A 56,995-nucleotide genomic window follows, 5' to 3' on the forward strand; every position below is an offset into this window, starting at 1 on the left:
AGGCGCGTCAGCGCCAGGGTGAGGGGCGCGCCTCGCCCGGAGAGGTCCGGCCCTCACCCTCGCCGCGCTACGCGCGTCTTTCCCTCTCCCGCGAAAGCGGGAGAGGGCTGGTGCGCTTGGCGGTCTGTGCGCTACTTCCCCGCGTACGATGTGTGCGGAAGGTGACAGGGATGCGCGGATGGTTGTTGGGGTTGGCGCTTGCGAGTGCGGGTACGGCGGCGATGGCGGCTGACGAGGTGCCCGCGCGGCCGGGCGACCTGACGCTCAAGCGGGTGTTCGCCAATCCGGACTTGTCGGGCACACAGCCGCAGTCGCTCCGGCTGTCGCCCGACGGGGCGCTGTTGACGTCGCTGCGGAACCGCGCGGACGAGAAGGAGCGGTTCGACCTCTGGGCGCTCGACACGCAGACCGGCCAGTCGCGGATGCTGGTCGATTCCAGGAAGGTCGGCACGGGCGCGGCGCTGAGCGAGGCGGAGAAGATGCAGCGCGAGCGCGACCGCTCGCTGACGGGCAAGACTGGGATCGTCACTTATGCTTGGGCACCGGACGGGCGGTCGATCCTGGTGCCGCTCGACGGCGACCTATACCTCGCGGGGCTGAACGGGAACGTCCGGCGGCTGACGGAGACCGCGGGCGGCGAGCTGAACCCGGTAGTCAGCCCCAAGGGAAGTTATGTAAGTTTCGTCCGCGATCAGAACCTGTTCGTGCAGCCGCTCGCAGGCGGGAACGCGCGGGCGCTGACGACGGAGGGGCGGGGTACCGTCTATTTCGGTGAGGCGGAGTTCGTCGCGCAGGAGGAGATGGACCGGCGCACGGGTTACTGGTGGTCGCCCGACGAGCGGTATGTCGCGGTGGAGAAGTTCGACGAGGCGTCGGTCAAGGTCGCCGTGCGCGCGGCGATCGGGACGAGCGGGACGAGCACCTACGAGCAGCGCTACCCGGCGGCGGGAACGCCCAACGCGCTGGTCGAGCTATTCGTGATGCGGCCGGACGGGGGAGGGCGGGTCAAGGTCGATCTGGGGCCCGATCCCGACATCTATCTGGCACGGGTCGACTGGCTTCCCGACGGGTCGGCGATGCTGGTGCAGCGCCAAACGCGCGACCAGAAGCGGCTCGACATGCTGCGGGTCGATCCCGCGACCGGCAAATCGACCCTGCTGTTCAGCGAGAAGTCGGGCGAGCGGAGCTGGGTCAATCTGTCCGACGCCTACCGGCCGATGGCGGACGGGAGCCTGATCTGGCGGTCGGAGCGCGACGGGTATGGGCATCTGTATAGCCGGGTCGGCGGCAAGTGGACGCAGCTGACGAAGGGCGAGTGGGTCGTGACGGGGCTGGTCGCGGTGGACGAGGCGCGCGGGCGGTTGTTCTTCACGGGCAACAAGGACGATGTGATCGAGCAGCATCTGTATGCGCTCGACCTGAAGCGGCCGGGCGAGCCGGTGCGGCTGACCGAGCGGGGGTTCACGCACTCGGTCGTGGCGGACGCGAAGGCCGAGCGGCTGATCGTTTCGCGGTCGAGCCCGACCCAGCCGACGCAGGTCTATCTGGCGGACGCGAGCGGCAAACGGCTGTCCTGGATCAACGAGAATGCGGTGGTCGCCGGACATCCGTACCACCCGCACCTGGCCAGCCACAGCACGCCCAAGTTCGGGACGATCAAGGCGGCGGACGGGTCGACGTTGCACTGGGAAATGATCGCGCCGCCGATGGTGCCGGGGAAGAAGTACCCAGTGTTCTTCCAGCATTATGGCGGGCCGGGGACGGGCCAGTCGGTGACGCGGAGCTGGCGCGGGGCGCTGCCGCAATATCTGGCGGACCGGGGGTGGATCTGGTTCCAGATCGATAATCGCGGCTCGTATAACCGAGGCAAGGCGTTCGAGGACCAGCTGTACCGCGCGATGGGGAGCGTGGAGGTCGCCGATCAGCTGGCGGCCGCGGAGTATCTGAAGACGTTGCCGTTCGTCGATGCGGGCAAGATCGCGACCTACGGCTGGTCATATGGCGGGTATATGTCGATCAAGATGCTCCAGGCGAACCCAGGCACGTATGCGGCAGCGGTGTCGGGCGCCCCGGTGACCGATTGGGGACTGTACGACACGCACTATACCGAGCGCTACATGGGCAGCCCGGTGGCCGACGCGGCCGCCTATGCGAAGTCGAACGCGCTCGGCGATGTCGGGAAGATCAGCGATCCGCTGCTGGTCATCCACGGCATGGCGGACGACAACGTGTTCCTCGACAACACCACCGCCTTCGCCGCGCGGATGCAGGCGGGGGCGGTGCCGTTCGAGATGATGCTCTATCCCGGCCAGACTCACCGGGTCGGCGGACCGGGCGTGAGCGAGCATTTGTGGGGCACGATCCTGAACTTCCTCGACCGCGAGGTGAAGAACAAGCCCAAGAGGTAAGGTTGCGCGGGGCTGGACCGCCGCTTAGGTCCGGCCCCGAACGGAGAAGCGAGATGGGTTACAGGATCGTGGTCGCAGGCGCGACGGGCAGCGTCGGACGCGAGATGGTCAACATCCTGGCCGAGCGGGAGTTTCCGGCCGACGAGATCGCGGTGCTCGCTTCCTCGCGCTCGCAGGGTGAGCAGATGGAGTATGGCGACACCGGGCGGATGCTGACCGTCAAGAATATCGAGCATTTCGACCCGGCGGGTTGGGACATGGCGCTGTTCGCGATCGGGTCGGAGGCGACCAAGCTGCACGCCCCGCGCTTCGCGGAGGCGGGATGCGTGGTCATCGACAACTCGTCGCTCTACCGCATGGACCCCGATGTGCCGCTGATCGTCCCGGAGGTGAATCCGGAGGCGATCGAGGGGTACCGGGCGAAGAACATCATCGCCAACCCGAACTGCTCGACGGCGCAGATGGTGGTCGCGCTGAAGCCGCTCCACGACTTCGCGCGGATCAAGCGGGTGGTGGTCGCGACCTACCAGTCGGTGTCGGGCGCGGGCAAGCAGGGAATGGACGAGCTGTTCGAGCAGAGCCGCAACATCTTCGTCGGCGATCCGGCGACGCCGACCAAGTTCACCAAGCAGATCGCCTTCAACGTCATCCCGCATATCGACGTCTTCCTCGACGACGGATCGACCAAGGAGGAATGGAAGATGGTGGTCGAGACCAAGAAGATCATGGGCGCGAAGATCAAGGTGACCGCCACCTGCGTGCGCGTGCCGGTGTTCGTCGGCCACTGCGAGGCGATCAACATCGAGTTCGAGGACGAGATCAGCGCCAAGGACGCGCAGCGCATCCTGCGCGAGGCGCCCGGCGTGATGCTGTACGACAAGCGCGAGGACGGCGGGTACATCACCCCGGTCGAGTGCGTGGGCGAGTTCGCGACCTACATCAGCCGCGTGCGCGAGGACTCGACCGTGGAGAATGGCCTGTCGTTGTGGTGCGTATCGGACAACCTCCGCAAGGGCGCGGCGCTCAATGCGGTGCAGATCGCGGAGCTGCTCGGGCGGCGGCAGCTGCAAAAGGCGGCCTGAGCGGGTGATGGTCGCGCCGAGCGAGACGCGGTTCCTCGAAAGCTTCGACGGGGTTCGGATCGCCTGGCGGGAGCTCGGAGAGGGACGGCCGGTAGTGCTGCTCCATGGCTTTTTCTCGGACGCGAAGACGAACTGGATACGGTATGGGCATGCGGCCGCGATTGCTGAGCAAGGCTTCCGGGTCATTATGCCGGACCTGCGGGCGCATGGGGAGAGCGACAAGCCGCATGAGGCGGCGGCCTACCCGCACGACGCGTTGACGCGGGACGGGTTCGCGCTGGTCGAGCATCTGGGGCTGACCGACTATGATCTGGGCGGCTATTCGCTCGGCGCGCGGACGGTGTCGCGAATGCTGGCGATGGGGGCGACGCCGCGCCGGGTGGTGTTCTCGGGCATGGGCCTGGAAGGGCTGCTCGATACCGGGCGGCGGGCGGAGCATTTCCGGCATATCCTGACCGATCTTGGCAAGCACGAGCGCGGGACGCCGGAATGGCTGGCCGAGGCCTTCCTCAAGACGACCAAGGGCGATCCGGTCGCGCTGCTCGGTATCCTGGACACGTTTGCGGACACGCCGCGCGACCTGCTGGAGCGGGTCGCGCAACCGGCGCTGGTCGTATGCGGGGCCGAGGATTTCGATAACGGGTCGGCGGCGGCGCTCGCCGAGGTGCTGCCGGACGCCCGCTATGTCGAGGTGCCGGGCGGGCACATGAGCTCGGTCACGAAGCCGGAACTTGGGCAGGCAATCACCGCGTTCCTGGCGGCTTGACAGACCCGACGCGTTAGGGAGAACGTGTAGAGAACGACTTCCAGAAAAGGTTCGCACATATGATCCGTAGTGCTTCGCTCCTCGCGCTGGCCTGCGCAATGGCGGTTCCCGTCCAAGCCCAGACTACAACGCCGACGTCTTCCGCGGCTGACGCATTCGTTGCTGAGGCTGAAAGGACGCTGGCCGATGAATCGATCGACGCGGCACGCGTGGCTTGGGTCAATTCGACCTACATCACCGACGACACCGACGCGCTCGCCGCCAAGTCGGGCGCGCGGATCACCGAAATGGCGGTGCGGTACGGGCTGGAGGCGGCGCGGCATCTGCGGACACCCGGGCTGAACGCGGATACGCGGCGCAAGCTGGAGCTGTTGCGCGGCGGGATCACCAGCCCCGCACCGTCGCGGGCGGGTGCGGCGGTCGAGCTGTCGACGCTGACCACGGCGATGGCGTCCGCCTACGGCAAGGGCCGGGGCACTTTGGACGGCAAGCCGGTCAATGGGTCCGACATCGAAGCGGCGATGGGCGAGGTGCGCGATCCGACCAAGCTCCGGGAGATGTGGACGAGCTGGCATGACGGGGTCGGCGCGCCTATGCGGGGCGACTATTCCAAGAGCGTGACCTTGATGAACGAGGGCGCGAGTGAGCTGGGCTTTCCGGACACAGGCGCGATGTGGCGCGCGGGCTACGATATGCCGCCAGCCGAGCTCGCAAAGGCGGTCGATGCGATCTGGGCCGATCTGGAGCCGCTCTACAAGTCGCTTCATACCTATACGCGGACCAAGCTGAATGCGAAGTACGGCGACGGTGTGCAGGCCAAGTCCGGGCCGATCCGCGCCGACCTGCTCGGCAATATGTGGGCGCAGGAATGGGGCAACATCTACGATGTGGTCGCGCCGGCGGGTACGGGCGATCTGGGCTTCGATGTCGGCCAGCTGCTGATCGCCAACAAGTACGATCCGGTTAAGATGGTGCGCGCGGGCGAAGGCTTCTACTCGTCGCTCGGCTTCGCGCCATTGCCTGGGACATTCTGGCAGCGATCACAAATCGTGAAACCTGCGGACCGTGAGGTGATCTGCCATGCGTCGGCATGGGACATCGACAATATCGACGATCTGCGCATCAAGATGTGCACCAAGGTCAATGCCGACGATTTCGTGACGATCCATCACGAGCTGGGCCACAACTACTACCAGCGCGCATATAACCGGCAGGCGTACTTGTATAAGAACGGCGCGAATGACGGGTTTCACGAGGCAATCGGCGACTTCGTCGCGTTGTCGATCACGCCCGATTATCTGGTGAAGATCGATCTGCTCGCGCCCGCGCGGGTGCCGAGCGCGGATAAGGACATCGGGCTGCTGCTGCGCCAGGGCATGGACAAGATCGCGTTCCTGCCGTTCGGGCTTATGATGGATAAGTGGCGCTGGGGCGTCTATTCCGGCGAGATCAAGCCGGACGGATACCAGGCGGCATGGGATGCGCTGCGGTTGCGCTATCAGGGTGTGAAGCCGCCAATCGCGCGGGACGAAACGCGGTTCGATCCGGGGGCGATGTTCCATATTCCGGCGGGCACGCCCTATGCGCGGTACTTCCTGGCGCGGGTGCTGCAGTTTCAATTCTACGAGGCGGCGTGTCGGCAGGCGGGGTGGAAGGGGCCGCTCCATCGGTGCAGCTTCTACGGCAACAAGGCGGTCGGGCAGCGGCTCGATGCGATGCTGAAAATGGGGCAATCGAAGCCGTGGCCAGACGCGCTGGAGGCATTCACAGGGTCGCGGGTGATGTCGGGCAAGGCAATGGCGGCGTACTTCGCGCTGCTCAAGGTCTGGCTGGACCGGCAGAATAAGGGTCAGCCTGCTGGGTGGTAAGTGGGGCGTCGCGGCAAAGCCGCGCCGTCGGTTGGGGGGTCGAGTGCAAGCTCGACCCCCCGCCGGCCGCGTGCGCGCCTGATCCGCATCTAAGCTTCGCTTAGCCTTGGGGCGCTTCTGGGATCATACTCTCATCCGCGATCATCGCCTCCATCTGCCCGGACGAGTCCGTGCCTTCCGGCTGATGCGCCTTCGATCCCGTGTCGTTCGCGGGGACGGCCTTCTTTCCGGGCGTCGAGCCGCGCAGCGCCAGGAGAGCCGCCGCGGCCGCGCCCGCGGCGGCCGCGATGAGGCCGCCCGCGATCAGACCGCGCTTGCCGCCGACCGCGTCGGTCGCCTTGCCCGGCGTGTCGCCGGAGCGGTCGGGCCGGCTTTGCGGCGTGGGGGTGGACGATTGCGTCGACACCGGCTCGGCCGTGCTCTTGGCGGACGACTTCTTGGCGGGCGTGGTCGCCGGACGCGAGGCGCGCTTGACCGCTTCCGTCTTGGACGTGGTCTTGCGGGAAGCGCGACGACGGGGGACGGGAGCGCCTGTGTCGTTGGCGGGAGTGTCGTTATCGTCTGCCATCGGTGTTCTCCCTGATCGGTTCGGTTACGTAACGCGTCGACTTCGGGACGGTTCACCCCATCAGCGGAACGGCGGCTCGGCAAAGGCGCGCAGCTTGCGGCTGTGAAGCTTCGCGCCCTCGCGGCGTAGCTGCTCGCACGCCTCGATGCCGATGCGCATATGCTCGCTGATCGCGCGCTCGTAAAACCGGTTAGCTTGGCCGGGCAGCTTGAGTTCGCCGTGAAGCGGCTTGTCCGACACGCATAGCAGCGTGCCGTAAGGGACGCGGAAGCGGTAACCCTGAGCGGCGATGGTGGCCGACTCCATATCGATGCCGACCGCTCGGCTGAGCGAGAAGCGGAGCGCCGAGCGCGAGTAGCGCAATTCCCAGTTGCGATCGTCGGTGGTGACGACGGTGCCGGTTCGCAGGCGACGCTTGAGCTCGTCGCCCGACTGGCCCGACACGGTCTCGGCGGCGCGGGCGAGCGCCTGCTGAACCTCGGCAATGGCGGGGACGGGGATCTCGGGGGGAAGCACGTCGTCGAGGATGTGGTCGTCGCGCAGATACGCATGGGCGAGGACGTAGTCGCCGATCCGCTGGCTGGGACGTAGGCCGCCGCAGTGACCGATCATCAGCCACGCCTCGGGACGCATGACGGCGAGGTGGTCGCAGATCGTTTTCGCGTTGGACGGGCCGACGCCGATATTGACGAGCGTGATGCCGGTGCGGTCGGGGGCGACCAAATGGTAGGCGGGCATCTGGTGCCGCCGCCACGCGCTGTCGGTGACGAGGCGGTCGACGTCCGCTGCCTCCGTGATCTCGACACCGCCCGCGCCCGACAGCAGCGTGTAGCGGCTGTCCGGACCGAGTTGGCTGCCCGCCCACCGAACGAACTCGTCGACATAGCGGTGATAGTTGGTGAACAGCACGAAGCGTTGCGTGTGCTCGGGCGGCGTGCCCGTATAATGGCGGAGGCGGGCGAGCGAGAAATCGGTGCGCAGCCCGTCGAACAGCGCGAGCGGGCGGGTCTCGCCGGCGATGTGGATCCCATCCGCGACCTCGTCGCCGATTTGCGCGAGTTCGGTGGCGGGAAACCAGCGGGCGAGCTCGGAGGCGGAGACGGCGTCGAGGCTGAGCGCGTGGCCGGGATCGAGCACATACGGGAAAGGTATCTCCTGGCGGCCGGGGACAGCGGAGACCGTGACCTCGTAATCCTCGATCAGGAGCGTGAGCTGTTCGGTTAGATAGTCGGCGAACAGGGCGGGCTTGGTCACGCTGATACTATAGGCACCCGGCGTCACGAGGCGGCCGAACGAGCGGAGCGGGGTGGGCCGGTCCGCTTGGCCCGCATAGGTCAAGCGGATCTCAGGGTAGGCGAACGAGCCGTCGGCGCGCTGCTCGGGCGCGGGGGGCACGCCGTCGATCAGATAGCGGTTGAGCGCGGCCTTCAGGCGCTCGACAGAGGCGGTGTAGAGACGGTCGAGCTCGGCTACAATGTCTGCGGCGGTCATCGGCGGCGGGTAAGCCGCCGGTGCCGGGCTGGCAAGTTCAGGCCATGTTGGCGAGGAGGTGGTCGGCGGAGCTGACGCGGAACTCGCCGGGCTCTTCGACATGCAGCTGCTCGACGACGCCGTCGTTCACCACCATCGCGTAGCGGCGGCTGCGGGTGCCCATGCCGTATTTGGACGAGTCGCCGGCTAAGCCGAGCGCCTCGGCAAATTGGCCGTTGCCGTCGGCAAGCATCGTGACGTCGCCCGCGTCGTTCTGCTTGCTCCAGGCGTCCAGGACGAAGGCGTCGTTGACGGCGGTGCAGGCGATTTCGTCGACACCCTTGGCGCGCAGCTCGTCGCCGCGGGTCAGGAAGCTCGGGAGATGCTGGGCGGAGCAGGTGGGGGTGAAGGCGCCCGGAACCGCGAAGAGCGCGACGCGGCGACCGGCGAAGTAGGCCTGGGCGTCGACGGCTTCGGGGCCGTTCGGAGTGACCTTGACGAGGCTGGCGGAGGGCAGGCGTTCACCGACGGCGATCATGGTTCAGTCTCCTTGGGACAGGTTGGGGTCGCCCTCGACGAAGGCGGGACGCAATTCAAGGGCGACGATCCGGGGTCGGACGCGTTAGACCGGTCATGATGGAGAACCCGCGATATCTGGCCGGTCAATTCCTGCTCGCGACGCCCGGCATCGGCGACCCCCGGTTCGAGCGGGCGGTGATCGCGATGTGCGCGCACGACGAGGCGGGTGCGGTCGGGATCGGGCTGGGCCGGGTGATCGAGGGCCTGGGCTTTCACATGCTGCTCGACCAGCTTGAGATCGCGCGGGGCGATGCGCCGGATGCGCCGGTGCATCTGGGTGGACCGGTCGAGCGGCGGCGCGGCTTCGTGCTCCATTCGAACGATTGGGGCGGGCAGGACACGCTGGACGTAGCCGGGCGGTGGGCGATGTCGGGAACGGTCGACATCCTGCGCGCCATCGCCGACGGGCGAGGCCCGAAACGCTGGGCGATCGCGCTGGGTTATGCCGGCTGGGGCGCGGGACAGCTGGAGGGCGAGCTGGTCAGGCCGGGCTGGCTGAATGTCGAGGCCGGGACCGACCTGATCTATGCGACCGCGGCCGCCGAGCGGTGGGGGGCGGGGCTGGCGGCGGCGGGGGTGGACCCGCGGCTGCTGGTGGGCGGGGCGGGTAGGGCGTGAACCAGTTGAACCCTCTCCCGCGTAGGGCTACGCCCGCCTTCGGCTCCGCAGGAGAGGGAAAAACGCGGCGCAGCCGCGGCGAGGGTGAGGGGCGGGTCTATCCGGCGACAGGTCCGGCCCTCACCCTGGCGCTGACGCGCCTGTCCCTCTCCCGCAAAAGCGGGAGAGGGTGGGAAACATCATATAAAGAATTCTTTATATTTGCTTTGGGCTACCCCGCCCGCTATGTGCGCGCCGTGCCGATCGACCCGCGCGTCTTGGTCGGCTTCATCGATATTCGGAGAACGACCGTGGCAACCGCATTCAAGGCCGAGGCCCTCGACTATGCCGTCAAGGACATCTCGCTTGCCGAGTTCGGGCGGGCGGAGATCCGCATCGCCGAGACGGAGATGCCCGGCCTGATGTCGCTGCGGCAAGAATTCAGGGCATCCAAGCCGCTGACCGGCGCGCGGATCGTCGGGTCGCTTCACATGACGATCCAGACGGCGGTGCTGATCGAGACGCTGACGGCGCTCGGCGCGGAGTGCCGCTGGGCGACGTGCAACATCTTCTCGACGCAGGATCACGCCGCCGCCGCGATCGCCGCGACGGGCGTGCCGGTCTTCGCGATCAAGGGCGAGAGTTTGGCGGATTACTGGGACTATGTCGGCGACATCTTCGACTGGGGCGCGGGGACGACCGGGCAGACCGCCAACATCATCCTGGACGACGGCGGCGATGCGACGATGTTCGCGTTGTGGGGTGCCAAGCTGGAGCGCGGCGAGACGTTCGGCGAGCCGGAGAACGACGAGGAGGTCGAGTTCCAGCGCGCGCTCAAGGCGTTCGTGGCCAAGTACCCGGGCTATCTGACCGAGACCGTCCGCACGCTGAAGGGCGTGTCGGAGGAGACGACCACGGGCGTCCACCGGCTGTACGAGATCGCCAAGAAAGGCGAGCTGCCCTTCCCCGCGATCAACGTCAACGACAGCGTGACCAAGTCGAAGTTCGACAATCTGTACGGCTGCAAGGAGTCGCTGGTAGATGCGATCCGCCGGGCGACCGACGTGATGCTGGCCGGCAAGGTCGCGTGCGTCGCGGGCTTCGGCGATGTCGGCAAGGGATCGGCGCAGTCGCTCCGCAACGGCGGCGCGCGGGTGATGGTGACGGAGGTCGACCCGATCTGCGCGCTGCAGGCGGCGATGGAGGGATTCGAGGTCGTGACGATGGAGGAGGCGGTGACGCGCGCCGACATCTTCTGCACCGCGACCGGCAACGCCGACGTGATCACCGCCGACCACATGAAGGCGATGAAGCCCATGTCGATCGTGTGCAACATCGGCCATTTCGACAGCGAGATACAGATCGCCGCCATGTCGAATTATAAGTGGACCGAGGTGAAGCCGGGCACCGACCTCGTTGAATTCCCGGACGGCAAGCAGATCATCGTGCTGGCCAAGGGTCGGCTGGTCAATCTGGGCTGCGCGACGGGGCATCCGAGCTTCGTGATGAGCGCGAGCTTCACCAACCAAGTGCTGGCTCAGATCGAGCTGTGGACGCGCGGCGAGAACTACCAGAACCAGGTGTACGTCCTGCCCAAGCACCTAGACGAGAAGGTCGCGGCGTTGCATCTGGAAAAGCTGGGCATTCATCTGTCGAAGCTCACGCCCAAGCAGGCGGGCTATATCGGCGTGCCGGTCGAGGGGCCGTTCAAGCCGGATCACTACCGCTACTGATCCGGGCGAACCGAAAAGGGTGGGAGAAGCCGCGTCCGGCGACGGACGCGGCCTCATTCGTGCGCGCGTCGATTCCAAGCCGGGGTCACCAGGGTAAGCGTTGGTTGATTGCTTGATGTCATTGGGAGCGTCGACCGGCGGCTTGACCGTCCGGCGTCCACGCGTCAGTCTTGCTGCACCGCAGTAAGGCGGCGCAGAACCCACTTCGTGAAAGCTGGTCGCGTCGTTGCCCTTGAAGGGCGGAGGAATAGACGATCGTCGGTGTGTGGACATCGGCGGTGACGGTTGCGCGTGCGGTGAAAAGGGGTCGAAAACATGGTTGGAACACGGGATCGCAGCCGGACGGCGCTGCTGGTGGGAAGCGCGCTCGCGCTGACGTGGGGTGGGGCGTTGGCGGTGCCGGTCGCAGCGCAGACGCAGGACGTGCCGGTAGGCACGGCGGCCTCGGGCGGGCAGGGCGAGACGGTGCTCGACCCCGCGCCGGACGCGGAGACCGCGGCGGACGTGGTCGTGACGGGCAGCCGGTTGACGCGCGACGCGAACGAGATCGCACCCTCGCCGATCAGCACGGTGACGGCGGCGGACCTGCGTTCGACGGGGCAGGTGGATGTGGGCGAGACGCTGCGCGAGGTGCCTTCGCTGTCGAATTCCACCACGATCGGCGACTCGATCGAACGCGGCGGCGCTCAAGCGGGCCAGACGCAGGGCGTCTCGGCGCTCGATCTGCGCGGCCTCGGCGCGAACCGGACGTTGGTGGTGGTCAACGGACGTCGGCACGTCGCGGCCGTCCCGGGTTCGCAGACGGTGGACATTTCGACGATCCCCAACGTACTGATCGAGCGGGTCGAGGTCCTGACCGGCGGCGCGTCGGCGGTGTACGGCGCGGACGCGGTGTCGGGCGTCGTCAACTTCGTGCTCAAGGACGATTTCGACGGCCTCGACCTGAACTTGACGCAAGGGATCTCCGACCAGGGCGATGGGCGGGCGTTCACCGCCGACCTGGCCATCGGCAAGAACTTCGACGAGGGCCGGGGTAACCTCACGCTCGCGGGCACATATTCGACGATCGACGAGCTGCTGCAGGGCGACCGGTCTTACACCCGCGATAACGGCCGATTCAATTCAGGCCTGACCTATCCCAACCCGGCGCGCCGTTTCCAGCAGGGCGACATCGGCGGTGCGACGCCCAACTTCGCGTCCTTCTATACGGTGGCGAACGAGCGGTTTCCGTTCGGCTTCCGCGTACCGCTGCCCGGCACGGACGACTATGCCGCGATCTTCGCGGGCGGGCGGACGCCGACGGCGGGTGAGCAGGCGCTGATCGACCGCGCGGCGGGATCGTCGTCGCTGGCGTTCCAGCGGTTCCCGGCATTCGCGATCTCGTCGACATCGGGGCTGATCGCCCGCGACGATTACCAGGGCTTCACGGCGGACGTGAACCGCAACGGCGTGCAGGACTGCAACGAGTCGTTCATCGGCGCGACGACGGTGCCCAACTTCTTCGGGGGCTGCTACGTCTCGCAGGCCGACGGAACGGTGCGCATCTTCCGCGACGGCGTGATTGCGTCGGGGTCGAACCAGTTCGGAGGCGACGGCGCGGCCGAGCGGTTCGACACTCAGTCGCTCACCCCGAAGAACATGCGCGCCAACATAAACCTGCTCGGCCATTATGACTATTCGGACGCGTTGACCGCCTTCTTCGAGGGAAAATACGTCCGTACCGAGACGCGGACGTCGAACCCATACAACACCTTCTACGACTCGCTCTATGTCGCGCCGGACAACCCGTTCATCCCGGCGGTGCTGCGCGCGGACGCGGTCGCGGCGGGCGGACTGCGGGTGTCGCGCGACTTCACCGATCTTGGTTTGAATAAAGCGCGCTCGAACCGCGACACATACCGTATCGTCGGCGGTCTGCGCGGCGAGATCGCACCCGAACTGCGATATGAGATTTCGACCAATTACGGCCGCACCGACTCCGCGGTGACGTCCGAAAACACGGTGCTTTACGACCGGCTGTTCGCATCGATCGACGTGGTGCAGGGGCCGAACGGTCCGCGCTGCCGGTCCGACGTCAACCGGACGCCGTACCGGGGTAGCGAATTCTTTCCGACGATCGACGGCGGGTTCTTCACTTTCACGCCGGGCGACGGCCAATGCCGGCCCGCGTCGCTCTTCAACGGCCCGAACTCGGTCAGTCCGGCGGCGGTCGCGTTCATCACCGCCCCGACCACGACGCGGGTGCGGCTGGAGCAGTTCGTGGCGGCGGCCAGCCTGGTCGGGAATACCGGGTCGTTCCTGACGCTGCCGGGCGGGCCGGTGCAGTTTGCGATCGGCGGCGAGTACCGGGAGGAGCGTAGCCGGACGCGGTTCGACCCGCTCGAGCTCGGGTTGCTGCCCGCCGGGTCGCCTGCGGGCGCAGCGGGAACGTTCATCGGCGATATCAGCGGCAACCAGGCGCTGACCTTCGACGCGCAGACGCGGATATTCGACACGAGCGGCGCGTACGATGTGAAAGAGGTGTACGGCGAACTGCGCGTGCCGATCCTGTCGAAGCGGCCCTTCTTCGAACAGCTGGAGATAAGCGGTGCCGCCCGCTACTCCGACTATTCGACGGTGGGCACGACCTTCACCTACAACGTCAACGGCGTGTACGCGCCGATTGCCGAGATCCGGTTCCGGGGCACTTACGCCCGCGCGATCCGCGCGCCCAACATCGCCGAGCTGTTCGATCCGCAGCAGGGCGCGGTGTTCCGCCCGGCCGACCCATGCGACGCGGACCAGGTCGGCACGGCCGTCGACCCCGCGCGGCGGCGGGCGAACTGCGCCGCCGACGGGTTGCCGGCCGGGTTCGTCGATCCACTGACCGCTCGCTTCTCGGGCACGACGGGCGGCAACGTCGACCTGCGCGAAGAGACGGCGACCACCTACACCTTCGGCGGGGTGCTCGCACCTAGCTTCATCCCGGGACTGGTGCTGTCGGCGGACTATTACAATATCGAGATCGAAGACGCGATCAGCGCGGTGGCTGCGCAGGACATCGTCAATAGCTGCTACGACAGCGCGACGCTCGAGAATCAATATGCGACCTGTTCACGCGCAACCGGACGCCGGGATCGCCGACGTTCCTGGGGCTGAACTTCCTCCGGCAGACGCAGCTCAATTTCGGGCGGATCGAGACGGCGGGCATCGACGCATCGGTGTCGTACCAGTTTCGGCTCGGGGAAAACCGGGTGCAGCTGCGGGCGACCGGCAACTGGACGGAGAAGCTGAACCTGTTCTTCGACCCCGCCGACCCGACCGTCGTCAATCCGGAGCTGGGCGAGCAGGGGCGACCCGAATTCGGCGCGACGGGATCGGTGAACGTCACGCGCGGGCCGTTCACGCTCGGCTATCGGCTGCAATATATCGACGGCCAGGCGCTGGGCGGCGTCGAGATCGAAACGGCGGACGACGTAGCCGGTCCGGCGGGCTTTGCAGGCGAGCTGTTTGTGCACGACGTGTCGTTCAATTTCGATCTGAACGATCGGTTCGGTTTGTATGGAGGCGTCAACAATCTGACCGACAAGGACCCGTATCCGACGAACTCGGCTTATCCGGTCAGCCCGGTTGGCCGGTTCCTGTTCCTGGGCGTCCGGGTGAAGACGGGCGCGCTGTTCTGACGATTGCTTTGTCGGTTCTGTCGGTCGCGCCGTTGCGCTAAGCTATCCCGCATGGGCGGGGGTCGGACTTGGAGAGCGTGACGAGCGGCGGGCTGGTGCTGCTGGGGGTGGTGCTGTTCCTGCTGCTCGGCGGGGCGGGTTGGCTGGCCTTCGTAGGGTTGCGCGCGCGCGGCGAGGTTCAGGCGATCGCCGTGGAGAACCGGCGGCTGCAGACGATGCTCAGGACCGCGCCGGCGATGGCGGCGGTGGTGCGCGCTGACGGGCGGGTAGAGATGCCCAGGCGAATGGCGGACTGGTTGGGGCTGACGGCGCCGCCTCAATTTCTAACCGATCTGGCCGGGGCCGGCGCAGGGCTGGAGCTGGGCGATGCCGAGGCGCTGGCGCACGACGTGGACGCGGCGCGGCTGGCCGGGCGGCCATTCACGCGGGCCGTCAGGCCGGTCGGGGCGGAGCGGACGCTGACGCTGAAGGGCGCGCGCGCGCCGGGCGAGCTGGGGCAGTCCAACGTCGTGCTGTGGGCGTTCGACGCGACGGAAAGCGAGGCGGAGATCGGGCGGCTGCGCGGCGAGGTTGGATCGCTTGGGCAATCGTTCGACGCGCTAGTCGCGCTGATCGAGGCGGCCCCGCTACCCATGTGGTACCGCGACCGAGACCTGCGGCTGACGATGGTCAACTCCGCCTATGTCGACGCGGTCGAGGGGCGCGACGCGGTCGATGTCGTCGCGCGCGGGCTGGAGCTGGTCGAGGCGTCGGGGGCGGGCGGGCCGCTCGGCGGCGCCGCGACGGCGCGCGAAAGCGGGCGGCCGCATTCGCAGGTGCTGCCCGCGACGATCCGCGGCGCGAGGCGCTCGCTCGACCTGTACGACGTGCCGCTCCCGACGGGCGGCGTGGCCGGCTTCGCGATCGACGTGGAAGAGCTGGAGCGCGCGCGGGTCGCATCCAAGCGTTTTGCCGACGCGCAGCGCGCGATGCTCGACCGGCTGTCGGCGGGCGTGGCGCAGTTCGGCGCGGACCGAAGCTTGGTGTTCTGCAACCAGCCGTTCCGGCGCATGTTCGCGATGCGGGCCGAATGGCTCGCTGACCGGCCCGAGTTCGACCGGGTGCTGGAGCGGATGCGCGAGGCGAACCGGCTACCCGAAGTGCGCGACTTTCCGGGTTGGAAGGCGGAGCGGCGCGAGTGGTTCACCGGCGCGGAAGCCCAGGCGGAAGAGGCGTGGCACCTGTCGGGCGGCGTCCATCTGCGCGTGGTGGCGCAACCGTTGCCCGACGGCGGGTTGCTGCTGATCTTCGAGGATCGGACGGAGCAGGTTCAGCTGGCGAGCGCGCGCGATACGTTGCTGCGGGTCAGGGCGGCGACGTTCGACAATCTGTTCGAGGCGATCGGGGTGTTCGGGTCGGACGGGCGGCTGCAGCTGTGGAACACGCGGTTCCGGGCGCTGTGGGGGTTCGAGGAGGAGTTCCTCGGCGGCCATCCGCGTGTCGACGCCTTTGCGCAGGCGGCAGCGACGCGGCTCGCGACGCCCTCGCGCGCGGCGTTGATCGGCGAGCTGGTGCGGTCGGCGACGGGCGAGCGACAGCAGCGTGGCGGGCGGGTGGCGTTCGCGGACGGGCGGCATTTCGAGTTCGCTGCGGTGCCGCTGCCCGACGGCAACGCGCTGTTCACGATGCTCGACATCTCCGACAGCCGCAAGATCGAGCGCGCGTTACGGGAACGCGCGGAGGCGCTGGAGGCGTCGGACCGGGTAAAGACGGCGTTCGTCGCCAATATGAGCTACGAGCTGCGCACCCCGCTGACCTCGATCAGCGGGTTCGCCGAGATGCTGCATGGGGGGTACGCCGGCAAGCTGACGGACGAGGGGGGTGCGTATGTCGAGGCGATCCTCGACTCGGTCGAGCGGCTGGGTCTGCTGATCGACGACGTGCTCGATCTGACCAGGGACGCGGCCGAGAGCGGGATCGAGCGGGGTGACGTCGATCTCGCCGCGGTGCTCCGCGCGGCGGCGGAAACGGTGTCGCCCGCGGCCAAACGGCGCAAGCTCGACTTCGCGGTCGAGGTGGCGCGATCGACGGGGCGGGTGACCGGAGACGCCCGGCGTTTGCGCGAGGTGGTGGAGCATCTGCTGCGCCATGCGGTGTCTGCGACGCCGGACGGCGGGCGCGTGCTGCTCCACGCCGAAGGCAACGCGACGCGCGCGCGAATCGTGGTGTCCGACAACGGACCGGGAATGGACGCGGTTGCGGCGGGGTCGGCGTTCGAACGGTTCGCGGAACCGGGCATACAGCCGGGCGGCGAGCGCGCGCTGGGGCTGGGGCTGCCGCTCGCCAAGCAATTCGTCGAGGCGCACGGGGGTAAGATCGCGCTGGTCAGCGAAGTTGGGGAGGGGACGCTGGTAACCGTGGAGCTGCCTAGAAGATGAGGGGACGGTGTCTAAAGCCCCTCCTCTTCAGAGGAGGGGTTTGGGGAGGAGGACGCTGGTCGCGGGTGGAACCGTCGGGCTGCCGACATCAAGCTGCGTTCCCCTCCCCAACCGCTCCCCTAAAGGGGAGGGGCTTTTGAGCTTGATGCTTCTTCCGGATACGCAGGCTACCGAAGCGTTCGGGGCTTCGCTGGCGGCCGTCGTGCGGACGGGGGACGTGATCACTCTGTCGGGGTCGCTGGGGGCCGGGAAGACGAGCGTGGCGCGGGGATTGCTGCGGGCGTTGGGACTCAAGGGCGAAGCGCCGTCGCCGTCCTTCGCCATCGTCCAGCCCTACGCGCCGCCGGAGGTGCGGGTGGCGGTGACGCATGTGGATTTGTACCGCGTCGATGATCCGCGTGAGGTCGAGGAGCTCGGGCTGGACGAGGCGCTGGCCGACTCGGTGCTCGTGATCGAGTGGCCGGAGCGGGCGGAGGCCGACGCTTGGCCGGACGCGCTGCGGCTGGCGCTGGCGATCGAGGCGGACGGCGCGCGCGCCTTGACTTGGGTCGCCCCGGCGGCTTGGGAGCGGCGATGGCCGACATGACCCCGCCGGCGGACGCCGCCGCGTTTCTGGACAGCGCCGGGTGGGGCGGCGCGGCGATCTTGCCGTTGGCGGGCGACGCGTCGTTCCGGCGGTATTTCCGGGTCGAGCGGGGCGGCGAGCAGGCGGTGTTGATGCATGCGCCGCCGCCGCACGAGGACCCGCGGCCGTTCCTGGCGGTCGGGGGATGGCTGGCGGAGCGGGGCTTCGCCGCGCCGCGGGTCCACGCGGCCGACCCCGAGCGCGGGCTCGTGCTGCTGGAGGATTTCGGCGATGCGCGAATGCGCGAGGTCGCCGACGCCGAGCCGGGGCGCGAGGAGGCGCTGTACGCGGCGGCGGTGGACGTGCTCGTCGCGCTGCGCGGGCATCCGGCCGGGCCGTTCGCTCCGTACGACCGCCCGGTGCTGCACCGCGAGGCGGAGCTGCTGACCGAATGGTACTGCCCGGCGGTGCGTCTGGAGGTCGATGCGGAGGGCTACCGGGCGGCGTGGGATGCGGTGTTCGACGATTCGCAGGCCGGCGAGCCGGTGACGGTGCTGCGCGACTTCCACGCCGAAAACCTGATGCTGGTCGGCGATGGGCTGGGATTGCTCGATTTCCAGGATGCGCTGGCGGGGCATCCGGCTTACGACCTCGTATCGCTGCTGAAGGACGCGCGGCGGGATGTCGCGCCGGCGTTGGAGGCGGCGATGCTCGGGCGGTACGTCGCCGCGACCGGGGCGGGCGAGGACTTCATGCGGGCGTACCACGTGCTCGGGGCGCAGCGGAACGCCAAGATCGTGGGCATCTTCACGCGGCTGTGGCGACGCGACGGCAAGACGCGCTACCCGGCGCTGTGCCCGCGCGTCTGGGGATATCTGGAGCGCGATCTGGCGGAGCCGGTGCTGGAGCCGGTGCGGCGCTGGTTCGGCGCCAACATTCCGGCCGACAAGCGCGGCGACCCGAGCGTGGTCGGCGCGTGAGGAACGGTCCGGGCGGCCGCGTGCCGCGCACCGCGATGGTCATGGCGGCGGGACTCGGCACGCGGATGCGGCCCCTGACGGCGACGCGGCCCAAGCCGCTGGTCGAGCTCGCTGGGCGCGCGCTGATCGATCATGTATTCGACCGGCTCCGCGCGGGCGGGGTCGAGCGGGCCGTGGTAAACGTCCACTATCTGGCGGACATGCTGGAGGCGCATCTGGCGGACGAGGTGCGCGGGATCGAGATCGTCGTGTCGGACGAGCGCGCGCGGTTGATGGAGACGGGTGGCGGGCTGGTCCAGGCTCGGCACCTGCTCGGCGATGAGCCGGTGCTGGTCGTCAACAGCGACAATCTGTGGGTCGACGGGCCGACCGACGCGGTGCGGTCGCTGGCGGACCGGTGGGACGACGACGCGATGGATGCGCTGCTGCTGATGGTGCCGCTGGCGCGCGCGAACAACTTCCGGGGGCAGGGCGATTTCCATGTGGCCGCAAACGGGCGGATCACCAAGCGTCGCCGGGAGGGTACGACCGCGCCGTTCGTTTATACGGGCGTGCAGATGATCCACCCCCGGTTGATCCGGGACGCACCCGCCGGCCCGTTCTCGACGATGCTGTTCTGGGAGCGGGCGATCGCGGCGGGGCGGGCTTACGGCGTCGTCCATCAGGGCATGTGGTTCGATGTCGGGACGCCCGAAGCGATCCCGCGGACCGAGGCGATGCTGCTGGATGGCTGAGGCGGCTCGCCTGAACGTCCACACCATCCCCGATCACCGGGCGTTTTCCGACGCGCTCGTCGCGGGGTTGCTGCGGCGGTTCGGGGGCGAGCCGATGGCGGTGGTGCGCGGGATCGTGCTGCTGCCCAACAACCGGTCGGTGCGCGCGATCACCGACGCGTTCGTGCGCGCGAGCGGGGGGGCGCTGCTGCTGCCCCGGCTGGTGGCGCTGGGCGATCCCGACCTGGGCGAAGGGGTGGGCGCGGCGCTCGACCCGGTTGAGACGGAGCCGATCCCACCCGGTGTCCCGGCGATGCGGCGGCGGATGAAGTTGACGCGGCTGATCGTGGAGGAGCGGGCGGCGGCGGGCATGCCGGTCGAGGCGGGCGAGGCGGTGCGGCTGGCGGGGGAGCTGGCGCGCACGCTCGACCAGCTGATCGTGGAGGAGATCGACCCGAAGCGGCTGTACACCATCGACCTCGCGCCCGAGCTGTCGGAGCATTGGCAGCGGTCGTTGCAGCTGTTCGAGACGATCCTCGACCGCTGGCCGGGCGAGCTCGAAGCGATGGGGATGATCGACGCGGCCGACCGGCGCGCGCGCGTGATCGACCGGCTGGCGGCGCGGTGGCGCGACGAGCCGCCCGCGGGCTTCGTATGCGCGGCGGGGGTGACGGACTCGGCTCCGGCGGTCGCGCGGTTGCTGCGGAGCGTGGCGGGGATGCGGCGCGGGCTGGTGGTGATGGCGGGCGTCGACATGCGCGTGCCCGACGACGAGTGGGAGGCGCTGGGGCCGCACGCACCCGGCCCCGACGGCGGTCGCGCGAAGCGGTCGATCGAGACGCATCCGCAGTTCCACCTGAAGTTCCTGCTGGACCGGATGGGCGTGGCGCGCGCGGAGGTCAGGCGGTGGCGCGACGGGAGCGATCACGACGCCAGCGTCGCGCGGGGCCGTGCGATCACCAGTGCGCTCGCGCCGGCCGAGGCGACGGGGAAATGGAGCGCGCTGCGGTCGGAGGACCGGCGGCTGACGGGCGTGTCGGCGGCCGAGTTTCCGACGCTGGCGGCCGAGGCGCAGGGGATCGCGCTCGCATTGCGCGAAGCGGTCGAGGTACCGGGGCGAACCGCGGCGCTGATCACGCCCGACCGGGCGCTCGCGACGCGGGTGGGGGCGCATTGCCGGCGCTGGGGGATCGCGATCGACGATTCAGCGGGACGGCCGCTGGCGCTGTTGCCGCCGGGGACGCTGCTGCTGGCGTTGGCGGAGGCGGCGGCGCAGCGTTGGCCACCGCTGACGCTGCTGACGCTGCTCAAGCATCCGCTGGTCAGGTCGGGCGAGCGGCGTGTGGAATGGCTGCGCGGGGTGCGTGCGCTGGATATGGTGCTCCGGGGGCCTCGGCCTTCGCCCGGGTTGGACGGGCTCGCGGCGCATCTGGCGGACGAGCATGTGCCCGACGCCAAGGCGCGGGCGCTGGCGCTCGCCTGGTGGCCGGACGTTTGCGCGCTGCTGGAACCCGTGTCGAAGACCTACTCGCAGGGGCCGCAGCCGATGGGCGGGCTGATCGCGTGCCTGCGCGAGGCGGCGGACGGCTTGTGCGGCGACGCGCTGTGGGCGGGACCGGCGGGGCGGTGCGCGGCCGAGTTCCTGAGCGACCTGGAGCGCGAGAGCGCGGTCGGGCCGCAGCTGATCGATCCGGAGGGGCTCGCGCCGCTGCTCCGGACGCTGCTCGACGAGCAGGCCGTGCGGCCGCCGTTCGGAGGGCATCCGCGGCTGGCCATCTATGGGCAGATCGAGGGGCGGCTGCAGTCGGCGGACCTGATGATCCTGGGCGGGTTGAACGAGGGGGTCTGGCCGGGGACGCCCGCGCCCGATCCGTGGCTCGCGCCGCGCATCCGGCAGGAGCTGGGACTGCCCGGGCTGGAGCGGCGGGTGGGGGTCGCGGCGCATGATTTCGGGCAGGCGCTGGGCGCACCCGAGGCGCTGATGACGCGGAGCCGCCGGGATGCGAAGTCGCCGACGCTGGCTTCGCGCTTCTGGTTGCGGCTGGAGGCGCTGGCCGGGGAGCGATTCGAACGCGCACGCGATCTGGAGGCGTGGGCGGAGGCGCTGGACGACCCGGGCGAGCACCTGCCCGCCGACCGGCCCGCGCCGATGCCGCCCGCCGAGCTGCGGCCGATCCGGATATCGGTCACGGAGGTCGACCGGCTGAAGGCCGACCCGTACGCCTTCTATGCGCGCCGCGTGCTCGGGCTCATGCGGATGGAGCCGGTCGACGCCGATCCGAGCGCGGCGTGGCGGGGGACGGCGGTCCACCTGATCCTGGAGGAATGGTGGCGGCATGACGCGGCCGATCCCGCGAAGCTGCCGGCGCGGGCGCGGGCGCTGATGTCGGACGAGCTGACGCATCCGCTGATCCGGGCGCTGTGGTCGCCGCGCCTGATGGAGGCGATCGACTGGATCGCGGCGCGCACCGCTCAGGACGCGGATGGCGGGCGCAGCGTGTGGCAGGCGGAGGGCAAGGGCGTCGTCGAGATCGGCGGAGTGACGTTGTCGGGTCGGTACGATCGGATCGACCGGTTGCCGGACGGCGGGATCGCGATCGTCGATTATAAAACGGGGCAGGCGCCCTCGACCGCGGCGGTGCGCGAAGGGTTCTCGATGCAGCTGGGGATGCTTGGCGTGATCGCCGAGCGGGGCGGTTTTCCGGGAGTGGCGGGGGCGGCCGGGGCGTTCGAATATTGGTCGTTGGCCAGGAGCCGCGACGGGTTCGGCAAGGTGGTGTCGCCGGTCGATCCGGAGGGGGCCAAGGATAAGGTCAGGACCGACGAGTTCACGACGCGGGCGGCGGCGCAGTTCGTGGCGGCGGCGGAAATGTGGCTGACGGGCGACGCGCCCTTCACCGCCAAGCTGGTGCCGGAATACGCGCCCTATGCGGAGTACGACCAGCTGATGCGGCGCGACGAATGGTATGGGCGGGAAGGGTAGGGTGAGCCCGTCCTTTCTCCTCCGTCACCCTGAACTTGTTTCAGGGTCCAGCGGCGAGCATACGACCAGCGGGCGTCGTGTGCACAACGCTGGATGCCGAAACGAGTTCGGCATGACGGGAACGGGGGAAGAGGGTCGATGACCGCCGCCTCCGACCGGATCGGCAACCTGCCTCCACTGCATGGGGCGCAGCGAGCCGCATCGGACCCTTTCGCGCATGTGTGGCTCTCCGCGTCCGCCGGGACGGGCAAGACGCAGGTGCTCGCCGCGCGGGTGTTCCGGTTGCTGCTGCGTGGGGTCGATCCGGGCGCGATCCTCGCGCTGACCTTCACCAAGGCGGGCGCGGCCGAGATGGCGGGGCGGATCGGGCGGCGGCTGGCGGCGTGGGTGCGGATGCCGCTCAAGGACCTGGCGCTCGACCTGGCGGCGCTGGGCGAGCGGCCGACGCCCGAGATGCAGGAGGCCGCCCGGACTTTGTTCGCCAAGGTGCTCGACGCGCCGGGCGGGGGCATCCGCATCCAGACGATCCACGGCTTCTGCCAGGGGCTGCTCGCGGCGTTTCCGGTCGAGGCGGGGCTGGGGCCGGGCTTCCGGCCGCTGGAGGCGCGCGAGGAGTCGGTGCTGATGCGCGACACGCTGGCGTCGATGCTGGCGCAGGCGGAGCGCGATGGGCGGGACCGGCCGGTGGCGGTGATAGGGGCGCTCAGCCGGCGGTTGGGCGAGGGCGGGGCGGAGCAGTTCCTGACCGAGTGCGCGTGGGTCGGCGCCGCATTGGAGGAAATGCCGTCGGGCGTCGGCCCGTGGGTACGGCGCTCGCTTGATCTGCCTTCAGGCGATATCGCCGAGGCGCTGGCAGCGGAGTACGCCGAGCAGGATGAGGACGCGCTGGGGCGGATCGCGGCGGCGAACCGGCGGTGGGGGACCGCGACTGGTACCAAGAACGCGGAGATCATCGCGGGGTGGATCGAGTCCGATCCGGCCGTGCGGCTGGCCTATGTCGACGACATCCGCGCCGTCGTTTTCACCAAGGAGGGCGTGCTCAAGAAGACGAGCCGCAAGCTGATCGACCTGGAGCCCGATTACGACGAGATCGCGGCCGGGATCGGCGAATGGGCGGTGTCGGTGCAGGGGAAGGTGGCGCGCGGTGGTTACGCCGATCTGCTCGCGGACGGGCTGGAGGTCGGGCGCGACTATGCGCGGGCGTACGCGGCGGCGAAGCGGCGGGCGGGCGGGGTCGATTTCAACGACCTGATCGCCCGGACGGTGGCGCTGCTCGAGCAGCCGGGGATCGGCGAGTGGGTGCGCTACAAGCTCGACCAGGTGACCGAGCATGTGCTGATCGACGAGGCGCAGGACACCAATATCGACCAGTGGCGGATCATCCGCGCGCTGGTGGACGAGTTCTTCGTCGGGCGCGGCATCTATGCGCCGCGCACGCGGACGCTGTTTACGGTGGGCGACTACAAGCAGGCGATATTCGGGTTCCAGGGGACCGATCCGAAATATTTCGAGGCGGCGGAGCGGTCGTTCAGCGGGCGCGCAGGCGAGGTCTATGACGAGGACATGCCCGAGCAGGATCGCGGGCTGCCGTTTCAGCAGTTGTCGCTGGTGCAGTCCTTCCGGTCGACCAAACCCGTGCTGGAGTTCGTAGACCGGGCGCTCGGCGTGATCCCCGAACCCAAGCTGGGGCTGTACGATCCGCCCGAGACGCACCGGAGCGAGGTGCCGGGACCGGGCACGGTGACGCTATGGCCCGCGATCGTCGATGGCGGGTCGGAAGAGGACGAGGAAGGGTGGATCGACGACGCCGTGCGGGAGAACGCCCGGCGGATAGCGGCGGCGATCAAGGGATGGTTGCGGGACGGGCTGATGCTCGGATCGAAGGGACGGCCGCTCCGCCCCGAGGATGTCATGGTGCTGGTCAAGCGGCGCGGCACGCTCGCGTCGCTGCTCGTCGCGCGGCTGTATGCGGAAGGGGTGCCGGTGGCGGGGGTCGACCGGCTCCGGCTCAACGCGCCGCTGGCGGTGCAGGACCTGCTGGCGGCGGTGCGGTTCGTGCTTCAGCCAGGCGACGATCTGTCGCTGGCGAGCCTGCTCGTCTCGCCGCTGATGGGCTGGACGCAGGACGAGCTGATGCTGGCGTCGGTGCGCCGGACGGGGAGCCTGTGGTCGCACCTGACGGCGGGAGACGCGCGCGAGCGGGTCGCGCCGCTCAGGGCGATGCTGGCGCGCGCGGACCTGCTGACGCCCTACGCGTTCCTGGAGGAGATGCTGTCGGGCGAGCTGGACGGGCGCCGCAAGCTGCTCCGGCGGCTGGGGGCGGAGGCGCGCGATCCGATCGAGGAGCTGCTGAACGCCGCGCTGGCGTTCGAGACGACGACCACGCCGTCGCTCCAGCGCTTCCTCGACTGGTTCGACCGGGGCGAGGTGGAGATCGTGCGCGACCCGTCCGCGCCGCTCGACGCGGTGCGGGTGATGACGGCGCACGGGGCCAAGGGCCTGCAGGCGCCGCTCGTGATCCTGGCGGACGCGACGATCGACCCGACGTCGACGCCGCGGTCGGTGTTGCGCTGGACGCCGGACGATTTGGGCGTCGCGCTTCCCGTGTTCCGGCCGCGCGCGGCGGAGCGGGGCGGGCCGATGGGCGCGGCGATCGAGGCGGCGGACGCGCGCGAGCTGGAGGAGCATTGGCGGTTGTTCTATGTCGCGGCGACGCGCGCGGAGGAGCGGCTGGTCATCGCCGGGTCGCTCGGCCCGCGAGCCAAGGGCGTGCCGCCGGCGATGAGCTGGTACCGCGCGGCGGCGGACGCGCTCGACGCGCTGGAGGTGGAGAGCGCCGACGAGGACCCCCGGGGCGAGCGGGTGTTTCAGGGCACGGTGCCCGAGCGGCCGGTCAGGCGGCGCGGGGCGGAGCGGGACGAGCCCGGTGCGGCGATGGCCTTGCCGGATTGGGCCAGGCGGCCCGTACCCGACGAGCAACGCCCGCCGCGCCCGCTAGCCCCATCGGCGATCGGCGGCGACGCGGTCGCGAACCCGCCGCCGTCGAGCGCGATGCGCGCGGCGGCGGAGCGGGGTTCCCTGATGCATGCGCTGTTCGAGCGGTTGCCGCCGTGCCCTCCCGACAAACGACGCGCGGCGGCCGAGCATTGGCTGGAGACCGTGGGGCGGATCGAGGATGCGGGCGAGCGGTCGGCGATCGCGAATGCGGCGCTGCGCGTGATGGAGGATGCGCGTTTCGCCGAGCTGTTCGGACCGGACTCGCTGGCGGAAGCGCCGATCACGGCGGTGGTGGATGGCGGCGTGGTGTCGGGAACCGTCGACCGGCTGCTGATCGACGATACGCTGGTGAGGGTAGTCGACTTCAAGACGACGCGAAACGTGCCGGCGACCTTGGAGGAGGTGCCCGAGTACCATCTGCGGCAGATGGCGGCGTACGTGGCGGCGCTGCGGGTGATCTTCCCGGAGCGGCCGGTCGAGGCGGCGTTGCTCTACACGGCGGGGCCGGTGTCGTTCGCGCTGCCCGACGCGCTGATGACGGCGCACAAGCCGCGCTTCGCGGACGTGGAGCAAAGCTAGGCCGCGCGTCGTTGAGGGAGCGAGCACGGATGCCCAGATATCCGCCAGCGATTTACAGGAGTGTCGTACATGCCCACCAAGACCGTCACCGATCAGAGCTTCCAGGCCGACGTGCTCCAGTCGGACGTGCCCGTGCTCGTCGATTTCTGGGCGGAATGGTGCGGGCCGTGCAAGATGATCGGGCCGTCGCTGGAGGAACTGTCGGACGAGTTGGGCGGGCAGGTGTCGATCGTGAAGCTCAATATCGACGACAATCCGGAAATGCCGGGCCAGTTCGGCGTTCGCGGCATCCCGACCATGATCCTGTTCAAGGGCGGCGCACCCGCGGCGACCAAGGTCGGCGCCGCGCCGAAGAGCCAGCTGAAAGGGTGGCTGGAGGGCGCACTGGCGTAAACGCAGCGCCTTCGGTAAGGTCCGAACATGCAAGTCGATGCCGGCCATAACCGTCGCGGCGACGTTCGGGCCACGAGCGGGGGAAGCATGTACGCCATCGTTTTCGATCTCGACACGAGTACGCTCGAGAATACCTATCCGAATGCGTCCTGGCGAAATGCCTATGCCGATGTCAGGCGCGTGCTCGAACAACGCGGGTTCGACTGGCGGCAGGGCTCGACCTATTTCGGGAACGACCGCGTCACCGCAGTCGATTGCGTGCTGGTCGTCCAGGAGCTGAAGCGGACTTATGACTGGTTTCAGCCGTCGGTGCGCGACATTCGCATGTTGCGCATCGAGGAGAACAACGACCTCGCGCCGGCTTTGGACTAATCAGCTCCGATAATCGGCGTTGATCGAGATGTAGCCGTGGGTCAGATCGCAGGTCCACATGATCGCCGCGCCGTCCCCCAGGCCGAGGTCGACGCCGATTTCGATTTGATGTCCCCGCAGGTGCGTGGCGACGGGCGCTTCGTCGTAGGCCTCTACTCTCATTCCCGCGCGCGCGACCTGCGTGTCGCCGAAGCGGATCGAAAGCAGGTCGCGGTCGGCGGGTTCGCCGGCCTTGCCGACGGCCATGACGACGCGGCCCCAGTTGGCGTCCTCGCCGGCGATCGCGGTCTTCACGAGCGGCGAGTTGGCGACCGACTGCGCGATGCGGTGCGCGCTGCGGTCGCTCTCGGCGCCGGTTACGCGGACCTCGATCAGCTTGGTCGCGCCTTCGCCGTCGCGGACCACCAACAACGCAAGCCGACGGCATAGATCGTCGAGCGCGGCGTGGAAGGCGTCCGCGCCGGGGCTTTCGTCGTCGGCGAGCGCAGCGTTGCCCGCCTGGCCGGTCGCGAACGCCAGCACGGCGTCGCTGGTCGACGTATCGCCGTCGACGGTAATGCACGAGAAGCTGCGGGCGTTGGCTCGGGACAGCGCGCGTTGCAGGAACTCGGGCCCGGCGGCGGCGTCGGTGAAGATGAAGCCGAGCATCGTCGCCATATCGGGAGCGATCATCCCCGATCCCTTGATCACGCCGACCAGCGTCACCGTGCGGCCGTCCACGACGGCCCGCGTCACCGCGCCCTTGGGGAAGGTATCGGTGGTGCCGATCGCGTCGGTCATCTCGCGCCAGGCACAAGGGGGGGACCGGAATGCGAGGTCCAGCCCGGCTTCGGCCTTGTCGACGGGTAGCGGCACGCCGATCACGCCGGTGGAGGCGATGAACACGTCGGACGGTCGGCAACCGATCGCCTGCGCGGTGCGCGCGGCGATCGCCTCGACCGCATCGCGTCCCCGCGCGCCGGTGAAGGCGTTGGAGTTGCCGGCGTTGACGACGAGCGCTCGGGCATGACCGAGCGTCAGGGCGGCGCGGCACCAGTCGACCTCGGGCGAGGGACAGCGGCTTTGGGTGAGGACCCCGGCCACCGTCGTGCCAGGATCGAGCGCGACGAAGGTCAGGTCGCAGCGGTCCCAATCCTTGTACCCCGCACGCGCCGTGCGCGCGGTCGCGCCGGCGATGGCGGGGAGGTCGGGAAAGGGCCGGGCGAGGGGGGAGGGGGTCATGCGCATCCCATAATGCGGCGCCGGCGAGCGGCCAAGCGTCCGATCAGCCGGGTTCCTTGCGCAGACCGCCATCCTCGCCGGCGAGGAGCCAGGGGCGGAGCGACCTGCGGATGCGCGGCAGGACGAGCCAGGTGAGCGTCGCCGTCATGACGAGCGAGGTCGCGGCGAGCTCGACCGGCGGCGGCAGATCGGCCGGGAACAGCGAGATCAGGCCGCTGAGCGCAAGCAGGAGCGGAAATACCGCGAGCCACGTCGCCAGCCACATCTTCCATTTGGGAATGGCGGTCTCGCTCGGCACGCGGACTTGGATGCGGGCGCCGATCTCCAGCTGGCTGCAACCCGAGGAGAAGGCCTCGGCCTCCGCGTCGAACGCATGACGGGCGGGAGCATCCCGCCAACGCCTGGCGTCCTGTTCGGTGCGGAAACGGTGAACGGCATAGACGAGGCCGCTGGGCTGTTCGAGGCGCACGACGCCGGCCGCATCGGCGTCCCGCTTCGCGGCCTCGTCGAGCCGTTCGGCCCAGCGGGCGAACTCGTCCTCCCGACCCGGTTTGAGGAGGCGGGTGGTGATGATCGCGGCGGTCTGGCTGGGCTGGTGCATGGGCGGTGAACGCATCGCGGTCGCTCCAAGTCCCGCGTTCGCCCGTGCGTTAGTGGACGGTACAGGTCCGGTCGGGTATCGCGGTGCCGATGAGGCTGCTCCTCCTCCTGTCCGCGCTGTTCGCCGCGCTCACCGGCGCGGGCGCGAGCGCGCGTCCGCCGGGGATCCAAGCGGTAGCGGCGAGCGCGTCGGCCGTCACGCCGACACGAGTGCGGGCGCATGCGCATGTGCTGCTGGCGACCAGGCCGGTGGGCACCAAGGTCGCCGAGCCGGAGCCGGCGGCGCATTCGGAGCCGAGAGCCGCACCCGCGCGATTATGGGCGTCGCGTCGGCGCGAGTAGCGTCGGTTCGCTCGGCTTCGGCCGACCCAGCCCTATATCCAGCTCATGGCCGGTGCGCACCAAGGTCGCGCGACCGCCACCACTCACAGGAATACGCTTATGCTCGGCGGCTTCGCCAAATCGCTGTTCGGTTCGTCCAACGACCGATACGTTAAATCGCTCAACCCTCAGCTCGCTAAGATCGCCGGGTTCGAGCCCGCGCTCCAGGCCATGTCGGACGAGCAGCTCGCCGGTCAGACGGCCCTGTTCCGCGAGCGGCTGGCGGAAGGGGCCAAGCTCGACGACCTGCTGCCCGAGGCGTTCGCTACGGTGCGCGAGGCGGCCAAGCGCGTGCTCGGCCAGCGGCATTACGACGTGCAGATGGTGGGCGGTATCGTCCTCCATCGCGGCGAGATCGCCGAGATGCGCACGGGCGAAGGCAAGACGCTGGTCGCGACGCTTGCCTGCTATCTGAACGCGCTACCCGGTGACGGCGTCCACGTCGTCACCGTCAACGACTATCTCGCTGCGCGCGACGCGGAGTGGATGGGGCGCGTGTACGGCTTCCTCGGCATGTCGGTGGGCGTGATCGTCCCCAACCTGACCGACGAGCAGCGCCGGAACGCCTACGCCAGCGACATCACCTACGGCACGAACAACGAGTTCGGCTTCGATTATCTGCGCGACAACATGAAGTATGAGCGGACGTCGATGGTCCAGCGGCCTTTCGCGCACGCCATCGTCGACGAGGTCGACTCGATCCTGGTCGACGAGGCGCGCACGCCGCTGATCATCTCCGGGCCGACGGACGACAAGTCGGAGCTGTACATCTCGGTCGACGCGGTGGTGAAGCGGCTGGTTCCGGAGGACTACAGCAAGGATGAGAAGCAACGCTCGATCGTGCTGACCGAGGATGGGACGGAGAAGGTCGAGCGGATGCTCGAAACCGCCGGGCTGCTCCAGGGGCAGAATCTGTACGATTTCGAGAATACGCAGGTGGTCCACCATCTGAACCAGTCGCTGCGCGCGAACGTCATGTTCAAGCTCGACACCGACTATATCGTCAAGGACGGCAAGGTCGTCATCATCGACGAGTTCACCGGGCGCATGATGGACGGGCGACGCTGGTCGGAGGGGCTGCACCAGGCGGTCGAGGCGAAGGAAGGCGTCGAAATCGAGCCCGAGAACCAGACGATGGCGTCGATCACCTTCCAGAACTATTTCCGTATGTATCCCAAATTGAGCGGGATGACGGGCACCGCCGCGACGGAGGCGGCCGAGTTTTACGACATCTACAAGATGAACGTGGTGACCATCCCCACCAACGTCGGCGTCAAGCGGGTCGATGAGGAGGACGAGTTCTACAAGGATACGCCCGACAAGTTCCGGGCGATTGCCAAGAAGACCCGCGAGCATGCGGAGCGCGGTCAGCCCGTGCTGGTCGGCACCGTGTCGATCGAGAAATCGGAGTTGCTGTCCGACTTCCTGGTGCAGGAAGGCGTCGAGCATTCGGTCCTGAACGCGCGGCAGCATGAGCAGGAAGCGCGGATCGTCGCGCAGGCGGGGCGCGAAAGCGTGGTGACGATCGCGACCAACATGGCCGGACGCGGCACCGACATCCAGCTCGGCGGCAACCTGGAGTTCCGGATGCAGGACGAGCTGGCGGGCATGGTCGCGGGGCCGGAGCGCGACGCGGCGATCGATCGCATCCGCGCGGAGATCGCCGAGGAGAAGGCGCGCGTGCTGGCGGCGGGCGGGCTGTTCGTGCTCGGCACCGAGCGGCACGAGTCGCGGCGTATCGACAACCAGCTGCGCGGCCGGTCGGGGCGTCAGGGCGACCCCGGGCTCAGTCGTTTCTACCTGTCGCTCGATGACGATTTGCTGCGCATCTTCGGGCCGGACACGCTGTTCGCCAAGATGATGCGCAACAACATCGAGGATGGCGAGGCGATCGGATCGAAGTGGCTGTCCAAGGCGATCGAGACCGCCCAGAAGAAGGTGGAAGCGCGCAACTACGACGTGCGCAAACAGGTCGTCGAATATGACGACGTGATGAACGACCAGCGCAAGGTCATCTACGAGCAGCGGTCGGACATCATGGACGCCGACGCGGTCGGCGACGTGGTGATCGATATGCGCGCGGAGACGGTAAACGTCATCGTCGGCGAGGCGTGCCCGCCCAACTCGTATCCCGAACAGTGGGACGTGGCCGCCATGAAGGCGCGCTTCGACGAGGTGCTGGCGCTCGACCTGCCGGTCGACGATTGGCTGAAGGAAGAGGCGATCGATCCGGAAATCGTCGAGGAGCGCGTGCGCGAGGCGGCCGACGCGCAGGTCGCGGCGAAAGCTGCGGATCTCGACCCGGATACCTGGACGCAGGTCGAGAAGTCGATCCTGCTGCAGAATCTCGATCACCATTGGAAGGAGCATCTCGCGACGCTCGATGCGCTGCGGCAGGTCGTCCATCTGCGGGCGTATGCGCAAAAGACGCCGATCAACGAGTATAAGCAGGAGGCGTTCGCGCTGTTCTCGCGAATGCTCGACGCGATCCGGGAGGATGTGACGCGAACGGTCGCTCATGCGCAGTTCCGGATGGACGGACCGCCGGCGCTGCCCGAGCTGCCGGACTTCATCACCAGCCATTTCGACCCGTTCACCGGCGAGGACGATACGCGCGACCTCGACGCGGCGGCGCGCGGGCTGGTGCGCGCGCAATTGCCGCCGCTGTCGATCCCGCGACCCGATCCGGTGGAGTTCGGCGAGGACCCGGCGACCTGGGAAGGCGTCGTCAGCCGGAACTCGCCATGCCCGTGCGGTTCGGGGCGCAAATATAAACATTGCCACGGGACGGTGACTGCCTGAACGGGACGCAAAAACACCGCCGAAGCTGGTTGGCTTCGGCGGTGTTCTCCCGATCGCACTAGGCAGGACACGGGCAAAGCCCGTGTCGTCGATCAGCAGGGACGAGAAAGGCTCGCCCCGCTGTCGGCCGGGCTCGCGGCTAGTCCCGCGTAACGCGGGCCGCGAGCCTTAGCGCCGACGATCCTGCGGGAGCACTACGCTCGGTCCCACGGTATCGATCACCCGGCGAGCGTCGAACGCGCGGAGGTTGTCGCGGGGGATCGGGCCGCGGCGCAGCACGATCTCGGCGGTGGCCTCGAACCGGTCGACCTGACGAATGTCGAAATCGTTGCCGAAACCCCCGAAGCCGCCATAGCCGCCAAACCCGCCACCAAAGCCTCCGAACCCGCCGCCGAAGCGACGATAGCCGAAGCCGCGGCCGTACATGTTCCAATAAGGACTAAAGCCGCCGTAACCGAACCCACCGTAACCGAGGCCGCCATAGCCGAAGCCGGTCGAGTAGGTCCGGCTCTGTCGATCCGTCTCGCGCTCGACGGTCACGAAATAATCGTAGCCCTGCTGGACCGTAAGCTCGGCGGCACGGAAAAGCAGGTAGCGCTCCACCGTGTCACGCTCGGTCACGCTGTTGCCGCCGAAGCTGACGATGAAGCGATCGGGCTCGACCCGCTGTTCGCTGAAGCCGGTACGATAGAAGCCGCGGCCCTGCGCCGGGCGGTACGTGGTCTCGGTCGCGCAACCCGCGACGACGAAGGTGCTGGCGGCGATCGCGGCGAGCACGGCCTTGCGGCCAAATCCAGGACGCATCTTTACGTTCTCCGTTCGCGGCGGATGCGGCGAATTACCCGTTGCTTAACGGTCGGAGGTGGAACGTGCGATGAACGGACCAGGTTCCGCGACGAGAAAAACGCACGAAACCAGTAACGTAGCGCAATGCGGCGGTGGCTCCCTGAGTAGGATTCGAACCTACGGCCATTCGATTAACAGTCGAATGCTCTACCGCTGAGCTATCAGGGAACAGCGCCGTGGGGTGGCGTATAATGCGGTGCGAATGGGGTGCAAGCCTTTCCGAAAGGCAGAGCGCCCCGGCAAAGCCGTGTCGTCGGTCGAAGCTGCGCTACGCCGACCGCGCTTGGGCGAGTCTTGGCGCGGGGCGCGCCAAGCCGCCCTACGCGATGAACTGCTCCATCGTTATCCGATCGTCCAACGCATGCTCCGGATCGAACAGCAGCGTCAGCTGTCGCGCGCGGTCGACCGAGACGTCGACGCGCGAGATGTCGCGGACCTCATTGTCGTCGGCGACGGCGGACACCGGGCGCTTGGCGGGGTTGAGGACGCGCAGCGAGATGCGCGCCTTATCGGGCAGGATCGCGCCGCGCCAGCGACGGGGGCGAAAGGGGCTGATCGGGGTAAGCGCCAGGAGCGCGGAGCCGAGCGGCAGAATGGGGCCCTGCGCGGACAGATTGTAGGCGGTGGAGCCTGCGGGCGTGGCGACCAGGATGCCGTCGCAAGCGAGTTCGGGCATGACGACGCGGTCGTTGACCGTTACCTCCAGCTTGGCGGTCTGGCGCGTCTCGCGAAGCAGCGACACCTCGTTGATTGCCGGGAGCTGGTGGACCCGGCCGTCCATGCCGGTCACGGCTATGGCGAGCGGCGAGATCCTGAACTCCCGCGCGTGAAGCAGACGTTCGGCGAGGCCGTGACGGCGCCAGTCATTCATCAGGAAACCGACGGTGCCCAGGTTCATGCCGAACACCGGCACCGCCGGACGGCGGCGCGCGAGCATCGCGTGAAGCGTCTGAAGCATGAAACCGTCGCCGCCGAGCGCCACCACCAGGTCAGCGTCTTCGAAGCCGACCCAGTCATCGGCGTCGGCCAAGTCGCGCATCGCGGTCTGGGCGGACGGCGTGGGCGATGCGACCAGCGCGCGCCGCGGCGGATCGCTCATCCGCCGGTGACGCTCATATGACGGGCGACGGCGGGCGCGGTCGCTCCGTCGATGCGAAAGTCGTGCGCAGCGGGCTTGATCCGCAGGCCGTGGTCGATCGCGGCATCGAGCGCCGGAATACCGCCGCCCCGGAGCGCCGCCTTGAGATCGACCTGGTCGTCGTGACCCAGGCATAGATACAGCTTGCCGTCGGTCGTCAGGCGGACCCGGTTGCACCCGTCGCAGAAATTCGCGGTCAGCGGGGAGATGAGGCCGAGCCGGGTCCCGCTATCGCCCACCGACCAATATCGTGCAGGGCCTCCGCTGCGATGCGCGTCGCGGGTCAGCGCAAAGCGGGCGGACAGGTCGGCGAACACCTCGGTCAACGGCAGGAAGCGGTCGGTGCGGTCCTCGTCGACCTCGCCCAGCGGCATCGTCTCGATCAGCGACAGGTCGAATCCGTGTTCGACCGTCCAGGCGAGGATGTCGGGCAGTTCGTGCTCGTTGAGACCGCGCAGCGCGACGGTGTTGATCTTGACGCGCAAGCCGGCGTCGCGCGCGGCAAAGATGCCGCCGAGCACTTGGGCGAGGTCTCCGTGGCGAGTGATGTGACGGAACAGGGCGGGGTCGAGGCTGTCGAGGCTGACGTTCACGCGGCGGATGCCCGCGGCGTGGAGGCATTGGGCATGATCGGCCAAGCGCGTGCCGTTGGTCGTCATCGTCAGCTCGTCCAGGCCGCGGCCGACATGGCGGCCCAGCCTGGCGACAAGATCGCCTACGTCGCGGCGGACGAGCGGCTCGCCGCCCGACAATCGGATCTTGGTGACGCCGCGCGCGATGAAGCGCTCCGCGATGATCGCGATCTCCTCGAGCGCGAGCAGTTCCGACCGGGGTAGGAACGTCATCGTCTCGGCCATGCAGTAGCGGCACCGCAGGTCGCAGCGATCGGTGACGGAGATACGCAGATAGCGGACAACGCGGCCGTGCGCATCGACCAGTCCGCCCATGGCGAGGCGATCGGGGGTACGTGCGTCGATGTCGTTCGGGGGCGATCCCATCGTCCGAGAGCTAAGGCCGGGCGCGCCGTGTCACAAGCCCGTTTGCGGGCTGAGGCCGCGCCGCCTACAGCGTGTGGCGTGGACGGCGGTGGGCAGACGCGGGAAGACGCCTTGAACGATCGGCCGCTCGCGGTGCTGTCGTTCCGGCAACTCGATGAGCTGGTGCAGCTCGCCGGTGGTGCCGGGTGGCGGGTCGTCGGCGCGCGCCGACTAGGCGAGCAGGACCTGACCGATGTGGGCGCGGCCGTGACCGTGGTCGATGCGCGCGGGGCGCTGGAGGACGGGCTGCGGGCGATCGAGCTGCTGTCGCCGGCGATTGACCGGGCCGGCGGCGCATTGCTCGCGCTGCTGTCGCGCGTCGATGCCGGGGCGATCGGTCGCGTTCACGCCGCGGGTGCCACCCACTTCCTGCTCAGCCCGGCGGGGGAGGGAGAGTTCGTCCATGCGGTCCGGTTCGCCGAACGACTGGCGGAGCGGACGGGGCGGATCGACCGGGCGGCGCTCTCGCGGCGACGCGGCGATCCGGTGCCGGTGGCGCAGATCGGCGACGCGGTCCGGCGTTGGACGGCGGGACGGCTGGCGGCGGGGCGACCGGTGATCGCGGGGCGCGTGGCGCTGGCGAGCTTCGATCTCGTGAACAGCGCGCATGGCCGCGCAGTCGGCGACGCCATCCTGCAGGCGGCGACCGACCGGCTGAGAGCGATCGCGGCGTCGTTGTTCGGGTCGGACGCGATCGTCGCGCGCATTGCCGGGCCGGAGTTCCTGCTGGCGGGCGATGCGGCGATGACCGACGCGGAAACGCTGGCCGCGCGGGTGTCGGCCGACCTAGCCGAACCGTTCGGCCGCGCGGTCGTCGGCGTCCGCGTGGGCGCGACGACATCGCGCGAGGGTGAGGATGCGGGCGCGCTGCTCCGGCGCGCGGGCGCGATGCTGACGCCGCTCGATGAGGGACTCGCGGCCGAGGCGCTGGCAGTGGACATACACCACGCGATCGGAAGCGGGCAGATTGCGGTGTTGTTTCAACCGCAGGTCGACATCGCTACGGCGCGGATCGTCGGCGTCGAGGCGCTGGCGCGGTGGACGCATCCCCGGCTGGGCGCGGTCGGCGCGGAGGCGCTGTTCGCCGCCGCCGAGCGCGCTGGGCTGGGGCTGGTGCTGTCGGAGCACGTGCAGCGGCTGGCGCTGAAGACGGCGATGGCGTGGCCGACGACGCTTGGATCCTTGCGGCTGTCGGTAAACGTCACCGCCGACGATGTCGGCGGGAGCGACTTCGCCGAACGGTTCCTCCAACGGGTCGCCGAGACCGATTTCGCGGCGGATCGGCTGACGGTGGAGATCGTCGAGACGGGGGTGATCGACGACCTCGATCGCGCGGCTGCGCTGCTGGCGCGGTTGCGCGCGGCAGGATGCCGGACGGCGATCGACGATTTCGGGACGGGATATTCGAGCTTGGCCTATCTGAACGTGCTCCCGCTGGATTATCTCAAGCTCGATATCTCGCTGGTGCGCGGGATCGAGCGCGAAGGGCGCGAGCGGGTGCTGGCGCAGGGCGTGCTGGCGCTGGCGCGGTCGCTCGGGCTGCATACGATCGCGGAGGGCGTCGAAACGCCGGCTCAGCGCGACCTGCTGGCGAGCGAGGGATGCGACCTGTTCCAGGGCTTCCTGTGCGCGGGCGCGGTGGACGCGGCGGGGCTGGAGCGGCTCGTGCGCAGCTAGGCGGCCGCCTTCGCCAGGCCCCGGCTGATCTGCAGCGCGCCGTTGAGCCGGGCCTTCGGGTCGGCCCAGGCGCGCGTCACGACCAGCTTGCTGTCGGGCCGCAGCCGCGCGATGTCGCCGAGCCGATCGACATAGGCCATGACGCCCGCCGGGTTGGGCGGCTTGTCGTCGTGGAAGCTGATCAACACGCCCTTGGGCCCGACGTCGATCTTCGACACGGCCGCGCGCTTGGCGTTCATCTTGATCTCGATGACGCGGATCAGGTTTTCGGTCGGATCGGGGAGCGGGCCGAAGCGGTCGATCATCTCGGCGGCGAACGCCTCCACCTCGCGCGTTTCGTCGAGCTCATTCAGGCGGCGATACAGACCCATGCGCAGATCGAGGTCGGGAACGTAATTGTCCGGGATCAGGATCGGCGCGTCGACGGTGATCTGGGGCGAGAAGTCGCGCGGGCGCGAGGCGAAGCCGCCCGCCTTGGCGTCCATAATCGCCTCCTCCAGCATCGACTGGTAGAGCTCGAAACCGACCTCCTTGATGTGCCCCGACTGTTCGTCGCCGAGCAGGTTGCCCGCGCCGCGTATGTCGAGGTCGTGGCTGGCAAGCTGGAACCCCGCACCGAGCGTGTCGAGGTCGTTTAGCACCTTCAGGCGTTTGTCCGCCGCCTCGGTCAGCTGGCGCTCGGGCGGGGTGACCATGTAGGCGTAGGCGCGCGTCTTGGACCGGCCGACGCGACCGCGCAGCTGATAGAGCTGGGCCAAGCCGAAGCGGTCGGCGCGGTGGACGATCATGGTGTTGGCGGACGGGATGTCGAGCCCGCTCTCGACGATGGTGGTCGAGACGAGCACCTCGAACTTGCGGTCGTAGAAGGAGGACATGCGCTCCTCGACCTGGCTCGGCGACATCTGGCCGTGCGCGACGACGTAGCGGATCTCTGGCACCTGCTTGACCAGGAAGTCCTCGATGTCGGGGAGGTCGGCGATGCGCGGCGTGACCATGAAGCTCTGGCCGCCCCGGTAATGCTCGCGGAGCAACGCCTCGCGCAGGACGACCGGATCCCAGGGCATGATGTAGGTGCGGACCGCCAGCCGGTCGACGGGCGGGGTCTGGATGACGGACAGCTCGCGGATGCCCGACATCGCCATCTGCAGCGTGCGCGGGATCGGCGTGGCGGTAAGCGTAAGCATATGAACGTCGGCCTTGAGCGCTTTCAGCCGTTCCTTGTGCGTGACGCCGAACCGCTGCTCCTCGTCGACGACGACGAGGCCCAGGCGCTTGAAGTCGATGTTCTTGGCCAGGATCGCGTGCGTGCCGACCACGATGTCGATCGTGCCCGCGGCGATGCCCTCCTTGGTGGTCTTGGCCTCGCCCGCGGTGACGAGACGCGAGAGGCGGCCGATGCGCATCGGAAAGCCCTCGAACCGGCTCACGAAATTGTTGTAGTGCTGGCGCGCCAGCAGCGTTGTCGGGCAGACGATCGCGACCTGCTTGCCCGCCATCGCCGCGACGAAGGCGGCGCGGAGCGCGACCTCGGTCTTGCCGAAGCCGACATCGCCGACGACGAGCCGGTCCATCGGTTTGCCCGCGCCCAGATCGGCGATGACGTCCTGGATCGCGCGGTCCTGGTCCTCGGTCTCCTCGTAGGGGAAGCGGTCGACGAAGCCGGGATAGCCGGACTGGTCGGGCTCGAGTACGTCGCCCGGATGGAGCGCGCGTTCGGCGGCGGTGGCGATGAGCCCGCCCGCGATCTCGCGGATGCGCTCCTTCATCTTGGACTTGCGCCGCTGCCAGGCCTCGCCGCCCAGCCGGTCGAGCGTCGCGCCCTCCTCGCCCGATCCGTAGCGCGACAGGACGTCGATATTCTCGACGGGAACGAACAGCTTGTCGCCACCCGCATATTCGAGGGCGACGCAGTCGTGCGGGGATTGTCCGACCTTGACCGAGGTCAGGCCGAGGTAGCGGCCGATCCCGTGCTCGGTATGGACCACGAGGTCGCCGGGCGAGAGCGTCGCGAGTTCGGCCAAAAACGCGTCGGTCGACTTCTTACGCTTGGTGCGGCGGATCAGCCGGTCGCCGAGCATGTCCTGCTCGGTCAGAAGCGCGATGCCGGGCGCGGTGAAGCCGTGATCGAGCGGCAGGACGACCAGCGCCACGCCGTTCGCGCCGACCCCGAGCGCCTCTTGCCACGTCTCGACGAGCTTGGCGCCGATCAGGCCGTGATCCTTCAGCAGGCCGCCCAACCTCTCGCGTGCGCCGATCGAATAGCTGGCGAGGATAGGCTTGCGCTTGTCGCGGCGCAGGCGGTCGAGGTGATCGACCACCGCCTCGTACAGGTTGACGCCCAATCCGCGCTCGGGCCCGAAATCGCGCGGGCCGTCGACGGCGAAGTCGAGGACGGTCGCGCTCTCGGGCTCGTGGAACGGCGTCGCGAGGTGGGCGCGCGCGCCGGTCAGTCGCTCGTTCCACTCGTCGGCCGCGAGGTAGAGCGACTTGGGGGCGAGCGGGCGATAGCTGCCGGGCTGCGCGGCCTCGGCGCGGCGGCGGTTCTCGAAATAGTCGGCGACCGCCTCGAACCGGCTCTCGGCGGCGGCGACCGCGCCGGAATCGCGTATCACGATCGCCTTGTCGTCGAGATGATCGAACAGCGTGGCGAGCTTGTCCTCGAACAGCGGAAGCCAGTGCTCCATGCCTGCTAGGCGGCGGCCCTCGGAGACCGCTTGATAGAGCGGATCGGCCGTCGCGGTCGCGCCGAAACGCTCGCGGTAGGCGCTTCGGAACCTCTTGATCGACTCCTCGTCGAGCAGCGCCTCGGAAGCCGGGAGGAGCGTGAAGCCGTCCAATCGTCCGGTAGTCCGCTGGTCCTCGGCGGAAAAGGTGCGGACCGACTCGATCTCGTCGCCGAAGAAGTCGAGACGGAGCGCCTGTTCCTCGCCCGACGGAAACAGGTCGACGATGCCGCCGCGCACGGCGTATTCGCCGTGATCGTGGACGGTGTCGGTGCGAACGTAGCCGTTCGCCTGTAGCAGGCCAGCCAGCTTGTCGCGGTCGATGCGCTCGCCCGGCATGAGCGTCGCGACGAGCTGGCGGATGCGGAACGGGGTCAGGACGCGCTGCGTCGCGGCGTTCGCGGTGGTGAGGACGAGCTGCGGCCGGTCCCGGCGGCCCTGGAGCCGGTGGAGGCAGGCGATCCGCTCGGCCATAGTGCGGAGATTGGGCGAGGCACGGTCATAGGGAAGGCAGTCCCACGCGGGAAAGCTCAGCACCTCCAGGTCGGGTGCGAAGAAGGGCGCGCACTGCGCGAGCGCGCGCATCGCGCCGTCGTCGGGCGCGACGAACAGCACGCGCGCGGGGGCGGCGCGCGCGAGGTCGGCGAGAAGCTGGGGCTGGAACCCGGTCGGCACGCCCGACAGGGTGAGCGGACCGGGGGCGTTCAGGATGGTCTTAAGATCGGGCATTCAAGTCCTAGTCTCCCTCTCCCCGCTTGCGGGGAGAGGGTCGGGGAGAGGGGTCGAGCGGAGGGGCGGTTCTCTGAACAGCCCCTCTCCCCGACCCTCTCCCCAGAGGGGAGAGGGAGAGCTAGCGGCTCACCGGCACATAGGTCAGGGAGCGCATCCGCTCCATCATCGGGCCGCCCCACGCGTCGGGGCACGCGATGGAGCCGATCGCCCAGCCCATGATGTCGACATCCTGCTCCTCCAGCAGCGCCTCGAACCAGTCGAGCTCGGCCGCGTCCCACCCGGCCGAGTGCGCGTCGAAGAAGCCGCCGATCATCAGGTCGGCCTCGCGCGTGCCGCGATGCCAGGCGCGAAAGCGCAGGCGCTTGAGGCGGATTTCGGGGTCCATGTAATAGCTCCAACGACGATAAGCCGGCGGGCGCTGGAAGCGACCGTCGGCTGGTGTATGGCAGTCAGATAGTCATGCGGCCCGCCATCCTCAATCCGTTGTTCGCCGAAGCGACCGCGCTCAAGGGCGTCGGCCCCGCGCTCGCCAAGCCGCTCGAGCGGCTAAAGCTGGCGCGCGTGGTCGACCTCGCCTTCCACCTGCCGACCGGTCATGTCGACCGCTGGGCTCGCGACGAGCTGATGCAGGCCGACGTGGGCCGCACGATCGCGATCACGGTCCGGGCGGTCGATTACAAGCTGAGCGGCGGGCGGGGGCCGTCGCGGGTGCATGCGACCGACAGACAAGGCAACTATGTCAGCCTGACCTATTTCGGCGGCGCGTCGGGGTACGTGAAGAAGCTGCTTCCGCTCGGCGAGCCCAAGCGCGTGTCGGGGCGGCTGGAGCAATACGGCCAGGACCTCCAGATCCTCCATCCCGAGATCGAGGGCGACGAGCGCTTCCGCGAGCGCGAGGCGATCTATCCGCTGTCGGAGGGAATCACGTCGCGGCGGCTCCAGGCGCTTGCCGCCCAAGCGATCGGCCGCGCGCCCGAGCTGGCCGAATGGATCGAGCCGGGGCTGAAAGACGCGCGCGGCTGGCCGGGCTGGCGCGAGGCGCTCGAGCGGGTGCATCTCGACCCCGCCGACCTGAAGGCGCGCGAGCGGCTGGGTTACGACGAGGTGTTCGCCAACCAGCTGGCGATGACGCTCGTGCGCGCCGATACGCGCAAACGGAAGGGGCGGGCGCTGGCCGGGGACGGACGGCTGCGCGACATGCTGCGGCTGCCCTACGAGCCGACGGGCGCGCAGTCGCGGACGATGCGCGAGATCGAGGGCGACTTGGCTCAGACCGCGCCGATGCTCCGGCTGCTCCAGGGCGATGTGGGGTCGGGCAAGACGCTGGTCGCGCTGATGGCGCTGCTTGTAGCCGTGGAGGCGGGCGCGCAGGGGGCGATGCTCGCGCCGACGGAGATCCTGGCCCGCCAGCATTACGAGACGTTGCAACGCATGTTGGCCGGCCTGCCCGTCACCGTCGCGGCGCTCACAGGGCGCGACAAGGGCCGCGCCCGCGAGGCGACGCTGATGGGGCTGCAGTCGGGCGAGATCGACATACTGGTCGGCACGCACGCAATCTTCCAGGAGGCGGTCGGCTACCGCGATCTGGGGCTGGTGGTGGTCGACGAGCAGCACCGGTTCGGGGTCGCCGAGCGGCTGCTGCTGTCCAACAAGGGCGTGCGCCCGCCGCACCTTCTCGCGATGACCGCGACGCCGATTCCGCGCACGCTGACGCTGGCCCAATATGGCGAGATGGACGTGAGCCGCCTTGATGAGATGCCACCCGGCCGCAAGCCGATCGAGACGCGCGTCGTGTCGGAGGACCGGTTCGACGAGGTCGTCAACGCGCTCGGCCGCCATATGTCGGAGGGCGGGCAGGCCTACTGGGTGTGCCCGCTGGTCGAGGAGAGCGAGCGCAGCGACCTCGCCGCCGCCGAAGCGCGGGCGGAGGTGCTGAAGGCGCGGTTCGGCGAGCGGGTCGGGCTCGTCCACGGCCGGATGAAACCCGCCGAGAAGGACGACGTCATGTCCGCCTTTTCCGGCGGGCGCTTGAGCGTACTCGTCGCGACCACGGTGATCGAGGTCGGAGTCGATGTGCCGAACGCGACGCTGATCGTGATCGAGGCCGCCGACCGGTTCGGGCTCGCCCAGCTCCACCAGTTGCGCGGGCGCGTGGGGCGGGGCGGGGGGCTGTCGCGCTGTCTGTTGCTCCGCGGCGGGTCGCTCAGCGAGACATCGCGCGCGCGGTTGGCGCTCATGCGCGAGACCAACGACGGGTTTCGGATCGCCGAGGAGGATCTGCGGTTGCGGGGACCCGGCGAGATGCTCGGCAAGCGACAGTCCGGGGAGGCGGAGTTCCGGCTCGCGGCGCCGGAGATGCTGGCCGACCTGCTGCAATGCGCGCACGACGACACGCGGCTGCTCGTCGACCGCGACGGCGGGCTGGAGGGCGCGCGCGGCCAGGCGGCGCGCGTCGCGCTGTATCTGTTCGACAGGGACGCCGGGGTGCAGCTGCTCCGGTCGGGCTAGGACCTTGGTAGCGTGGCGATAAGGTCGTGGTACTCGCGAGCGCCGATCGCGCGGTCGAACCGGCAGCCGATCCGCCCGCCGAGCGACCAGCGGACATCCGCCGCGATCTGCCCCAGCATCGGCAGGGTGACGCGGATCGTCGCATCGATCTCGAGCGGTTCGTCGATGCGCGCCATCAACCCGCCCGGCGAGATGTTCACGACGGTCATGGTCGTCGGTCGTCCGCCAGGGTCATAGACGCGGGCGCGGTAGTGGACCTCGTCGCGGGGCTCGCTCCGTGTCTCGGCCGGCGGCGGCGACACGTCCGATATCTTCCGTCTCTCCATGTTTTATCGATAGGTCCCGGAACGATAAGCAGGCCGGAACGACGTTGGTTTACGCGCGGTTAGCCGCGAACGAGCAACCCGTGATGCTTCCTGCCGGCCGACACGCGGACGGGTTCGGGGCCGACCTCGACCATCGCCGTCTCCGACGCGATCTTCTCGCCGTCGATCCGCGCCCCGCCGCCCGCGACCAGCCGTCGCGCCTCGCCCTTGGAGGCGCAGAAGCCGAGGCCAAGGAGCGCGTCGACGATCGCGATCGGACCCGATACCGCCAACGTGGGGAGCGCCTGGTCGGCCGCGCCCTCCTCGAAGGTGCGCCGCGCCGTCTCGGCGGCCGCGTCGGCGGCGGCACGGCCCCGGCACAGCGCGGTCGCCTCGGTCGCGAGCACCTTCTTGGCCTCGTTGATCCCCGCGCCGGGCAGCGCTTCGAGCCGTGCGATCTCGTCGATGGCCAAGTCGGTGAACAGGCGCAGGAAACGGCCGACATCGGCGTCGGCCGTGTTGCGCCAGAACTGCCAGTAATCGAAATGCGGCAGCTGGTCCTCATGGAGCCACACCGCGCCCGCGACGGTCTTGCCCATCTTGCCGCCGTCGGCCGTGGTCAGCAGCGGGGTGGTGACGCCGAACACCTCCACGCCGTCCATCCGTCGCGCGAGATCGACGCCGTTGACGATGTTGCCCCATTGGTCCGACCCGCCCATCTGCAGCCGACATCCGGCCCGGCGCGACAGCTCGAGGAAGTCGTAGGCCTGGAGGATCATGTAGTTGAATTCGAGGAAGCTCAGCGACTGTTCGCGGTCGAGCCTGAGCCGGACCGAATCGAAGCTGAGCATGCGATTGACGGAGAAATGCCGCCCCACCTCGCGCAAAAACGGGATGTATTCCAGCCGGTCGAGCCAGTCGGCGTTGTCGAGCATCACCGCGTCGGTCGGTCCGTCTCCGAAAGTCAGAAACCGCTCGAAAATGCGGCGGATCGAGGCGACGTTGGCGGCGATGCCCTGCTCGTCCAGCAGCTGGCGCGCCTCGTCCTTGAAGCTGGGATCGCCGATCTTGCCGGTCCCGCCGCCCATGAGGACGATCGGCTTGTGCCCGCATTGCTGAAGGCGGCGGAGCAGCATGATCTGCACGAGGCTGCCGACATGGAGCGAGGGGGCGGTAGGGTCGAAGCCGATATAGCCCGGCACGACCGCGTGCGCGGCGAGCGCGTCGAGCGCGGCACCGTCGGTCAGCTGATGGAGGTAGCCGCGCGTGTCGAGCGTGCGGAGGAGGTCGGAGGTGTAGGCGCTCATAGTGCTTCAAGCGTTACACACACGCTCCTAGCCCGTCACCCCAAGCGCCCGGCCGAACGCGGCCAGCGAAGGTTCGTGCGTCAGGTCGAGATGGAGCGGCGTCACCGACACGTACCTTTCCGCGATCGCATGGAGATCGGTGCCCGGTTTGGGATCGTGCGGGACGCGTTGCAGGCCGATCCACGAATAGTCGAAACCGCGCGGATCCGTCCGCCGGTCGATCTTCACGCGGCCGTGATCGCGCAGGCCTTGGCGGACCACGCGGACACCCTGGACCTGGGTGGGCGACACCGGGGGAAAGTTCACGTTGACGGTGGTGCGCGGAGCCCACTCCGCGTCGATCAGCGGCCGCAGCACGCGCTCGCCCCATGCATCGGCGGCTGCGAACGAGACTGGGTCGCCGGGCGCGCCGTCCTCCTCCGACACCGCGTATACCTGGCTGAGGGCGATGGAACGGATGCCCGCGAACGCGCCTTCCATCGCAGCCGACACCGTCCCGGAATAGGACACGTCCTCGGCCAGGTTCGCGCCGCGGTTGACGCCAGACAGGATCAGGTCGGGCTTGGCGTCCATGATCGACGCCAGCGCCATCATGACGGCGTCGGTCGGCGTGCCCGTCACCGCGAACCGCCGCTCGTCGAAGCGGCGGACGCGGACGGGGCGGGTGATCGTCAACGACCGCCCGGTGCCCGACTGCTCCTCGGCGGGGGCGACGATCCACAGATCGTCCGACAGCGTCCGCGCGATCCGCTCCAGCACGGCCAGCCCGGGCGCGTGATAGCCGTCATCGTTGGTCAGCAGGATGCGCAAGATCAAAAACTCCGTTCGTGCTGAGCTAGTCGAAGCATCGTTCTTCTTGCGGCCATCCGTAAGAAGAACGATGCTTCGACTAGCTCAGGGCGAACGGAGTGGTCTGGAGCCACTTATCTCGGCTCCAGTAACGTCAGGCCGCCCAGATAGGGCTGAAGCACCGCCGGCACCGCGACCGCGCCGCCCTCCTGCTGATAATTCTCCAGCACCGCGACGAGCGTGCGGCCGACCGCCAGGCCGGAGCCGTTCAGGGTATGGACGAAGCGTGTGCCTTTCTCGCCCGCGGGCCGGTAGCGCGCGTTCATGCGGCGCGCCTGGAAGTCGGTGCAGGTCGAGCAGCTCGATATCTCGCGGAATGCGCCCTGGCCGGGCAGCCAGACCTCGAGGTCGTAGGTGCGCGCGGCGGTGAAGCCCATGTCGCCCGCGCACAGAAGCATCCGGCGGTAGGGCAGCTCGAGCGCGTCGAGTGCACCCTCGGCGCAGGAGGTCATGCGCTCGTGCTCGGCGTCGGATGCGTCGGGCGTGACGATCGACACCATCTCGACCTTGTCGAACTGGTGCTGGCGAATGTAGCCGCGCGTGTCGCGCCCGGCTGCCCCGGCCTCCGACCGAAAGCAGGGGGTGAGCGCGGCGAAGCGGATTGGGAGCTCGGCCTGCCCGAGGATCTTCTCGCGCACGATGTTGGTGAGCGATACTTCCGCGGTCGGGATCAGCCAGCGGCCGTCGGTGGTGCGGAACAGGTCCTCGGCGAATTTGGGCAATTGCCCCGTCCCGAACACCGCTTCGTCGCGCACCAGCAGCGGCGGCGCGACCTCCTCGTAACCGTGCTCTTGGCAAAGCCGGTCGAGCATGAACTGGCCGAGCGCGCGCGCGAGCCGGGCGGCGGGGCCGCGCAGCAGCGTGAAACGCGCCCCGGCGATCGCGACGCCGGTCTCGAAATCAAGCCCGAGCGCGGGGCCGATCGCGTCATGCTCGGCAGGGGTGAAGGCGAAGGCGCGATGGATCCCGCGTTCGCGGACGATGACGTTGCCGCTCTCGTCAGGGCCGTCGGGCACATCGGCGGCGGGCAGGTTGGGGAGCGCGGCGAGCGCGGCCGTAAGGCTCGCGTCGATGCGGGTCTCCTCAATCTCCAGCTCAGGAAGCGCTTCCTTGAACGCGGTTACCTGGGCCATCAGCGCCTGCGCCCGCGCTTCGTCACACGACGCTTTGGCCTGGCCGACCTCCTTGGACAACGCGTTGCGCTCGGTTTGCACCGCTTGCGACTCCGCTACCGTCGCGCGGCGCGCTTCGTCGAGCGCCAGCAACGCAGGCGAAGCCGCCTCCACCCCCCGCCTCGCGAGCGCGGCGTCGAACGCGGTCGGGTCGTCCCGGATCATGCGGATATCGTGCATGGGCCGCGCTATGCCGAGGCCCCGGTGCGTGCGCAACCGCCGGGCGGTCGGGGACGTTCTCCCCCCGCCATCCACAGGAGTTTACTCGATGCAGGTTCCGCACAACGCTTTCGTTCTGGTCGCTGACGGCCGCAAGATGCTGTTCTTCCGCAACGACGGCGACGCCGAGTTTCCCGATCTGAAGGTCGAGCTGGCGGAGGAGCATCCCAATCCGCGCGATATCGATCAAAAGACGGATCAGGCCGGTCGCGCTTCGTCCACCCGGTCGGGGTCGGGTGCCCCGGCGGGTGCGAGCGGCGGCGCGAACCAGCAGGGCTCGGCCGGCGGCGGCGGTGCGCAGTTCGCGCAAGGAGGCGGCACGATGGGCGAGGCGGACTATCACCAGCTGGAGGAGGACCGCTTCGCCGCCGAATGCGCCGAGATGCTCCGCAAGCGCGCGCTCGCCCGCAAATACGACAGACTGGTCGTCGTCGCGCCCGCCAAGACCCTCGGCGAGCTGCGCAAGCATTACCACAAGGAGGTGCAGAGCCGCTTGGTGGGCGAGCTCGCCAAGGACCTGACCGGGCATTCCGTGCCGGACATCGAGGCTGCGCTCAAGAACGCCTGACGTGAAATGGGCCGCCGCGGCGATGCGGGGGCCCGTTGTCGCCGCCCGGCTTGGGAGCGGACGGCGATGGGGATCAGGTGGAGATGGCTGTCGCCTTGCCCAGCCGCTTGCGCGCTACGAGCGCGGCGGCGGCGGCCCCGAACAGGATCACCATCGGCGGCGCCGGGACGGGCGACGGATTGCCGCTCGATCCGCCGGACGCGCCCGAACTGCCGCCCGAGCTCGATGACGAGGAACTGGATGAGCTGGAGCTGGACGACGATCCGCCCATGCCGCCGGTGCTCGACGTGCTGCTCGATCCGTTCGAGCTGAACCCGCCGGTCGACGACGAATAGCCGCTCGACGATGAGGAGAAGCCGTCGCTGCTCGAGGCGTATCCGCTCGAGGACTGGTTCTGATTTTGGTTCTGGTTCTGGTTCTGGTTCTGGTTCTGATTTTGGTTCTGACTGTTCGAATTGTTGTTCGTGTTCGCGTTGTCGATCTTCACGTCGGAGTTGCCCGAAGAGGTGGAGCTCGACACGTTACCAGACGACGACGATACGCTGCCCGAGGATGAGCTCGACACGTCGCCGGACGAGGAGACGTTACCGGATGACGAGCTCGACACGTTGATTATCGGATTGACGTTGACCGACGTGGCGCCGCTGCCCGGCGTGATGTTGCCCGATGGGGACGAGACGTTCCCAGACGAGGACGCGACGCCGCCCGTCGATGAGGAGACATCGACGTTGCCCGAGGAGGAGACGATGTTACCACCCGAGCTGCTCGATGTGGAGGACACGACGACGCTGCCGCCACCACCACCTCCGCCGCCGAACGAGAAGCCGCCCCCGAACCCGCCGCCGCCGAAGAACCCGCCCGATCCGCCGACCACGGCCGGCACCGCGCCGGCGCTGGCGAGCAACGGACCCTGGATCGGCAGCGGCACGGGCGCGGCCTGGCTCGCGACCGTCACCACCGTGGGCGGGCAGACGGCGCTGCTGGTCCTCGTAACGGTGCGGCGGGCACGGGGGCGGACCGCTGCGACCTGGCGGTGGACGATGCGCTTTTTCACCTTTTTCACGTAGGTCGCGTTCGCCGGACGCTCGGCCACATGAACCGCTCCGCCGCCCAGCACCGCGCCGCCGCACGCCGTCGCGCAGAGTTTCGCCATCGCCATCCGAACCGACATGTCGCTCATCCCTCCCCACGGCGGTTCCGGGACGCCGGATCCCGGGTCTGCCGCGCTACGGCCCTCGCGAAACCATCTTCCTGAAAAGGGCGAAGGAGCGGTTAAGCGCAAGCGCGTTAACGATGAATACCTGTCCCACTTGCGGTATCGGTGCGCCGCCGTCCCCTGCTTCTTCCTTAACGTGTCAGGATGGAACAACGAGAGCCGACGACGCTCCTCCAGCGACAGCTCCGACGCCTGACGCCTGACGCCAACGCGTTACGGCCCTGCGGAAGTGCGCACGATTGTTACGCCACACCCTTACCGAGAAGCGATTCAGTCGCTTGTCGGGCCGTTTACGCGCGATTATAGGCGCGCTTGCCACGGGGGCGGTTTCGCGGACTGGTCGACGTTTTTCGATCGGGCGCGAAAGGGGAGAGCATGGTGATGGCAAGCGCGTTTGGTCGTGCGGACCGGTTCGAGGCGTTAGCCTTGGCCGCCGCCAACGATAAGATCACCGAATACCGGCCGCACGGCGACGAGCCGTTCATGAGCCTTCGTCAGCAGGCCTATTTTCGCCGCAAGCTGACCGGCTGGCGCGACGCGATCCGGCTGGAAGCGCAGGGCACGCTTAGCCATCTCCAGATCGATTCGCTGCGCGAGGCCGATCTGAACGACCGCGCCTCGACGGAGACCGACTGGTCGATCGAGCTGCGCACCCGGGATCGCCAACGCAAGCTGATCGGCAAGATCGAGGCGGCGCTGCGGCGGATCGATGAGGGCGAGTACGGTTATTGCGAGGTGACGGGCGAACCGATCAGCCTGGGGCGGCTTGAGGCGCGGCCGATCGCGACCATGACCGTCGAAGCGCAGGAACGTCACGAGCGTCACGAGCGGGTCTCGCGCGAGGAATAGTGCCGCATCATCCCGAAACGTTTAAGCGTTCGTTAACCTACTCGGCCTAGCTGCGAAGGCATGGCGGACGCGATCAACATCAAACCATCCGATCTGGCAGCGACGATACGCGACGAGCTCGCCGCCGGCCAGCGCAGCCGCAGGCGCGACAGCTTGCTCCTCAATGCGCGGATGAGCGTCGCCGGCCAGCCCGTAGCCGACATCCGCATTCGCAATCTGTCGGCCGGCGGGCTGATGATCGACAATGCCGTGCCCATGGAGATCGGCACCACGCTGGTAATCGAGCTGCGCAATGTCGGCGCCGTTCCCGGCAAGGTCGCCTGGTATGCCGAAGGCCGCGCCGGCATCGCCTTCGACGCGCCGATCGACCCGATAAAAGCTCGCCAGCCGGTGTCCGTGCCCAAGATCTAGCCGAGCTGTCGACCAGCCGTCGCGGCCGGTCGTCAGATCCGCTCGATCTCCTGCTTCAGCCTCAGTTTCTGCTTCTTCAGGTCGGCGATCATCAGCATGTCCGGCGCGGGCCGCTGGCTTTCCTGCTCGAGCCGCTGGTCGAGAACCGCGTGCTTGGTCTGCAGGGCCGCCTGATGCGATGCTTGCATGATGTCGGATCTCCGGATGCGTGTTGAGGGGAGATCAACAAACCACGCGACTCGCCAAATGTCGCCTGCTTTGGCATGGCCGATTCGACGTAACCGCGCTTTCGCGCGACGGCCCGTTCTGGTGACGACGCCGGACCAGGGAGGGAGGCTCGATGGACGAGGTGGCGATCGCGACGCGGCTGGACCAGCTCCGGACCGAGCACCGCGACCTGGATACCGCCATCGGAGCGTTGCTCGATAGCGGCTCGACGGATCAGATGCGGATGGCGCGGCTCAAGAAGCGCAAATTGCGCCTTCGCGACGAGATCGCGATGCTCGAAGATCACCTCATCCCCGACATCATCGCTTGAGCGGCGGTGCCGGATCGGGACTCGGTCGAGGATGGGCCGGGCGTCTTCCGTATGGCATGACTATCGGATGACGTCCGAACCCGTCCAGCGCCGATTGCGCGGCGCCCTTTACGACGAGGCGATGCTGCTCGCCGACGAGGTCCGCGGCTATTTCGACGATGAGCTCGGGCGCGACACGTTGGCGCTCGACCCGCTCGCGCGCGTCCAGGTTTCGTGCGAGTCGCTCAAGGTCACGACGCGGCTGCTCCATGTCGTAGCCTGGCTGCTGACCTGGAGGGCGGTCGACGCCGGCGAGATCGTGGCGGTCAGGGCTCGCGCGCCGTCGCACCGGCTCGGGCCGTCGCCGGAGAGCGATCCGGCTGCGTTCGCGCTGCTGCCGGACCGCGCGCGCGACCTGGCAGACGCCGGCATCGACCTTTACCGCCGCGCCGCGCTGCTCGACGAGGCGGCGGGAGCGGTCGGGCCCGGACCGGCCCGCCTGGCGCAGGAACGGCTCGCCCGCGCCTTCTAGGCCGCGAGCCGCAGCCGGTCGCGCGCGGCGTGGTACTCGCGCTCCATACGGTCGACGCGGTCGGCCACATCCTCGACCGCCACGACCGCGCCGATGCCCTGACCCGACCCCCAGATGTCGCGCCACGCCTTGGGCTTGCTCGAATTGCCGCCGCCGAAGTCCATCGTCTTCAGGTCGCCTTGCGGCAGATCGTCGGGATCGAGCCCGGCACGCTCGATCGATGCCCGCAAATAATTGCCGTGCACGCCGGTGAACAGATCGGAATAGACGATATCCGCCGCGCGCCCGTCGACGATGCCCTGCTTGTATTCGGGATCGGCGTTCGCCTCCGTCGTCGCGATGAAGGGAGATCCGATATAGGCGAAGTCCGCCCCCATCGCCTGCGCCGCCAGGATCGCGTCGCCCGACGCGATCGATCCGGACAGCGCCAGCGGCCCGTCGAACCATGCGCGGATCTCGCCGATAAGCGCGAAGGGCGACAGCCTGCCCGCATGCCCGCCCGCACCCGCGGCGACCGCGATCAGCCCGTCCGCGCCCTTTTCGATCGCCTTGCGCGCGTACCGATCGTCGATCACGTCGTGAAGCGCGATGCCGCCCCACCCATGGACGGCGGTGTTCAGGTCCTCGCGCGCGCCGAGCGATGTAATGAAGATCGGCACCTGCCACTTGGCGCAGGTTTCGAGATCCTGCTCCAGCCGGTCGTTTGATTTGTGGACGATCTGGTTGACCGCATAGGGCGCGGCCGGACGATCGGGGTGGTCGCGGTTATACGCGGCCAGTTCCTCGGTGATGCGATGTAGCCATTCGGCCAGCAGCGACTGCGGCCGGGCGTTGAGCGCGGGGAAGGAGCCGACGATCCCCGCCTTGCACTGCGCGATCACCAGCTCCGGCCCGGAAATGATGAACAGGGGGGAGCCGATCACCGGCAGGCGCAGACGGTCGAAGATGGCGGGCACGGTCATGCGGTAGGTTGTGCACGGCAACCCGTCACCTTGTCCAGCGGGACCGCTCAATCGACCCGCCGCAGCCCGTCAGCATAGGTCCGCGCCTTGGCGACATAATGCGCGGCCGAGGCGAGCAGGCCCGCACGCGCCGCATCATCGAGCTCGCGCACCGCCCGCGCCGGGCTGCCGACGATCAGGCTGCCGGGCGGGAAGGTCTTGCCCTCCGTTACCAGCGCACCCGCGCCCACGATGCACCCGTCACCGATGACCGCGCGGTTGAGGACGACCGCACCCATGCCGATCAACGCGCCGCTCCCGACGGTGCAGCCATGCAGGATCGCATGGTGCCCGATCGTGCAATCCTCGCCGACCGTCAGCGGTGCGCCCGGATCGGAATGGAGCATCGCGCCCTCCTGCACGTTCGTCCGCGCACCGATCGTGATCGGGGTGTTGTCGGCGCGGATCACCGCCCCGAACCACACGCTCGCATTCGCGCCGAGTACGACATCGGCGATCAGTTCGGCCGAGGGTGCGATCCACGCGGTAGGATGAACGACAGGCCGCTGGTTATTAACCTGGTATAAGGGCACGGGTGCTTCCATCACGAGCATGATTGCCCGCCTCTTAGGCGATTATGAACATGATCTGGCCGCGGCGATCAAGCCTTGATCGGATTGCCAAAGCTCGCGCGGAACCGCTGGTCCGTCGCGCTTGACTTACGATCCATCTCAAAAACATTTCGTTCTGTCTCAATGACTTATGAGCGATGTTGCTGCTCTCGTCGAACCATATGATGCCGCTCGGGAGGCGAATTGCTCAGCCACCCACACCCGACGTGCGCGAGCGGCCTCGAACGGAAGAGAGAACCGACGATCATGATACCGTTGACCTTCAAAACCTTCCTCACGGGCGCGCTCGCGCTATCGATGGTTCCCGTCGCGGCCGGGTCCGCGTCACCCGACTACCAGGGCGCTGCCGAGGTGAGCAGACGAGGTCTTCCGCCCCTCGACTACGACGCCTCGCTCTGGAATTTCGACGCGCGCTGGTTCACGTCCGAATGGAACAACTCGTTCAGCCAATTACCCTGGCGCTACGATCACGTCACGCGGCGCGGCGGCGACCTCGTCCTGCGGCTCGACTCCTCGGGCAGCGCCCAGATCATGACGGGCAGCGGCACCAAGCCGCACAACGCCGGCTTGTGGGAGGCCGACGTGACGCTCGCCCCCTACCGAAGCGGCGTCGTGCAGGCTCCCCTGTGGCTGTATAACGGCAGCACTAAGGACGAGATCGATTTCGAATTCGCGGGCGAGAACGGCCTGTTCATCACAATGCACACCTATACCGGCGGGTATAAACGGCATGGCGTCCGGCTTCAGAATGTTCAGACCGGGGTACGGCACCGGTTCGGGATCAAGATGGACCAGGCGGCCGGCTATGTCGAAATGTATGTGGACGGCAAGATGGTCCACCGTTTCGACAAGAAGACCTCGCCGGGCTTCGTTTCAAGCCCGATGAACCCGATCTTCGAGCTGTGGGCGGTGCATCCCAACCGACAGGACTTCGTCGAGTGGGTGGGTCGTTTCGGCGGCATCTCGGGCGGGGACAAGATGGAGATGACGCTCCACGGTCACCGCTATACCGCGCTGTAACCGGCCGCGGCGCTTGGCGACGCGCTCATAAGGTTCGTGAGCGCGTCGTTCGTCGGACTCGAACATCGCTTCACCTCGTGAGAAGCTTGCCGATTACGATAAGGTGGATGGTGGACGCACTTGGGCTCGAACCAAGGACCCGCTGATTAAGAGTCAGCTGCTCTACCAACTGAGCTATGCGTCCACAGCCGATCGCCGGTCGGACCGGATCTATCGGGACCGCGCCGGTAGCACCCGTCTTTCGGCGTTGCAAACCCCTATTGCGCCTGTTCGGTCGTGCCGTCCCGGGCGACGCCGCCATCGCCCAGCGCGAGGAGCGCGGCCTGTGCCTCGGTCGCGAGCGCGGCCGCTGCTTCGACGGCGGGCGCTTCGCTGGGCACCACGCCGTCGATGCGCGTCGCCACGCCCGCCTCCGCGTCGCGCGCCGCCTTGTAGGCGACGGATTGCGCGGCGAGGCGGGTGGCGATGTCGCCGCCCCAATCCTTCTCCAACGGCTCAAGCGTTTTCAGCGCGCGCTCGCGGTCGTACAGATAGGTGATAATGTCGCTCGCCATCGGCGCGGCGGTGACGATGTGGCCCGAATGCTCCAGCACTACCGCGACCGCGTAGCGGGGCTCGGCGGCGGGCGCGAAGCCCATGAACAGCGAATGGTCGCGCAGCTTGAAGGGCAGCGACGAGTCGCCCAGCACCCCGGACCGCCGCTCGGCCATGGTGATGCGCCGCACCTGCGCGGTCCCCGTCTTGCCCGCCAGCTCGACGCCGGGCACCTTCAGGCGCGCGCGGCCTGCGGTGCCGCCGCCGTTCACCACGGCCCACATCGCGTCGCGCACCACCGCGAGGTGCTCCGGCGTCGCGTCCAGCACCGGCGGATTGCGGTCCACCCTGCGCGCGAGCAGCGTCGGCTGGACCACCCGCCCGCTCGCGATCCGCGCCGCCATGACGCAAAGCTGGAGGGGGTTGGACAGCACGTAACCCTGACCGATCGACGAATTGAGCGTATCGGCGACCGTCCACTTGTCCTTGTATTTCTTCAGCTTCCACGCGCTGTCGGGGACGGTGCCGTAGCGCTGCGTCCCGAACGGCAGATCGAACCGCTCGCCCATGCCGAGCGACTTGGCCACCGGCGCGAACGCGTCATAGCCGATCCTCCTGGCCATCTCGTAGAAGTAGATATCGCAGCTGAGCGCGACCGCCTGGCGCATGTCGACCGATCCGTGGCCGCGCCGCTTGTGGCAGTGGAACACGCCGCTCCCGACCCTGAGCGCGCCCGAGCACGACACCCGGTCAGCTGGGCTCACCCCCGCCTTCAGGAGCGCGAGCGAGTTCATCGGCTTGACGGTCGAGCCGGGCGGATACAGCCCCTGCGCGATCTTGTTCATCAGCGGCACGTGGTCGTCGTCCGACAGCATCTTCCATTCCAGCTGGCTGATGCCGTCGGAGAAGCTGTTGGGATCGTAGGCGGGCATCGACACGGTCGCGAGCAGCTCGCCCGTCCGGCAGTCCATCACCACGGCGGAGCCGGAATGCGGGCCCAGCCGCCGCGCGGCGTATTCCTGCAGCCCCGCATCGATCGTCAGCCGGACGTTGCGCCCGGGCTCGTCGAGCTTGGTCTCGAGCGGCTGGACGAGCTTGCCCCCGGCCGTGACCTCGATCCGCTTGGCCCCGGCTTGCCCGCGCAGCACGGGCTCCAGCGTCTTCTCCAGCCCGTCCTTGCCCAGTTTAAAGCCGGGCGTGACGTACAGTTGGTCGCGCGTCTCCTTGAACTGCTCGGCGGTCGCCGCGCCGACATAGCCGGTCAGATGCGCCACCGCCGCACCCGCGGGGTAGTGACGGGCAAAGCCGCGGGTCGGCACCACGCCCGGCAGCTCGGGCAGGCGCACGCTGACGGCGGCGAACCGCTCCCAATCGAGCCGCTCCGCCACCTGCACCGGCTGGAACCCGGCCGCGCGCTTCAGGTCGATGCGGAGCCGCGCCATTTCGTCGTCGGGTAGCTGCAGCAGTCGCCCGAGCAGCGGCAGCACGCGGTCCGGTTCGTGAAACCGGTCGGGGATGATGTCGATGCGGAAGTCGGTGCGGTTGTTCGCGATCGGCAGGCCGTTGCGGTCGAGGAGCCACCCCCGCCTAGGCGGCATCAGCGTCATGTCGACGCGGTTGCTCTCGGACAGCAGGTTGTACCGCTCATTCTCCGCCACTGCGAGCCAGCCCATCCGCGCCGCCAGCGCGACGCCGAACAATCCTTGCCCCGCGCCGAGTATCCAGGCGCGCCGGGTGAAGCTGAACGCCTGCGTCGCCTCGCTCATGATCGGCCGGTGACGCATCAACCGGGCGCCCCGGGAATCTGGCCCTGGGTGCGGCGGCGGTCGATCCAGCCGACGATCCGCGCGAAGGCGGGAAACAGCAGCACCGCTGCCGCGATCTGCGCGGCCAGCACGGGCGCGAGCGGTGCCGACATGGGTGCCGCGATCACCCGCCCCAGGATCAGCACGCCCGCGATCAACCCGGCGGCGATCAGCCAGTCGCGCGCCACGTCGCGGTCGCCCGATCGCTGTTCGACGAGATCGATCACGAGGAAGCACAAACTCCAAGACAGCACCGCGCTGCCCAGCGGCTGCCCGCTCACCAGATCGTCGAACAGCCCGAGCGGCGCCGCCGCCCAGCGCCGGAGCGCGAAGCGGGCGAGCAGCCGCCAGGTGAGCAGCATCAACAGCCCGAGCGGGGGCATGAGCGGCAACGTCGCCACGACCGGGACCGCCGTCAAGGCCGACGCGCCGATCACCGTCGCCCAGGGTAGCGCACGGGCGCGGCGCGGCGGCAGCACGGGCGCGAACGGCCGGAAATCTAGGGCGTCGCTCACCGCGCGGAACTTGGATTGGTCGGCGGCGGGACGGGCGGCGGCGCGGGCGAAGACGACGGCAACGGCAGGAACGGCCGCTCCACCAGCGCGAAATCGAAGGTGTCGGGTCGTGCGACGGTACGGCCGATCACGGTATCGCGCCCGGTCGCGACCGCTCGCGCAACGGGGATGCCCGGCGCGTAGAGCCCGCCCGTGCCCGACGTCACGAACAGGTCGCCTACGGTAAAGCGCATGCCAAGATCGTCGACCGATCGGATGTCGACCGCTCCGTCGCCACGTCCGGCGACGATCGCGGGCACGCCGTCGCGCGTCCGGCGCACGGGCACGATGCTGTCGGGATCGACGAGCAGCAGCACGCGCGCGGCGTTCAGCCCCGTCTCGACCACGCGGCCGATCAGGCCGTCGGGGCCGCGCACCGGCATGCCCGGCCGCACGCCGGACAGGCGGCCCGCATTGAGCAGCCCGAAGCGGCGGGTGCTGCCCGCCGTCGAACTCACGACGCGCGCGCTGACCACCGCCGCCGGACTGCGATCGCGGACCCGGAGCAGGGCGCGGAGCCGTCGGTTGTCGTAATTGATCGTTCGAGCCCGGGTGAGGAGGCCGCGCGTCGCCGCCACCTCGCGCTTTAGCTGCGCGTTCTCCGCATGGACCGCGAAGTATGTCCCGACCGCGCGGGGTCCGGCGAGCAGCAACTGCCCCGCGCCCGACGTCAGCGACGCCACGGGCGTGGTCATGTCGGCCACGGTCATGCGAATCGCGGAGAACAGCGGCGGATTGAGCGTGGAGAGCAGCAACAGCATGCCGCCCGCCGCGGCGCCGCCGATCGCGACGACGTAGCTGAACAACACGCCGTACTGGCGACGTCGGGAGAAGCCCGTCCGCCGGTCGTCGCCGACCACCACCCGCTCGCTCCCGCCGGATCAGCCGCTCTGCAGGACGCCGCGGTACATCGGGTCCTCGAGCGCGCGGCCCGTTCCCAGCGCGACGCAGGTCAGCGGGTCCTCGGCGATCGTGACCGGCAGCCCCGTCTCGTCGCGCAGCACCTCGTCCAGCCCCTCGAGCAGCGCGCCGCCGCCCGTCAGCACGATGCCCTGGTCGACGATGTCGGCCGCGAGCTCGGGCGCGGTGTTCTCCAGCGCGACGCGGACGCCCTCGACGATCGTCGCCACCGGCTCGGACAACGCCTCGGCGATCATGCCCTGGTTG

Annotated in this window: 49 protein-coding genes and 2 tRNA genes (1 of these 51 cut by a window edge); 28 read left to right on the plus strand and 23 right to left on the minus strand. The window is 68.7% G+C overall.

The annotated features are described in order from the left end of the window. The first annotated feature begins 170 nt into the window (after positions 1–170). Genes ACFE7F_RS02910 through ACFE7F_RS02925 form a run of 4 tightly spaced genes read left to right on the plus strand, consistent with a single transcriptional unit; the run spans position 171 to position 6,124 of the window. Positions 171–2,408, plus strand: coding sequence for a DPP IV N-terminal domain-containing protein (locus tag ACFE7F_RS02910; RefSeq protein WP_375402343.1), 2,238 nt, complete (start codon positions 171–173; stop codon positions 2,406–2,408). Positions 2,409–2,461: 53 nt separating this feature from the next. Continuing rightward, positions 2,462–3,490: an aspartate-semialdehyde dehydrogenase gene (locus ACFE7F_RS02915; RefSeq protein WP_375402344.1), complete on the plus strand. Its 1,029-nt coding sequence runs from the start codon at positions 2,462–2,464 to the stop codon at positions 3,488–3,490. A gap of 7 nt (positions 3,491–3,497) precedes the next feature. Continuing rightward, on the plus strand, positions 3,498–4,256 hold the full coding sequence (locus tag ACFE7F_RS02920; RefSeq protein WP_375402345.1) for an alpha/beta fold hydrolase: 759 nt from the start codon (positions 3,498–3,500) through the stop codon (positions 4,254–4,256). Between the two features lie 59 nt (positions 4,257–4,315). Beyond that, on the plus strand, positions 4,316–6,124 hold the full coding sequence (locus ACFE7F_RS02925) for a M2 family metallopeptidase (RefSeq protein ID WP_375402346.1): 1,809 nt from the start codon (positions 4,316–4,318) through the stop codon (positions 6,122–6,124). 100 nt (positions 6,125–6,224) lie between these two features. On the opposite strand, the gene ACFE7F_RS02930 is transcribed toward ACFE7F_RS02925, so the two are convergent. From ACFE7F_RS02930 to ACFE7F_RS02940, 3 genes are read right to left on the minus strand one after another with little or no spacing between them, the layout of a single operon-like run. Then, positions 6,225–6,692 (minus strand): hypothetical protein, encoded by a 468-nt coding sequence (locus ACFE7F_RS02930; RefSeq protein WP_375402347.1) that lies wholly within the window; start codon positions 6,690–6,692, stop codon positions 6,225–6,227. Positions 6,693–6,752: 60 nt separating this feature from the next. After that, positions 6,753–8,183, minus strand: coding sequence for an AMP nucleosidase (locus tag ACFE7F_RS02935; RefSeq protein ID WP_375402348.1), 1,431 nt, complete (start codon positions 8,181–8,183; stop codon positions 6,753–6,755). 37 nt (positions 8,184–8,220) lie between these two features. Further along, positions 8,221–8,700 (minus strand): peroxiredoxin, encoded by a 480-nt coding sequence (locus ACFE7F_RS02940; RefSeq protein ID WP_375402349.1) that lies wholly within the window; start codon positions 8,698–8,700, stop codon positions 8,221–8,223. A gap of 98 nt (positions 8,701–8,798) precedes the next feature. On the opposite strand from ACFE7F_RS02940, the gene ACFE7F_RS02945 reads away from it, so the two are divergent. The 12 genes from ACFE7F_RS02945 (at position 8,799) to ACFE7F_RS03000 (ending at position 26,732) form a co-directional block, all read left to right on the plus strand. Then, on the plus strand, positions 8,799–9,359 hold the full coding sequence (locus tag ACFE7F_RS02945; RefSeq protein ID WP_375402350.1) for a YqgE/AlgH family protein: 561 nt from the start codon (positions 8,799–8,801) through the stop codon (positions 9,357–9,359). 290 nt (positions 9,360–9,649) lie between these two features. After that, the gene (gene ahcY / locus ACFE7F_RS02950) at positions 9,650–11,071 is read left to right on the plus strand and encodes an adenosylhomocysteinase (protein ID WP_375402351.1); all 1,422 of its coding nucleotides are present in this window, start codon (positions 9,650–9,652) and stop codon (positions 11,069–11,071) included. Positions 11,072–11,386: 315 nt separating this feature from the next. Further along, entirely contained in the window at positions 11,387–14,209 is a 2,823-nt protein-coding gene (locus tag ACFE7F_RS02955; RefSeq protein ID WP_375402352.1) for a TonB-dependent receptor domain-containing protein, read from the plus strand. A gap of 62 nt (positions 14,210–14,271) precedes the next feature. Beyond that, the gene (locus ACFE7F_RS02960; RefSeq protein ID WP_375402353.1) at positions 14,272–14,733 is read left to right on the plus strand and encodes a hypothetical protein; all 462 of its coding nucleotides are present in this window, start codon (positions 14,272–14,274) and stop codon (positions 14,731–14,733) included. Between the two features lie 68 nt (positions 14,734–14,801). Then, positions 14,802–17,150 (plus strand): PAS-domain containing protein, encoded by a 2,349-nt coding sequence (locus tag ACFE7F_RS02965; protein WP_375402354.1) that lies wholly within the window; start codon positions 14,802–14,804, stop codon positions 17,148–17,150. 145 nt (positions 17,151–17,295) lie between these two features. Beyond that, positions 17,296–17,736: a tRNA (adenosine(37)-N6)-threonylcarbamoyltransferase complex ATPase subunit type 1 TsaE gene (gene tsaE, locus ACFE7F_RS02970; protein WP_375402416.1), complete on the plus strand. Its 441-nt coding sequence runs from the start codon at positions 17,296–17,298 to the stop codon at positions 17,734–17,736. Next, positions 17,733–18,695: an aminoglycoside phosphotransferase family protein gene (locus ACFE7F_RS02975; protein WP_375402417.1), complete on the plus strand. Its 963-nt coding sequence runs from the start codon at positions 17,733–17,735 to the stop codon at positions 18,693–18,695. The genes tsaE and ACFE7F_RS02975 overlap by 4 nt, the downstream gene beginning before the upstream one ends. A 35-nt stretch (positions 18,696–18,730) precedes the next feature. Continuing rightward, positions 18,731–19,429, plus strand: coding sequence for a nucleotidyltransferase family protein (locus ACFE7F_RS02980; RefSeq protein ID WP_375402418.1), 699 nt, complete (start codon positions 18,731–18,733; stop codon positions 19,427–19,429). Next, positions 19,422–22,391 (plus strand): double-strand break repair protein AddB, encoded by a 2,970-nt coding sequence (gene addB, locus ACFE7F_RS02985; protein WP_375402355.1) that lies wholly within the window; start codon positions 19,422–19,424, stop codon positions 22,389–22,391. The genes ACFE7F_RS02980 and addB overlap by 8 nt, the downstream gene beginning before the upstream one ends. Before the next feature lie 138 nt (positions 22,392–22,529). Next, a complete protein-coding gene (gene addA, locus ACFE7F_RS02990) occupies positions 22,530–25,967 on the plus strand; it encodes a double-strand break repair helicase AddA (protein ID WP_375402356.1) in 3,438 nt (1,145 codons plus the stop codon). Positions 25,968–26,036: 69 nt separating this feature from the next. Further along, the gene (trxA, locus tag ACFE7F_RS02995) at positions 26,037–26,360 is read left to right on the plus strand and encodes a thioredoxin (protein ID WP_375402357.1); all 324 of its coding nucleotides are present in this window, start codon (positions 26,037–26,039) and stop codon (positions 26,358–26,360) included. An 87-nt stretch (positions 26,361–26,447) separates the two neighbouring features. After that, on the plus strand, positions 26,448–26,732 hold the full coding sequence (locus tag ACFE7F_RS03000) for a virulence factor (RefSeq protein WP_375402358.1): 285 nt from the start codon (positions 26,448–26,450) through the stop codon (positions 26,730–26,732). On the opposite strand, the gene argJ is transcribed toward ACFE7F_RS03000, so the two are convergent. Together argJ and ACFE7F_RS03010 are read right to left on the minus strand one after the other, a co-directional pair. After that, positions 26,733–27,953, minus strand: a complete 1,221-nt coding sequence (gene argJ, locus ACFE7F_RS03005) for a bifunctional glutamate N-acetyltransferase/amino-acid acetyltransferase ArgJ (protein ID WP_375402359.1) — start codon at positions 27,951–27,953, stop codon at positions 26,733–26,735. It lies immediately after the preceding gene. A 43-nt stretch (positions 27,954–27,996) separates the two neighbouring features. After that, positions 27,997–28,569 (minus strand): hypothetical protein, encoded by a 573-nt coding sequence (locus ACFE7F_RS03010; protein ID WP_375402360.1) that lies wholly within the window; start codon positions 28,567–28,569, stop codon positions 27,997–27,999. Between the two features lie 74 nt (positions 28,570–28,643). On the opposite strand from ACFE7F_RS03010, the gene ACFE7F_RS03015 reads away from it, so the two are divergent. Then, positions 28,644–28,895, plus strand: a complete 252-nt coding sequence (locus ACFE7F_RS03015; RefSeq protein ID WP_375402361.1) for a hypothetical protein — start codon at positions 28,644–28,646, stop codon at positions 28,893–28,895. Positions 28,896–28,994: 99 nt separating this feature from the next. Beyond that, positions 28,995–31,736, plus strand: coding sequence for a preprotein translocase subunit SecA (secA, locus tag ACFE7F_RS03020; protein ID WP_375402419.1), 2,742 nt, complete (start codon positions 28,995–28,997; stop codon positions 31,734–31,736). A gap of 168 nt (positions 31,737–31,904) precedes the next feature. On the opposite strand, the gene ACFE7F_RS03025 is transcribed toward secA, so the two are convergent. The 4 genes from ACFE7F_RS03025 to moaA form a co-directional block, all read right to left on the minus strand. Further along, positions 31,905–32,540, minus strand: coding sequence for a hypothetical protein (locus ACFE7F_RS03025; RefSeq protein WP_375402362.1), 636 nt, complete (start codon positions 32,538–32,540; stop codon positions 31,905–31,907). 135 nt (positions 32,541–32,675) lie between these two features. Next, a tRNA-Asn gene (locus tag ACFE7F_RS03030) sits at positions 32,676–32,750 on the minus strand. A gap of 151 nt (positions 32,751–32,901) precedes the next feature. Then, a complete protein-coding gene (locus ACFE7F_RS03035) occupies positions 32,902–33,681 on the minus strand; it encodes an NAD kinase (protein ID WP_375402363.1) in 780 nt (259 codons plus the stop codon). After that, positions 33,678–34,718, minus strand: coding sequence for a GTP 3',8-cyclase MoaA (gene moaA / locus ACFE7F_RS03040; protein ID WP_375402364.1), 1,041 nt, complete (start codon positions 34,716–34,718; stop codon positions 33,678–33,680). Before moaA ends, ACFE7F_RS03035 begins: the two co-directional genes overlap by 4 nt. 111 nt (positions 34,719–34,829) lie before the next feature. Here moaA and ACFE7F_RS03045 point away from each other — a divergent pair, with 111 nt between their 5' ends. After that, positions 34,830–36,434 (plus strand): EAL domain-containing protein, encoded by a 1,605-nt coding sequence (locus ACFE7F_RS03045; RefSeq protein ID WP_375402365.1) that lies wholly within the window; start codon positions 34,830–34,832, stop codon positions 36,432–36,434. On the opposite strand, the gene mfd is transcribed toward ACFE7F_RS03045, so the two are convergent. Both mfd and ACFE7F_RS03055 read right to left on the minus strand, forming a co-directional pair. Continuing rightward, positions 36,431–39,886: a transcription-repair coupling factor gene (gene mfd / locus ACFE7F_RS03050; protein WP_375402366.1), complete on the minus strand. Its 3,456-nt coding sequence runs from the start codon at positions 39,884–39,886 to the stop codon at positions 36,431–36,433. The genes ACFE7F_RS03045 and mfd overlap by 4 nt on opposite strands. A 121-nt stretch (positions 39,887–40,007) precedes the next feature. Next, on the minus strand, positions 40,008–40,274 hold the full coding sequence (locus ACFE7F_RS03055) for a succinate dehydrogenase assembly factor 2 (protein ID WP_375402367.1): 267 nt from the start codon (positions 40,272–40,274) through the stop codon (positions 40,008–40,010). Between the two features lie 74 nt (positions 40,275–40,348). Here ACFE7F_RS03055 and recG point away from each other — a divergent pair, with 74 nt between their 5' ends. Next, positions 40,349–42,397: an ATP-dependent DNA helicase RecG gene (recG, locus tag ACFE7F_RS03060; RefSeq protein WP_375402368.1), complete on the plus strand. Its 2,049-nt coding sequence runs from the start codon at positions 40,349–40,351 to the stop codon at positions 42,395–42,397. Here the strand turns inward: recG and ACFE7F_RS03065 are convergent. The 4 genes from ACFE7F_RS03065 to serS all read right to left on the minus strand — a co-directional run bounded on the left by ACFE7F_RS03065 (position 42,394) and on the right by serS (position 46,210). Continuing rightward, a complete protein-coding gene (locus tag ACFE7F_RS03065) occupies positions 42,394–42,723 on the minus strand; it encodes a PilZ domain-containing protein (RefSeq protein ID WP_375402369.1) in 330 nt (109 codons plus the stop codon). The two genes, recG and ACFE7F_RS03065, sit on opposite strands and share 4 nt — an antisense overlap. Positions 42,724–42,782: 59 nt before the next feature. Further along, positions 42,783–44,009 carry a tyrosine--tRNA ligase gene (gene tyrS / locus ACFE7F_RS03070; RefSeq protein WP_375402370.1) on the minus strand — a complete coding sequence of 409 codons (1,227 nt, stop codon included), beginning with the start codon at positions 44,007–44,009 and terminating at the stop codon, positions 42,783–42,785. A gap of 27 nt (positions 44,010–44,036) precedes the next feature. Next, positions 44,037–44,819 (minus strand): 5'/3'-nucleotidase SurE, encoded by a 783-nt coding sequence (gene surE / locus ACFE7F_RS03075; protein WP_375402371.1) that lies wholly within the window; start codon positions 44,817–44,819, stop codon positions 44,037–44,039. A 113-nt stretch (positions 44,820–44,932) separates the two neighbouring features. Beyond that, positions 44,933–46,210, minus strand: a complete 1,278-nt coding sequence (gene serS, locus ACFE7F_RS03080) for a serine--tRNA ligase (protein WP_375402372.1) — start codon at positions 46,208–46,210, stop codon at positions 44,933–44,935. 88 nt (positions 46,211–46,298) lie between these two features. Here serS and ACFE7F_RS03085 point away from each other — a divergent pair, with 88 nt between their 5' ends. The 5 genes from ACFE7F_RS03085 to ACFE7F_RS03105 all read left to right on the plus strand — a co-directional run bounded on the left by ACFE7F_RS03085 (position 46,299) and on the right by ACFE7F_RS03105 (position 49,293). Beyond that, positions 46,299–46,817, plus strand: a complete 519-nt coding sequence (locus ACFE7F_RS03085; RefSeq protein ID WP_375402373.1) for a host attachment family protein — start codon at positions 46,299–46,301, stop codon at positions 46,815–46,817. A gap of 83 nt (positions 46,818–46,900) precedes the next feature. Next, positions 46,901–47,152: a hypothetical protein gene (locus ACFE7F_RS03090; RefSeq protein ID WP_375402374.1), complete on the plus strand. Its 252-nt coding sequence runs from the start codon at positions 46,901–46,903 to the stop codon at positions 47,150–47,152. 123 nt (positions 47,153–47,275) lie between these two features. Further along, positions 47,276–47,884: a hypothetical protein gene (locus ACFE7F_RS03095; protein ID WP_375402375.1), complete on the plus strand. Its 609-nt coding sequence runs from the start codon at positions 47,276–47,278 to the stop codon at positions 47,882–47,884. 530 nt (positions 47,885–48,414) lie between these two features. After that, positions 48,415–48,882, plus strand: a complete 468-nt coding sequence (dksA, locus tag ACFE7F_RS03100; protein WP_375402376.1) for an RNA polymerase-binding protein DksA — start codon at positions 48,415–48,417, stop codon at positions 48,880–48,882. A gap of 60 nt (positions 48,883–48,942) precedes the next feature. Beyond that, on the plus strand, positions 48,943–49,293 hold the full coding sequence (locus ACFE7F_RS03105) for a PilZ domain-containing protein (protein ID WP_375402377.1): 351 nt from the start codon (positions 48,943–48,945) through the stop codon (positions 49,291–49,293). 32 nt (positions 49,294–49,325) lie between these two features. On the opposite strand, the gene ACFE7F_RS03110 is transcribed toward ACFE7F_RS03105, so the two are convergent. Next, entirely contained in the window at positions 49,326–49,481 is a 156-nt protein-coding gene (locus ACFE7F_RS03110) for a YdcH family protein (RefSeq protein WP_375402378.1), read from the minus strand. A 152-nt stretch (positions 49,482–49,633) separates the two neighbouring features. On the opposite strand from ACFE7F_RS03110, the gene ACFE7F_RS03115 reads away from it, so the two are divergent. Beyond that, entirely contained in the window at positions 49,634–49,831 is a 198-nt protein-coding gene (locus tag ACFE7F_RS03115) for a YdcH family protein (protein ID WP_375402379.1), read from the plus strand. A 67-nt stretch (positions 49,832–49,898) separates the two neighbouring features. Next, entirely contained in the window at positions 49,899–50,342 is a 444-nt protein-coding gene (locus ACFE7F_RS03120; protein ID WP_375402380.1) for a DUF1465 family protein, read from the plus strand. On the opposite strand, the gene ACFE7F_RS03125 is transcribed toward ACFE7F_RS03120, so the two are convergent. Beyond that, positions 50,339–51,304 (minus strand): NAD(P)H-dependent flavin oxidoreductase, encoded by a 966-nt coding sequence (locus tag ACFE7F_RS03125; RefSeq protein ID WP_375402381.1) that lies wholly within the window; start codon positions 51,302–51,304, stop codon positions 50,339–50,341. The genes ACFE7F_RS03120 and ACFE7F_RS03125 overlap by 4 nt on opposite strands. 47 nt (positions 51,305–51,351) lie before the next feature. Beyond that, positions 51,352–51,888: a gamma carbonic anhydrase family protein gene (locus ACFE7F_RS03130; RefSeq protein ID WP_375402420.1), complete on the minus strand. Its 537-nt coding sequence runs from the start codon at positions 51,886–51,888 to the stop codon at positions 51,352–51,354. A 282-nt stretch (positions 51,889–52,170) separates the two neighbouring features. On the opposite strand from ACFE7F_RS03130, the gene ACFE7F_RS03135 reads away from it, so the two are divergent. Beyond that, positions 52,171–52,935 (plus strand): family 16 glycosylhydrolase, encoded by a 765-nt coding sequence (locus ACFE7F_RS03135; RefSeq protein ID WP_375402382.1) that lies wholly within the window; start codon positions 52,171–52,173, stop codon positions 52,933–52,935. Positions 52,936–53,043: 108 nt separating this feature from the next. Here the strand turns inward: ACFE7F_RS03135 and ACFE7F_RS03140 are convergent. From ACFE7F_RS03140 to ACFE7F_RS03160, 5 genes are all read right to left on the minus strand, one after another. Continuing rightward, a tRNA-Lys gene (locus ACFE7F_RS03140) sits at positions 53,044–53,119 on the minus strand. Positions 53,120–53,192: 73 nt separating this feature from the next. Continuing rightward, positions 53,193–55,235: a penicillin-binding protein 2 gene (gene mrdA, locus ACFE7F_RS03145; protein ID WP_375402383.1), complete on the minus strand. Its 2,043-nt coding sequence runs from the start codon at positions 55,233–55,235 to the stop codon at positions 53,193–53,195. Positions 55,236–55,252: 17 nt separating this feature from the next. Continuing rightward, positions 55,253–55,789: a rod shape-determining protein MreD gene (gene mreD / locus ACFE7F_RS03150; protein ID WP_375402384.1), complete on the minus strand. Its 537-nt coding sequence runs from the start codon at positions 55,787–55,789 to the stop codon at positions 55,253–55,255. Further along, a complete protein-coding gene (gene mreC, locus ACFE7F_RS03155) occupies positions 55,786–56,691 on the minus strand; it encodes a rod shape-determining protein MreC (RefSeq protein ID WP_375402385.1) in 906 nt (301 codons plus the stop codon). The genes mreD and mreC overlap by 4 nt, the downstream gene beginning before the upstream one ends. 18 nt (positions 56,692–56,709) lie before the next feature. Further along, positions 56,710–56,995, minus strand: the 3' portion of a protein-coding gene (locus tag ACFE7F_RS03160) for a rod shape-determining protein (protein WP_375402386.1). Its footprint extends 758 nt past the window's final position; the window shows 286 of its 1,044 coding nt (coding positions 759–1,044); its start codon lies off the right edge, out of view; its stop codon occupies positions 56,710–56,712.

It is taken from the genome of uncultured Sphingomonas sp. (assembly GCF_964235535.1).
In the GTDB taxonomy this organism is placed as follows: domain Bacteria; phylum Pseudomonadota; class Alphaproteobacteria; order Sphingomonadales; family Sphingomonadaceae; genus Sphingomonas.

What these genes read in the sequence shown, in the direction of transcription:
- ACFE7F_RS02910 (WP_375402343.1), top strand. Translation starts at nt 171, where the DNA reads ATGCGCGGATGGTTGTTGGGGTTGGCGCTTGCGAGTGCGGGTACGGCG.
- ACFE7F_RS02915 (WP_375402344.1), top strand. Translation starts at nt 2,462, where the DNA reads ATGGGTTACAGGATCGTGGTCGCAGGCGCGACGGGCAGCGTCGGACGC.
- ACFE7F_RS02920 (WP_375402345.1), top strand. Translation starts at nt 3,498, where the DNA reads ATGGTCGCGCCGAGCGAGACGCGGTTCCTCGAAAGCTTCGACGGGGTT.
- ACFE7F_RS02925 (WP_375402346.1), top strand. Translation starts at nt 4,316, where the DNA reads ATGATCCGTAGTGCTTCGCTCCTCGCGCTGGCCTGCGCAATGGCGGTT.
- ACFE7F_RS02930 (WP_375402347.1), bottom strand. Translation starts at nt 6,692, where the DNA reads ATGGCAGACGATAACGACACTCCCGCCAACGACACAGGCGCTCCCGTC.
- ACFE7F_RS02935 (WP_375402348.1), bottom strand. Translation starts at nt 8,183, where the DNA reads ATGACCGCCGCAGACATTGTAGCCGAGCTCGACCGTCTCTACACCGCC.
- ACFE7F_RS02940 (WP_375402349.1), bottom strand. Translation starts at nt 8,700, where the DNA reads ATGATCGCCGTCGGTGAACGCCTGCCCTCCGCCAGCCTCGTCAAGGTC.
- ACFE7F_RS02945 (WP_375402350.1), top strand. Translation starts at nt 8,799, where the DNA reads ATGGAGAACCCGCGATATCTGGCCGGTCAATTCCTGCTCGCGACGCCC.
- ACFE7F_RS02955 (WP_375402352.1), top strand. Translation starts at nt 11,387, where the DNA reads ATGGTTGGAACACGGGATCGCAGCCGGACGGCGCTGCTGGTGGGAAGC.
- tsaE (WP_375402416.1), top strand. Translation starts at nt 17,296, where the DNA reads ATGCTTCTTCCGGATACGCAGGCTACCGAAGCGTTCGGGGCTTCGCTG.
- ACFE7F_RS02975 (WP_375402417.1), top strand. Translation starts at nt 17,733, where the DNA reads ATGACCCCGCCGGCGGACGCCGCCGCGTTTCTGGACAGCGCCGGGTGG.
- ACFE7F_RS02980 (WP_375402418.1), top strand. Translation starts at nt 18,731, where the DNA reads ATGGTCATGGCGGCGGGACTCGGCACGCGGATGCGGCCCCTGACGGCG.
- addB (WP_375402355.1), top strand. Translation starts at nt 19,422, where the DNA reads ATGGCTGAGGCGGCTCGCCTGAACGTCCACACCATCCCCGATCACCGG.
- addA (WP_375402356.1), top strand. Translation starts at nt 22,530, where the DNA reads ATGACCGCCGCCTCCGACCGGATCGGCAACCTGCCTCCACTGCATGGG.
- trxA (WP_375402357.1), top strand. Translation starts at nt 26,037, where the DNA reads ATGCCCACCAAGACCGTCACCGATCAGAGCTTCCAGGCCGACGTGCTC.
- ACFE7F_RS03000 (WP_375402358.1), top strand. Translation starts at nt 26,448, where the DNA reads ATGTACGCCATCGTTTTCGATCTCGACACGAGTACGCTCGAGAATACC.
- argJ (WP_375402359.1), bottom strand. Translation starts at nt 27,953, where the DNA reads ATGACCCCCTCCCCCCTCGCCCGGCCCTTTCCCGACCTCCCCGCCATC.
- ACFE7F_RS03010 (WP_375402360.1), bottom strand. Translation starts at nt 28,569, where the DNA reads ATGCGTTCACCGCCCATGCACCAGCCCAGCCAGACCGCCGCGATCATC.
- ACFE7F_RS03015 (WP_375402361.1), top strand. Translation starts at nt 28,644, where the DNA reads ATGAGGCTGCTCCTCCTCCTGTCCGCGCTGTTCGCCGCGCTCACCGGC.
- secA (WP_375402419.1), top strand. Translation starts at nt 28,995, where the DNA reads ATGCTCGGCGGCTTCGCCAAATCGCTGTTCGGTTCGTCCAACGACCGA.
- ACFE7F_RS03025 (WP_375402362.1), bottom strand. Translation starts at nt 32,540, where the DNA reads ATGCGTCCTGGATTTGGCCGCAAGGCCGTGCTCGCCGCGATCGCCGCC.
- ACFE7F_RS03035 (WP_375402363.1), bottom strand. Translation starts at nt 33,681, where the DNA reads ATGAGCGATCCGCCGCGGCGCGCGCTGGTCGCATCGCCCACGCCGTCC.
- moaA (WP_375402364.1), bottom strand. Translation starts at nt 34,718, where the DNA reads ATGGGATCGCCCCCGAACGACATCGACGCACGTACCCCCGATCGCCTC.
- mfd (WP_375402366.1), bottom strand. Translation starts at nt 39,886, where the DNA reads ATGCCCGATCTTAAGACCATCCTGAACGCCCCCGGTCCGCTCACCCTG.
- ACFE7F_RS03055 (WP_375402367.1), bottom strand. Translation starts at nt 40,274, where the DNA reads ATGGACCCCGAAATCCGCCTCAAGCGCCTGCGCTTTCGCGCCTGGCAT.
- recG (WP_375402368.1), top strand. Translation starts at nt 40,349, where the DNA reads ATGCGGCCCGCCATCCTCAATCCGTTGTTCGCCGAAGCGACCGCGCTC.
- ACFE7F_RS03065 (WP_375402369.1), bottom strand. Translation starts at nt 42,723, where the DNA reads ATGGAGAGACGGAAGATATCGGACGTGTCGCCGCCGCCGGCCGAGACA.
- tyrS (WP_375402370.1), bottom strand. Translation starts at nt 44,009, where the DNA reads ATGAGCGCCTACACCTCCGACCTCCTCCGCACGCTCGACACGCGCGGC.
- serS (WP_375402372.1), bottom strand. Translation starts at nt 46,210, where the DNA reads ATGCACGATATCCGCATGATCCGGGACGACCCGACCGCGTTCGACGCC.
- ACFE7F_RS03085 (WP_375402373.1), top strand. Translation starts at nt 46,299, where the DNA reads ATGCAGGTTCCGCACAACGCTTTCGTTCTGGTCGCTGACGGCCGCAAG.
- ACFE7F_RS03090 (WP_375402374.1), top strand. Translation starts at nt 46,901, where the DNA reads ATGGCTGTCGCCTTGCCCAGCCGCTTGCGCGCTACGAGCGCGGCGGCG.
- dksA (WP_375402376.1), top strand. Translation starts at nt 48,415, where the DNA reads ATGGCAAGCGCGTTTGGTCGTGCGGACCGGTTCGAGGCGTTAGCCTTG.
- ACFE7F_RS03105 (WP_375402377.1), top strand. Translation starts at nt 48,943, where the DNA reads ATGGCGGACGCGATCAACATCAAACCATCCGATCTGGCAGCGACGATA.
- ACFE7F_RS03110 (WP_375402378.1), bottom strand. Translation starts at nt 49,481, where the DNA reads ATGCAAGCATCGCATCAGGCGGCCCTGCAGACCAAGCACGCGGTTCTC.
- ACFE7F_RS03115 (WP_375402379.1), top strand. Translation starts at nt 49,634, where the DNA reads ATGGACGAGGTGGCGATCGCGACGCGGCTGGACCAGCTCCGGACCGAG.
- ACFE7F_RS03120 (WP_375402380.1), top strand. Translation starts at nt 49,899, where the DNA reads ATGACGTCCGAACCCGTCCAGCGCCGATTGCGCGGCGCCCTTTACGAC.
- ACFE7F_RS03125 (WP_375402381.1), bottom strand. Translation starts at nt 51,304, where the DNA reads ATGACCGTGCCCGCCATCTTCGACCGTCTGCGCCTGCCGGTGATCGGC.
- ACFE7F_RS03130 (WP_375402420.1), bottom strand. Translation starts at nt 51,888, where the DNA reads ATGGAAGCACCCGTGCCCTTATACCAGGTTAATAACCAGCGGCCTGTC.
- mrdA (WP_375402383.1), bottom strand. Translation starts at nt 55,235, where the DNA reads ATGAGCGAGGCGACGCAGGCGTTCAGCTTCACCCGGCGCGCCTGGATA.